General features: G+C 47.3%; 53 protein-coding genes and 1 pseudogene (2 of these 54 only partly in view). 31 read left to right on the plus strand and 23 right to left on the minus strand.

Annotated features, from left to right (window positions below; all coding sequences use genetic code 11):
- From HR45_RS03270 to HR45_RS03310, 9 genes are all read left to right on the plus strand, one after another.
- On the plus strand, nt 1-131 hold the 3' portion of the coding sequence (locus HR45_RS03270; protein ID WP_052074455.1) for a HyaD/HybD family hydrogenase maturation endopeptidase. 469 nt of this gene lie to the left of the window's left edge; only the last 131 of its 600 coding nucleotides appear in the window; its start codon lies off the left edge, out of view; its stop codon occupies nt 129-131.
- Nucleotides 132-297: 166 nt separating this feature from the next.
- Nucleotides 298-1,920, plus strand: coding sequence for a Kae1-like domain-containing protein (locus HR45_RS03275; RefSeq protein WP_063266198.1), 1,623 nt, complete (start codon nt 298-300; stop codon nt 1,918-1,920).
- 3 nt (nt 1,921-1,923) lie between these two features.
- Nucleotides 1,924-4,338 carry a carbamoyltransferase HypF gene (gene hypF / locus HR45_RS03280; protein ID WP_063355086.1) on the plus strand — a complete coding sequence of 805 codons (2,415 nt, stop codon included), beginning with the start codon at nt 1,924-1,926 and terminating at the stop codon, nt 4,336-4,338.
- 2 nt (nt 4,339-4,340) lie between these two features.
- A complete protein-coding gene (hypB, locus tag HR45_RS03285) occupies nt 4,341-5,126 on the plus strand; it encodes a hydrogenase nickel incorporation protein HypB (RefSeq protein WP_052074456.1) in 786 nt (261 codons plus the stop codon).
- The gene (locus HR45_RS03290; RefSeq protein ID WP_037439711.1) at nt 5,126-5,368 is read left to right on the plus strand and encodes a HypC/HybG/HupF family hydrogenase formation chaperone; all 243 of its coding nucleotides are present in this window, start codon (nt 5,126-5,128) and stop codon (nt 5,366-5,368) included. Before hypB ends, HR45_RS03290 begins: the two co-directional genes overlap by 1 nt.
- On the plus strand, nt 5,361-6,485 hold the full coding sequence (hypD, locus tag HR45_RS03295; RefSeq protein WP_037439713.1) for a hydrogenase formation protein HypD: 1,125 nt from the start codon (nt 5,361-5,363) through the stop codon (nt 6,483-6,485). The genes HR45_RS03290 and hypD overlap by 8 nt, the downstream gene beginning before the upstream one ends.
- A gap of 3 nt (nt 6,486-6,488) precedes the next feature.
- Nucleotides 6,489-7,496, plus strand: coding sequence for a hydrogenase expression/formation protein HypE (gene hypE, locus HR45_RS03300; RefSeq protein WP_037439715.1), 1,008 nt, complete (start codon nt 6,489-6,491; stop codon nt 7,494-7,496).
- Nucleotides 7,496-7,843, plus strand: a complete 348-nt coding sequence (gene hypA, locus HR45_RS03305; RefSeq protein WP_037439717.1) for a hydrogenase/urease nickel incorporation protein HypA — start codon at nt 7,496-7,498, stop codon at nt 7,841-7,843. Before hypE ends, hypA begins: the two co-directional genes overlap by 1 nt.
- Nucleotides 7,844-8,026: 183 nt before the next feature.
- Nucleotides 8,027-9,619: a bacteriohemerythrin gene (locus HR45_RS03310; RefSeq protein ID WP_037439719.1), complete on the plus strand. Its 1,593-nt coding sequence runs from the start codon at nt 8,027-8,029 to the stop codon at nt 9,617-9,619.
- Here the strand turns inward: HR45_RS03310 and HR45_RS03315 are convergent, their stop codons facing one another.
- The 4 genes from HR45_RS03315 to HR45_RS03330 all read right to left on the minus strand — a co-directional run bounded on the left by HR45_RS03315 (nt 9,620) and on the right by HR45_RS03330 (nt 11,586).
- Nucleotides 9,620-10,432, minus strand: a complete 813-nt coding sequence (locus HR45_RS03315; RefSeq protein WP_037439721.1) for a VRR-NUC domain-containing protein — start codon at nt 10,430-10,432, stop codon at nt 9,620-9,622.
- An 87-nt stretch (nt 10,433-10,519) separates the two neighbouring features.
- Nucleotides 10,520-10,825: a hypothetical protein gene (locus tag HR45_RS03320; protein ID WP_037439723.1), complete on the minus strand. Its 306-nt coding sequence runs from the start codon at nt 10,823-10,825 to the stop codon at nt 10,520-10,522.
- Between the two features lie 3 nt (nt 10,826-10,828).
- Nucleotides 10,829-11,308, minus strand: coding sequence for a hypothetical protein (locus HR45_RS03325; protein ID WP_037439725.1), 480 nt, complete (start codon nt 11,306-11,308; stop codon nt 10,829-10,831).
- Nucleotides 11,308-11,586: a peptidylprolyl isomerase gene (locus HR45_RS03330; protein WP_037439727.1), complete on the minus strand. Its 279-nt coding sequence runs from the start codon at nt 11,584-11,586 to the stop codon at nt 11,308-11,310. The genes HR45_RS03325 and HR45_RS03330 overlap by 1 nt, the downstream gene beginning before the upstream one ends.
- A 139-nt stretch (nt 11,587-11,725) precedes the next feature.
- Here HR45_RS03330 and HR45_RS03335 point away from each other — a divergent pair, with 139 nt between their 5' ends.
- Entirely contained in the window at nt 11,726-12,145 is a 420-nt protein-coding gene (locus HR45_RS03335; protein ID WP_037439729.1) for a secondary thiamine-phosphate synthase enzyme YjbQ, read from the plus strand.
- Nucleotides 12,146-12,289: 144 nt separating this feature from the next.
- Here the strand turns inward: HR45_RS03335 and HR45_RS03340 are convergent, their stop codons facing one another.
- From HR45_RS03340 to HR45_RS03355, 4 genes are all read right to left on the minus strand, one after another.
- Entirely contained in the window at nt 12,290-12,928 is a 639-nt protein-coding gene (locus HR45_RS03340; protein ID WP_037439730.1) for a LysE family translocator, read from the minus strand.
- Between the two features lies 1 nt (nt 12,929).
- Nucleotides 12,930-13,844, minus strand: coding sequence for an AraC family transcriptional regulator (locus tag HR45_RS03345; RefSeq protein ID WP_037439731.1), 915 nt, complete (start codon nt 13,842-13,844; stop codon nt 12,930-12,932).
- Between the two features lie 75 nt (nt 13,845-13,919).
- Entirely contained in the window at nt 13,920-15,125 is a 1,206-nt protein-coding gene (locus HR45_RS03350; RefSeq protein ID WP_037439732.1) for an RsmB/NOP family class I SAM-dependent RNA methyltransferase, read from the minus strand.
- A 171-nt stretch (nt 15,126-15,296) separates the two neighbouring features.
- Nucleotides 15,297-15,968, minus strand: coding sequence for a DUF3334 family protein (locus HR45_RS03355; protein WP_037440326.1), 672 nt, complete (start codon nt 15,966-15,968; stop codon nt 15,297-15,299).
- 263 nt (nt 15,969-16,231) lie between these two features.
- Here HR45_RS03355 and HR45_RS03360 point away from each other — a divergent pair, with 263 nt between their 5' ends.
- The 10 genes from HR45_RS03360 to HR45_RS03405 all read left to right on the plus strand — a co-directional run bounded on the left by HR45_RS03360 (nt 16,232) and on the right by HR45_RS03405 (nt 24,762).
- A complete protein-coding gene (locus HR45_RS03360) occupies nt 16,232-17,866 on the plus strand; it encodes a methyl-accepting chemotaxis protein (protein WP_037439733.1) in 1,635 nt (544 codons plus the stop codon).
- Nucleotides 17,867-18,061: 195 nt separating this feature from the next.
- Nucleotides 18,062-18,319, plus strand: a complete 258-nt coding sequence (locus HR45_RS03365; RefSeq protein ID WP_037439734.1) for an HPr family phosphocarrier protein — start codon at nt 18,062-18,064, stop codon at nt 18,317-18,319.
- A 9-nt stretch (nt 18,320-18,328) separates the two neighbouring features.
- Nucleotides 18,329-20,044, plus strand: a complete 1,716-nt coding sequence (gene ptsP, locus HR45_RS03370; protein ID WP_037439736.1) for a phosphoenolpyruvate--protein phosphotransferase — start codon at nt 18,329-18,331, stop codon at nt 20,042-20,044.
- A gap of 82 nt (nt 20,045-20,126) precedes the next feature.
- A complete protein-coding gene (gene crr / locus HR45_RS03375) occupies nt 20,127-20,636 on the plus strand; it encodes a PTS glucose transporter subunit IIA (RefSeq protein ID WP_037439738.1) in 510 nt (169 codons plus the stop codon).
- A gap of 70 nt (nt 20,637-20,706) precedes the next feature.
- On the plus strand, nt 20,707-21,063 hold the full coding sequence (locus HR45_RS03380; protein ID WP_037439740.1) for an arsenate reductase: 357 nt from the start codon (nt 20,707-20,709) through the stop codon (nt 21,061-21,063).
- Nucleotides 21,060-22,190 carry a succinyl-diaminopimelate desuccinylase gene (gene dapE, locus HR45_RS03385; protein ID WP_037439742.1) on the plus strand — a complete coding sequence of 377 codons (1,131 nt, stop codon included), beginning with the start codon at nt 21,060-21,062 and terminating at the stop codon, nt 22,188-22,190. The genes HR45_RS03380 and dapE overlap by 4 nt, the downstream gene beginning before the upstream one ends.
- Before the next feature lie 17 nt (nt 22,191-22,207).
- Nucleotides 22,208-22,882 (plus strand): M15 family metallopeptidase, encoded by a 675-nt coding sequence (locus HR45_RS03390; protein WP_063355091.1) that lies wholly within the window; start codon nt 22,208-22,210, stop codon nt 22,880-22,882.
- A 131-nt stretch (nt 22,883-23,013) separates the two neighbouring features.
- Nucleotides 23,014-23,637 carry a carbonate dehydratase gene (gene can, locus HR45_RS03395; RefSeq protein WP_037439747.1) on the plus strand — a complete coding sequence of 208 codons (624 nt, stop codon included), beginning with the start codon at nt 23,014-23,016 and terminating at the stop codon, nt 23,635-23,637.
- A 165-nt stretch (nt 23,638-23,802) separates the two neighbouring features.
- A complete protein-coding gene (kdsB, locus tag HR45_RS03400; RefSeq protein WP_037439749.1) occupies nt 23,803-24,540 on the plus strand; it encodes a 3-deoxy-manno-octulosonate cytidylyltransferase in 738 nt (245 codons plus the stop codon).
- Nucleotides 24,541-24,549: 9 nt separating this feature from the next.
- A complete protein-coding gene (locus HR45_RS03405; protein WP_037439751.1) occupies nt 24,550-24,762 on the plus strand; it encodes a DUF2897 family protein in 213 nt (70 codons plus the stop codon).
- A 65-nt stretch (nt 24,763-24,827) separates the two neighbouring features.
- Here HR45_RS03405 and HR45_RS03410 read toward each other — a convergent pair whose 3' ends face one another.
- Nucleotides 24,828-25,700: a flagellar protein MotY gene (locus HR45_RS03410; RefSeq protein ID WP_037439752.1), complete on the minus strand. Its 873-nt coding sequence runs from the start codon at nt 25,698-25,700 to the stop codon at nt 24,828-24,830.
- A 144-nt stretch (nt 25,701-25,844) separates the two neighbouring features.
- Between HR45_RS03410 and rnt the strand changes: the two genes are divergently transcribed.
- Nucleotides 25,845-26,501: a ribonuclease T gene (rnt, locus tag HR45_RS03415; RefSeq protein WP_037439753.1), complete on the plus strand. Its 657-nt coding sequence runs from the start codon at nt 25,845-25,847 to the stop codon at nt 26,499-26,501.
- 73 nt (nt 26,502-26,574) lie between these two features.
- Here rnt and HR45_RS03420 read toward each other — a convergent pair whose 3' ends face one another.
- Nucleotides 26,575-27,021 (minus strand): DUF4826 family protein, encoded by a 447-nt coding sequence (locus tag HR45_RS03420; protein WP_037439754.1) that lies wholly within the window; start codon nt 27,019-27,021, stop codon nt 26,575-26,577.
- 213 nt (nt 27,022-27,234) lie between these two features.
- Here HR45_RS03420 and HR45_RS03425 point away from each other — a divergent pair, with 213 nt between their 5' ends.
- Both HR45_RS03425 and HR45_RS03430 read left to right on the plus strand, forming a co-directional pair.
- A complete protein-coding gene (locus HR45_RS03425) occupies nt 27,235-28,266 on the plus strand; it encodes a Glu/Leu/Phe/Val dehydrogenase dimerization domain-containing protein (protein ID WP_037439755.1) in 1,032 nt (343 codons plus the stop codon).
- A gap of 175 nt (nt 28,267-28,441) precedes the next feature.
- Nucleotides 28,442-28,774, plus strand: coding sequence for a hypothetical protein (locus HR45_RS03430; protein ID WP_037439756.1), 333 nt, complete (start codon nt 28,442-28,444; stop codon nt 28,772-28,774).
- Nucleotides 28,775-28,833: 59 nt separating this feature from the next.
- On the opposite strand, the gene HR45_RS03435 is transcribed toward HR45_RS03430, so the two are convergent.
- The 3 genes from HR45_RS03435 to ppsA all read right to left on the minus strand — a co-directional run bounded on the left by HR45_RS03435 (nt 28,834) and on the right by ppsA (nt 34,946).
- Complete coding sequence (locus HR45_RS03435) at nt 28,834-29,253, minus strand: MarR family winged helix-turn-helix transcriptional regulator (RefSeq protein ID WP_037439758.1); 420 nt, start codon at nt 29,251-29,253, stop codon at nt 28,834-28,836.
- Between the two features lie 189 nt (nt 29,254-29,442).
- Nucleotides 29,443-32,478: a D-2-hydroxyglutarate dehydrogenase YdiJ gene (ydiJ, locus tag HR45_RS03440; protein ID WP_037439759.1), complete on the minus strand. Its 3,036-nt coding sequence runs from the start codon at nt 32,476-32,478 to the stop codon at nt 29,443-29,445.
- Between the two features lie 98 nt (nt 32,479-32,576).
- On the minus strand, nt 32,577-34,946 hold the full coding sequence (ppsA, locus tag HR45_RS03445; RefSeq protein ID WP_037439760.1) for a phosphoenolpyruvate synthase: 2,370 nt from the start codon (nt 34,944-34,946) through the stop codon (nt 32,577-32,579).
- Nucleotides 34,947-35,070: 124 nt separating this feature from the next.
- On the opposite strand from ppsA, the gene ppsR reads away from it, so the two are divergent.
- The 4 genes from ppsR (at nt 35,071) to HR45_RS03465 (ending at nt 38,617) form a co-directional block, all read left to right on the plus strand.
- Nucleotides 35,071-35,883 (plus strand): posphoenolpyruvate synthetase regulatory kinase/phosphorylase PpsR, encoded by an 813-nt coding sequence (gene ppsR / locus HR45_RS03450; protein ID WP_037439762.1) that lies wholly within the window; start codon nt 35,071-35,073, stop codon nt 35,881-35,883.
- Nucleotides 35,884-36,047: 164 nt separating this feature from the next.
- Nucleotides 36,048-37,109: a 3-deoxy-7-phosphoheptulonate synthase gene (locus HR45_RS03455; protein WP_037439764.1), complete on the plus strand. Its 1,062-nt coding sequence runs from the start codon at nt 36,048-36,050 to the stop codon at nt 37,107-37,109.
- A 284-nt stretch (nt 37,110-37,393) separates the two neighbouring features.
- Nucleotides 37,394-37,792 carry an acyl-CoA thioesterase gene (locus tag HR45_RS03460; RefSeq protein WP_241461059.1) on the plus strand — a complete coding sequence of 133 codons (399 nt, stop codon included), beginning with the start codon at nt 37,394-37,396 and terminating at the stop codon, nt 37,790-37,792.
- A 159-nt stretch (nt 37,793-37,951) separates the two neighbouring features.
- On the plus strand, nt 37,952-38,617 hold the full coding sequence (locus HR45_RS03465) for a response regulator transcription factor (RefSeq protein ID WP_037439766.1): 666 nt from the start codon (nt 37,952-37,954) through the stop codon (nt 38,615-38,617).
- Nucleotides 38,618-38,655: 38 nt separating this feature from the next.
- Here HR45_RS03465 and fghA read toward each other — a convergent pair whose 3' ends face one another.
- A complete protein-coding gene (fghA, locus tag HR45_RS03470; protein ID WP_037439768.1) occupies nt 38,656-39,492 on the minus strand; it encodes an S-formylglutathione hydrolase in 837 nt (278 codons plus the stop codon).
- A 10-nt stretch (nt 39,493-39,502) separates the two neighbouring features.
- The gene (locus HR45_RS03475; RefSeq protein WP_037439770.1) at nt 39,503-40,627 is read right to left on the minus strand and encodes an S-(hydroxymethyl)glutathione dehydrogenase/class III alcohol dehydrogenase; all 1,125 of its coding nucleotides are present in this window, start codon (nt 40,625-40,627) and stop codon (nt 39,503-39,505) included.
- A 104-nt stretch (nt 40,628-40,731) separates the two neighbouring features.
- Between HR45_RS03475 and HR45_RS03480 the strand changes: the two genes are divergently transcribed.
- Complete coding sequence (locus HR45_RS03480; protein ID WP_037439772.1) at nt 40,732-41,625, plus strand: LysR family transcriptional regulator; 894 nt, start codon at nt 40,732-40,734, stop codon at nt 41,623-41,625.
- Between the two features lie 157 nt (nt 41,626-41,782).
- Nucleotides 41,783-43,690, plus strand: a pseudogene (locus tag HR45_RS19695) (methyl-accepting chemotaxis protein); the annotation flags it as partial.
- A gap of 138 nt (nt 43,691-43,828) precedes the next feature.
- Here HR45_RS19695 and HR45_RS03490 read toward each other — a convergent pair.
- Both HR45_RS03490 and HR45_RS03495 read right to left on the minus strand, forming a co-directional pair.
- Nucleotides 43,829-45,736: a sensor histidine kinase gene (locus HR45_RS03490; RefSeq protein ID WP_037439773.1), complete on the minus strand. Its 1,908-nt coding sequence runs from the start codon at nt 45,734-45,736 to the stop codon at nt 43,829-43,831.
- A gap of 21 nt (nt 45,737-45,757) precedes the next feature.
- Entirely contained in the window at nt 45,758-47,995 is a 2,238-nt protein-coding gene (locus HR45_RS03495) for an EAL domain-containing protein (protein ID WP_037439774.1), read from the minus strand.
- A 299-nt stretch (nt 47,996-48,294) separates the two neighbouring features.
- On the opposite strand from HR45_RS03495, the gene HR45_RS03500 reads away from it, so the two are divergent.
- Nucleotides 48,295-49,056, plus strand: coding sequence for a phosphatase PAP2 family protein (locus HR45_RS03500; RefSeq protein WP_052074461.1), 762 nt, complete (start codon nt 48,295-48,297; stop codon nt 49,054-49,056).
- Here HR45_RS03500 and HR45_RS03505 read toward each other — a convergent pair.
- Complete coding sequence (locus HR45_RS03505) at nt 49,016-52,447, minus strand: hybrid sensor histidine kinase/response regulator (RefSeq protein ID WP_037439775.1); 3,432 nt, start codon at nt 52,445-52,447, stop codon at nt 49,016-49,018. The genes HR45_RS03500 and HR45_RS03505 overlap by 41 nt on opposite strands.
- 302 nt (nt 52,448-52,749) lie before the next feature.
- On the opposite strand from HR45_RS03505, the gene acs reads away from it, so the two are divergent.
- Nucleotides 52,750-54,705 (plus strand): acetate--CoA ligase, encoded by a 1,956-nt coding sequence (gene acs, locus HR45_RS03510; RefSeq protein WP_037439777.1) that lies wholly within the window; start codon nt 52,750-52,752, stop codon nt 54,703-54,705.
- 66 nt (nt 54,706-54,771) lie between these two features.
- On the opposite strand, the gene HR45_RS03515 is transcribed toward acs, so the two are convergent.
- The 5 genes from HR45_RS03515 to speA all read right to left on the minus strand — a co-directional run.
- Nucleotides 54,772-55,119: a DUF3802 family protein gene (locus tag HR45_RS03515; protein ID WP_037439779.1), complete on the minus strand. Its 348-nt coding sequence runs from the start codon at nt 55,117-55,119 to the stop codon at nt 54,772-54,774.
- Nucleotides 55,120-55,239: 120 nt separating this feature from the next.
- A complete protein-coding gene (locus tag HR45_RS03520; protein ID WP_037439781.1) occupies nt 55,240-55,815 on the minus strand; it encodes a YceI family protein in 576 nt (191 codons plus the stop codon).
- 102 nt (nt 55,816-55,917) lie between these two features.
- Entirely contained in the window at nt 55,918-56,559 is a 642-nt protein-coding gene (pdxH, locus tag HR45_RS03525; protein WP_037439783.1) for a pyridoxamine 5'-phosphate oxidase, read from the minus strand.
- Between the two features lie 27 nt (nt 56,560-56,586).
- Nucleotides 56,587-57,516: an adenosylmethionine decarboxylase gene (locus tag HR45_RS03530; RefSeq protein WP_037439784.1), complete on the minus strand. Its 930-nt coding sequence runs from the start codon at nt 57,514-57,516 to the stop codon at nt 56,587-56,589.
- Between the two features lie 54 nt (nt 57,517-57,570).
- On the minus strand, nt 57,571-57,671 hold the 3' end of the coding sequence (gene speA, locus HR45_RS03535; RefSeq protein WP_037439786.1) for a biosynthetic arginine decarboxylase. Its footprint extends 1,813 nt past the window's final position; only the last 101 of its 1,914 coding nucleotides appear in the window; its start codon lies beyond the right edge, outside the window; it ends in the stop codon at nt 57,571-57,573.

Consider the following 57,671-nt stretch of genomic DNA (forward strand, 5'->3'; position numbering starts at 1 on the left):
GGCAATGCACTAAAGTCGCGAATACCGACATTGCTGAGCTGATCCCGCAATCCTATATTCCGCGCCTGTCGATGGGCGATCGGGACAGTGGTCACAAGCCACAGGTGAAGGAACCGCAGGATACTGAATAATATGAAATTAATAAGATTTGAGTTTGACTGTTCCAGTCAAGTGCCTTGGTATAACCACTTATGCAATCAATACCTTAATTACTCTTCACTAACATTAACTGTTGGGCTTGTGGCAATTAAGGCACAAGCAGAATCGTTGCAGAGTCTACCTATAACGTGGCGCTACATGATTGAAGCAGAGGGCGAACAGGCACCGCTTGAAGCGCTCGCGAACGAACTCGCGCAAGACTTTCTGCTAAGCACTTATCTACTCGAATCTCGCATTGTGCCAGCCGCCGAACGTTTAGGCAGTAACAAACCGCTTAAGGAAACTGACGCACAACTGCCCTTTTGCCAACATTGTCAGCCGCAATTTGGCGATAATCAGCACGCCAATTTTGCTCAGTTAGTGCTACCGTGTTCGCATTGCCATGGCGAACGTGTTATCGAGGACAATGCTGACCTAGCCGCGCTACAAGTGGCAGATTTAGTCAATTTGGCAACGCAACTTCTGTCTGGCGAAACGATCACGCTGACTGATGTAATTGGCAGCATTCAACTAGGACGCCAACCTTTCAATGACGGCGATAGTGCAGTATTGGTGTGTAATCCCAATACATTAAGCGAGCATTTCGTACTGGAAAATCGCCAAGTATTGTCGCTGTCCTCCATCGAAAAGCCATTGCTGCTACTTAAGCCACAACCAACCAGTGGTATCAGCCAATCGCTGATACCGGTGGGGTTTGCCGCTAGCCGCTTGCAACAAGTGTTATGTGAACTGTTGCGGGTTAAAGGAGTAGATTGGCTCTATATCAAGGGCGCAAAACGCTCTGTGTTTGCCAATGTGTTGGGTGTTGACCTGCCAGTACAGAGTCAAGCTTGTCAGTTAACACAGGCAGGTACTGGATTTACGCTCGCCGAGCCACTGCATGAAAGTGTCCGATTTGGCAATTATGTCGCGGTAGCGAGTGGCAATCGTAAACAACCGCAGATCATCAGTAGCTTAAGCACGGAGCAAAACGTCTGGGATAGCACCGACACACGCAAAGCGGCGGAATGCGCGGCTTTAGCGCTTGGCGCAGAATTTGGCCAATCAAGTCACTACGCGCTGATTTACTTTAGCGAACAATATGATAGCCAAATCCTCGTGCGCGATGATAAAGGTTCGCTGACCTCATTTTTAACCCTGCCTAAGCTGCCAGCGAATGGTTCCGCAATTCATGCGGCAATGCAAATTAGCGAACACGCTGGTGTATGGCAAAAATTTGTCGGACAGCAGCCAGCTATTTTAGAACGCTTACTTGCACTAGATCTCAACGACTACAGTGCCGCCACCTTAAATAGCCTGTGGGCGGTTGCTGCAGTGTTGATTGGCCTGAATGGCGAATCAGCCAAAAGCTTAGCCACTAGCTTTGTGTCCAGCGCGATGGCCAATTGCAGCGCTAACTCGCCGCGCATCGATTTTCCACTGGTTAAGCGGGAAGACGGTAGCAGCACTATTGACTGGACGAAAGCCATTGGCACCTTAGTCAGTTTCCGTCTTGCAGGCGACAATGATGAAGCCAAACTCGCATTCGCCATGCATGATTCGTTAGCCGACTTTATCGCAAATTGGATTGAGCGGTTGGATCTTAACTCAGGCATTGAACGCGTTTACTTGGCAGGCAGTGATATCGCTAATCCCGTGATTGTTAAGCGGTTAGGTTTACGCTTAGGCAAAAACTTCCCGATGGCTTCTAGCCAACAGCAAGATCTCGATGGCGCATTGTTGGCGACAGGCGCACTTTATTTGCGTCAACGCCGAGGCTAACTGATGACTATCGCCACACCTTGCCCCTTGCCGCAGTTGCTAGCGCGTCGCTATCGCATGCACGGCATTGTCCAAGGTGTGGGATTTCGTCCTTGGATTTATCAGCTTGCGCTGCGCTGTCAACTCACTGGCTATGTGTTGAATAACTGTGAAGGTGTCACCGTTGTCGTGCAAGGTTCAGCGCATGCGATCAATCAATTTGATAGCTTACTTTATGTCGACAGACCACCACTGGCGCGACTTGATGACATACTGAAGCAAGCCATCGACGTAGACAGCCAGTTATTGCAATTTAGCATCAAAAAAAGTGACAGCAGCGATAGTGCCTTAACTGTAGTGAGCAGTGATAAAAGTAGCTGTCCTGAGTGTTTGGCGGAGATGCGCGATCCAAACAACCGTCACTACCATTATCCTTTTGTTAACTGTACCCACTGCGGCCCGCGTTACACCATCATAAATCGCCTGCCATACGATCGTAAAAACACCTCAATGGCCTCGTTTGAGATGTGCCGTGACTGCCGTAGTGCGTATGAAAACCCGCTCGACCGCCGCTATCACGCCCAACCTGTGAGCTGCCCTAATTGCGGGCCTCAATTGCGCTATTTGGATGCTCACGGCGTTAGCTTGGCCGACCGCGATGCAGCATTAACTCGTGCAATCGCCGCACTAAAACGCGGTGAGATTCTCGCGATTAAAGGATTGGGTGGTTTTCATCTGGTCTGTGATGCCACATCTGATGAGGCCGTTCAAACGTTACGCCGTCGTAAGCAGCGTCCCGCCAAACCGTTAGCAGTGATGGTGGCTGATCTTACGATGGCCAAACAATATGCCAAAGGCTCTGAAAAAGAGTGGCAGCTGCTCGCCAGCCAAGAACGGCCGATTGTCCTGCTTGCCAAAAATGAACCAGCAGGCGCAACCTTAAAACTCAGTGATGCCGTCGCACCAGAGATTGATCGTCTTGGGCTATTTCTGCCTTACACGCCGTTGCACACATTGCTACTTGATGCGCTGCAATTGCCCATAGTGGCCACCAGTGCCAACCTTTCTGGCGAACCGATTATTACCGACAGCCAAGACATTATCGCCCAGTTGGCAACTGGGCCTTTTGCAGTGGTCGATGGCGTACTCGACCATAACCGCCCTATTCTTAACGGCTGCGATGATTCGGTCGTGCAAATTGTCGGTGACGATATTCAGGTAATGCGATTGGCGCGCGGCTACGCACCGCTGATGTTACCGAGCAAATCAGCGCCTGCTGCCACTGAACACGCCGTGTTAGCGGTTGGCCCACAGCAAAAAAATACCCTCGCGCTGAATATTGGCAACAACCTATGTTTAAGCCCACACATAGGCGATCTGTTTTCGCTGGGTGCTGAAGGTTACTTTCAACGTACCCTAGGCAGTTTTCAGCGCATGTATCAGTTTCAAGCGCGGCATATTGTGCGCGATTTACACCCGCAATATGCTTCCAGTATCTGGGCTGAGAATCAAACTGCGCCCAAAATTGCCGTACAACATCATTATGGCCATGTGTTAGCCACGTTGGCCGCCAATGATTACCAAGGCCAAGTGTTAGGTTTTAGTTTTGATGGCACCGGGCTTGGCGATAATGGTGAGCTGTGGGGCGGCGAGCTGTTGTTAGCTGACAATCACCACTATCAGCGCCTCATTACCCTCAAACCCTTTGCGCTCATCGGCAATGAATTAGCCATCAAACAACCTTGGCGGATTGTATTTGCTCTATTGGCTGAGCAGTTTGAGCAGCAGACGCTCAGCCAATTGCCCTGCTTTGCTGGCCTGTCCTTAAGCCAACTCAATAACCTTAGACGCGTGATGGACAGTGGTAAAATGCCGCAGACCCATTCCATTGGTCGTTTATTCGATGCTCTTGCGGTGTTATTGGGATTAATGCACGAGACGCAATTTGAAGGTCAAGCAGGAATTTTGCTTGAAACTGCGGCAAGGCGCGCATTAGCAAATCATGTTATGCCATATCCTTTGACACTTAAGTGCGAAGCTCACGCCGGAGCTCAGCTGGGTTGCTGGAACGCTCACGCGCTATTTGCCGAGGTAATGCATGCCATGTTAGCCGGGGCAGATACAGACGCATTAGCGCTTGGTTTTATTCAAGCGCTTGCTCAGGCCGTAGTCGACGCAACTCAGGCGGCACAACAATTTATACAACAACCGCTGCCAGTAGTAATGACAGGCGGCGTATTTCAGAATCGGTGTTTAACCGAATTCTGCCAACAAGCATTTGATGTTCTGGGCATCTCTTGGTTACCGCAGGGACTGGTTCCGGTCAATGATGGCGGTATCGCACTAGGACAACTTTGGTACGGTTTGCACCATCTTCAGCAAACCGACATGGAATTACCGAAGCCGACAGCAACGGCTTCACAGGAAATATCGGAGTAGATATGTGTAAAGATTGCGGATGTTCACTGGCGGGTGAAGGTCATTCCCATCATCACGCGCACGATCATGGCCATGATCAACTGATGACCAACCCTCAGCTCAATGACAAGAAGACCTTGTCGGTTATTCACAAGATCCTCGATAAAAACGATATTGAAGCCGCCCACAACCGCGAGCATTTTGAGGCCCACGGCGTAATGGCGTTTAACCTGATGAGTAGCCCAGGCAGTGGCAAAACCACCCTGCTGGAGCATTTGGCCGAATACACTAGCAAACAATACTGCGTGATTGAAGGCGACTTAGAAACCTCACGTGATGCGGATCGTTTGAAAGCCAAAGGTATCAGTGCTATTCAAATCCAAACCGGTAGCGCCTGCCACTTAGATGCCTTTATGGTGCACGGTGCACTGCATCAACAGCCACTAGATACCATGGATATATGCTTTGTCGAGAACGTCGGAAATCTCGTGTGTCCGGCCAGTTATGATGTTGGCACTCACAAAAACGTAGTGCTGGTTTCAGTACCCGAAGGCGAAGACAAAATCGAAAAATATCCGGTGATGTTCCGTAAAGCGGATGTGGTATTTATCACCAAGTGCGACTTATTGCCTTACTTCGACTTCAATCCTGACGTTGCCAAAGCAGCGGTGCTAAAACTCAATCCAAATGCGCAAGTGTTTAACGTATCCGTCAAAGACGCTGACAGCATGAAGGCGGTGGCCGACTGGTTTGAAACCGAGTTAGCCGGATTCGCCAACACTGCCAGTAACACAGAGGAGTCAGCCTAATGTGTTTGTCTATTCCGTCTCAAGTGGTTGAACTGCACGATGATGGCAATGTTACGGTTGATACCATGGGAGTGAAGCGCACGGTTAGCTGTCACCTTCTCGATGAAGCGTTGGAAATTGGCGATTACGTGCTGATCCATATCGGCTTTGTGATGAACAAAATCGATAAAGCTGCAGCGCTCGAAAGTCTGGAGCTCTATAAAGAGATTGTTGAAAAGCTGGAGGCTGAGGAGAATGCCTGAGCTGCAACTTAAACAGCTCTATGATGGCTTTCGCGATCCAGACACCATCAATGAGCTGGCACGGCAGATTAAACATCTTGCCAGCCAACTGACCGAGCCAGTGTACATGATGGAAGTTTGTGGTGGTCACACCCACACCATCATGAAATACGGATTACCGCAGTTATTGCCGGATAACATCCATTTTATTCACGGCCCAGGTTGCCCTGTGTGCATCATGCCCAAAGAGCGTATTGACCAAGCAGCAGCGCTCGCCAGCATTGATGATGTTATTTTAGTCACGCTAGGTGACATGATCCGAGTACCAGGTTCGCAAGGTTCGCTGGCACAGTTTCGCGCCAAAGGCTGCGATATTCGCCCGGTCTATCAACCGCTTGATGCGCTTAAAATTGCCCAAGAAAATCCGGCAAAAACCGTGGTGTTCTTTGCCATAGGCTTTGAAACTTCAACACCGATGACCGCGGTGTTGCTAGAGCAGGCCGAAAAGCTCGGGCTGGATAACCTGCTGTTCCATATCAACCACGTATTAGTGCCACCTGCAATTGACGCGGTAATGGCCGATCCTGACACTAAAGTGAATGCTTTTATTGGCCCCTCGCATGTTAGCGTCATCACTGGCAGCAAAATCTATCAGCCAACCGTCGATAAGTACGCCACACCGGTGGTAATTTCCGGCTTTGAGCCTGTGGATGTGATGCAGTCAATACTGGCGATCGTGAAACAAAAAGTTGCAGGCCGCAGCGAGCTGGAAAACCAATACCAACGGGCAGTATCTGAGCAAGGTAATCTGGTCGCTCAGCAAAAAGTCGACCATTTCTTTGAAGTACGCGACAGCTTTCGCTGGCGTGGTTTAGGGCCGATTCCGCAGTCGTCACTCAAATTACGTGCGCAATACGCTCATCGCGATGCTGAAATTCGCTTTGCCGAGCGCCTGCCTGTTAAAGAGATCGACGATCATAAGGCTTGCCAGTGTGGCGATATTTTACGCGGTAAAGCAAACCCTAAAGATTGTAAGGTGTTTGGTCGCGGTTGTACGCCGCAAACACCGTTGGGAAGCTGTATGGTTAGTTCCGAAGGCGCCTGTAACGCCTACTATCGCTATGCCGGAGTGGAGTAAATCATGGCGAAACCTACCCAAATTCAATTAAGTCATGGCGGCGGTGGCCGCGAAATGGCAGAACTCATCGGCAAGTTGTTTTTTGACGCTTTCGATAACCCGATTTTACGCAAAGAAGAAGATGCCGCTGCGCTTAACCTTAATGGTGCAACAGCTTTTACCACTGACTCGTTCACGGTTGCGCCGTTATTTTTCCAAGGTGGCAATATCGGCAAGTTAGCCATTGCGGGTACCGTCAACGATTTAGCCATGATGGGAGCTGAACCACAGTACTTAAGCTGTGGTTTTATCATCGAAGAAGGCTTTGAGCTGGAACAACTTAAAACCATCGTTAACAGCATGGCGGCAGAGTTACAAAAGTCCGGTGCCAAAATCGTTTGCGGCGATACCAAAGTGGTGCCAAAGGGGTGTGCTGACGGACTATTTATCAATACCACCGGCGTTGGCCGCATTGTGAAGCCGGGGATTTCGGTATCGGCGATTCAACCCGGTGATGCTGTGATTCTGTCCCGCGATATTGGTCGTCACGGCGCCGCTATCCTCACCGCCCGAGAAGGCTTAGAGCTGGATTCAGAACTCACCTCAGATTGTGCAACCCTGTGGCCAGTGGTTGAGCGATTGATTGCAGCCAACCTTGATATTCATGCCATGCGCGATGCCACTCGCGGAGGGATCGCAGCGGTTCTGAACGAATGGAGTAAGGCCGCCAACGTCGGCATCGACATTGAGGAAAAGAATATTCCGGTATGTGACGAAGTCCGTGGCGTGTGTGAACTCTATGGTTTTGAACCCTGGGATCTCGCCAACGAAGGCACCTTTGTTATCGCCTTGCCGCAGCAGGCCGCAGAAGCCGCCGTTGAGATTATGCTGCGCTTCTGTGGTTGTCAGGACGCAACCATTATCGGCACAGTGAGTGATGCGCACGCCGGGAAAGTGGTGTTGCAATCCCCTTGGGGCAGCAAACGCTATCTCGAACTGCCACAAGGTGAGTTACTGCCGAGGATTTGCTGATGCACGAGTTTTCTATTGTCAGCGCGCTGATCAATCAATGTGAGGAACTCGCAGCACAACACCAAGCGAAAGGGATTGCCCGTGTTGCGGTGAAAATTGGCGCATTAAGTGGTGTTGAACCGCAACTGGTCAAGACTGCATTTGATACCTTCCGTGAAGACGGCATTTGTCGCGGTGCGGAACTGGAGATGGAGATTGCGCCGTTAACGTTAGATTGCCAAGCCTGCGGCGCACACTCAGTACCAGATGAAATCGCCTACTTATGTCCGGCCTGCCAAAGCCGCGATATCAAAGTCAGTGGTGGCGAAGAGATGCTGCTGATGCAGCTCGAATTGATTTTCGACTAACCAGCGGGCTGACAGGTACTCACCTCACTTGTCAGCCTGTTTTCCTACGCTATGCTCCTAACCTAATTCTCTAGATAAATCTGCTAATTAAGCCGCCAAACTGACGGACACTTGACTATATTGTTAACAAGGTCGCGTATTGCCAAATACGTCAATGCATCGGTCAGCTCACGAGGTTAGCCCATGTTAGCAAAGAGACTTTCCCAACTAAGTCAACTTCCACCCGCCGCTGGCGCACTGATTGCGGCCATTCCAGTTATCCCCGTCACGCTTTATCTGGTAGTGCAACGACAATGGTTGCTACTGCTGTTATTGCTCGGCTACTACCTTGTCACAACCCTACTTTTGATGTCCTATAAACGGATCTTAATTAATGCCCGCCGCGCAGCATTGGAGTTGGCCCAAGGCGATCTGCGCGCGCGTGTCGAGCAGCAAAGTGAACTGGGTGGTGCGCTTTTTCGAGCGATTAATCGGGTCGGAGAAGATGTGTCGCGAACGGTACATTTTTTAGGTAAAACCAGCCGTCATATGCTCAAAGTGGCAAATACCGTACAACAAGATTCAGAAGCTTCCAAAAGTGGCGCCATCAAACAGAAGCAAGATGTCAGCCATTCACAAGCATTGGTGGGACAACTGCTCGACATTACCGCACAAGTCTCTTCTCACTGTGATGAATCTTACCAACAAGCGACTAAAGCCAGTGACCAAGCCAGCAGCGGTATTGCGGTCATGCATACGCTAGAGGAAACCTTAGATTCAGTGAAAAACCAATATGCCCGTTCCAGCGAACACTTTGCCGAGCTTGACCGGGAAAGCACGCAAATTGGACAAGTGATTGAAACCATTACCAGCATTGCTGAACAAACCAATCTATTAGCACTCAATGCCGCCATAGAATCGGCGCGCGCGGGGGAACATGGCCGCGGGTTTGCAGTGGTGGCCGATGAAGTGCGCAAACTTGCGACCAAGACCCAAGATGCGACCAAAGATATCGACAGCAAAATTTCTAATTTGCAGACTCAAATTAACGCAGTGGTTGCCGCAATGGAGCGCAATAGAGGCCGTATCGAGCAGGCCTATAGTGCCGCGAACGAAGCCGAATCGAGTTTTTCTCAACTCAATCAACAAATCAATGAGTTGGACCAGCTGACGAAAAATATCGCCAACCTCTCATCCCAGCAACTGTCAGAAACCAATAAGCTCAATAACTATTTGGCAGAGATTGAGCAAGAGTCGAACAACAACGTCACGGCAACTGAAGATACCTTGCTTGCCAGCATTACGGTACGCAATATGGCCGGCGAAATCGAATCATTGCTGCACCGCTTTAAAATCGATACACAGCAAATTGAGCAAGAAGATAAACACCGGGAGAAGCTGCTCGAATGGAACCCTGGATTAGATCTGGGATTATTGGAGATCAATCGCCAGCATCAAACCTTGGTTAACCTAATTAATGAGCTGTACTACCTGTTGCGGCATAACTATGGCGCGGCATCAATAAAACGGGTGGTACAAGGACTTATCGATTACACCGCCAATCACTTTAAATACGAAGAGACGCTGTTTGAGCTATTTGACTATCGTCAGCAGCAGGAACACAGCAACATCCACCAACGTTTAGTCAATCAAGTACTCGATTTTCAAAAACGAGTCGAAGCCAATGAAGACATAGGTGACGAGCTGATGAACTTCTTAAAGCGTTGGCTCACCAATCATATTCAAAAAGAAGATCGTGCTTATTGTGACCATTTCAAAGCCAGAGGAATGGAATAATTAATCATTTGATGTGGTTTCGTGCCACTGCACGTAGCAAACACTTGCGGGATAAAACTGCTGTAAAAAGCTAAGCCAGTAACCCTGATGATCGGCCAAGCTATCACCGGGGCCTTTTACTTCAACAAATTGAACGGCGCCCTGTGCATCAAACGTCACCAAATCCGGCTGACCGCTGCGGTAATGCGCAGGATCTTTTAGAATTCGCTGACAAACAGCAACAATGAATGCAGCACTAAAATGTTGTAACGCTAACCCAAGCAGTGAATCAGTTAATAGCGGCCAATTGACCCAATCATTGCTTATGCCCTGCTTGGTCGCAAAATGCTGTTCAATGGCCTGATAATTCCCCGCTTTCAACTCCACCATACGCAGGTCAATCAGGTCTCGTCGCTCATCAACAAAGCTAGAATGGTACATATCTCGCGGAGCCCGTTGATAAGGGTTATCGAAGGCGCCGACGATTGGTGCAAAGATAATGTCCCAAAATGCCAGTCCAAATAGCCCACACAACAAACTATTTTCACAGAAAAACGCACTTACTCCTTGTGCGCGAAAATGTTCAACCACCCGTTGTTCAACCGATAATTCAGCGTTCTTGCTGAGGGTTAACATTTGGCTCGTCGGTGCAGCATAGCTTGCATTGTCATTGAGCAGTGTCAACAACGCAGCCCACTGCGGCATATTTACCACACCTTTTTGAACCCGCTTGGCAATGCGCTGCAATGAAAGTTGCAATGGTTCATTGGACGCTTGTTGCCAAAGGACCGGCAGCAAGTTAGCAGCCGCAACAATGTCGGTCTTCTCGTACACACGACAAAGACGCTCCTGCGCCAGCCAGCTATTACATTGCAGGTAGCACTGCTGCGCTAACCCAAGTTGTTGATAACGCTCAGCTTTTCACCCAATGTGGAACAATAAACGCTGACGGCGACGCTCCAGTATCTTATTCGTTTGCTTGCCGGGCAGTAGCGCGAGATAGTCTTCTAAATCAATAGGTTGTTTTCGTTCGACTTGCTCATACCAACGTGTGGTCAATGCAGCCAGTTGTAATGCACTTTGCAGCTCCGCAGTATCATGGTACGGACGATCTGAAAGACGGATCTCATAGCGTTCAAACTGCTGCCTGCCGATGTCGGCCAACACAAATTGGCTTAAATCCTGATGGCTGTTACCAAAATACAGTAGCAATAACAGCGCTAACAATGGTTAGCACTTCAATGATAACCATTGCTCGGCTATTACGGCGTTCATCCTTGGCACGAGCGCTACAACATCATTACGGCGTAACAACAGCTCAAGCAGTGCAGCTTTATTCAACGTGGCAACATTGGCCAGATAGGCGTCAGCCAACGGTCTTAGTTCTGCTAACGTGACAAGTTTGAAAAACTGCTGCGGGTCGGGTAATTCATCGGCAACCAAATCGCTTGCCAGCAATTCCGTTACTGCGCCATCAAACGCATCGATTTCTGCGTAGCACAGCTTTTGACGCCGAAAATAGTTGCCTTTCCGCGACAGCAGCCGCACCAGTAACATCCGCGCAGATTTAGACAGCTGCTGGTATTGCCGCAAAGCGTTGGCTTCCGCCGTTGGCAGAATATCAAGGTAACGCTCGGCCGCCTCAAATAACCTCTCAAAATTATGTAGGTAATAATCGACGGGCAGCTCAACGTTGCTGGAGATAGGCATCAACTACGATAAAGGGTTTGAATAAGATGGAAGCCAAAACGCGTTTTAATCGGCCCGTGGACTTCTAATACCGGCTTTTTAAACACCACATCATCAAATGCCTTCACCATCTGGCCGGGACCAAATTCACCGAGATCACCGCCGCGCTTCTTCGATGGACATTGAGAATAACGTTTGGCAAGTAACCCAAAATCTTCCCCCTTGGCAATACGTTGCTTGAGCTTTTCCGCCTCTTCCCGCGTTTTCACCAAAATATGACGGGCACTAGCACGAGCCATAAAAACCTCTTAATAATTAACCTGAATAGCGATGATTTTCTGCGAGATTTTAACACAGCAATGAAGAAGCGTAGCGTCCTGATTGAGATCAGATGTAAATCACTTTTATAATCAATGAATTCTATTGAGGGGAAAGTGTATGTGGCAGCAACAGCTTATTCAATTACGGGCGCGTCCGCGTGGTTTTCATCTGATTACCGATGAAATAGAAAACGCCGTCATCCAATTCGACGCAGTGACGATTGGGCTGGTGCACCTGCAATTGCAACATACCTCTGCTTCTCTCACGTTAAATGAAAATGCCGATCCAACCGTGCGGCAAGATTTTGAAGCTTGGTTTAATCATGCGATCAGCGAAGATACCCGTTATTTTCGCCATACCTATGAAGGCCCGGACGACATGCCAGCCCATCTCAAATCCAGTTTGCTGGGTACCAGCTTAATGTTGCCGATTCGCTCCGGAAATCTTGCGTTAGGCACGTGGCAAGGCATCTATCTTGGCGAACATCGCGACCACGGCGGCAGTCGCAAAGTGCTGCTAACACTGCAAGGCGAGTAAGGTGTTAGTGATTGCCGTATTTCATCGGCAGCCCAAAAGTCAAAAATGCGTAACAAGCTCCCTAATAATGTAATACTGGATGGAGTACTCAGGGCTTCGTTTAATGTCTTTTCCCCACGTATAGCAGCCGTATTGTGTTGGCCGCTATACCATCAGTCGCTGATAGCCCTGAAGCAAAAGCAATAATGAGAACACTAACAATATCACGCCACTAAATTTCAAAATTAACCACTGGTTTTGTTGTAGTTGTTGTCGAAACTTACCGATATTGAGTGCCCATCCCAAAAAGCCAAACCAAGCTAACGCCAGCAAAAAAAACAATCCAACCAGCGCAACTTTAAAGGCGAGCGGACTGTCATGCGGCAGCATGCCAGCAATCACACTGAAAAAGTACACATAGGCTTTAGGGTTCAGCGCATTAGTCGCAAAACCTGTCCACCAACCATTTTTCAACTTGGTGCGGTCAGTCACAACCGGCTCGGTAGTCGTAGCACCAACTTGGGCTCGCAAACAGCCAATCCCCAAATAGCCTAACCAGATCGCCGCTATCCAAGGCAGTACCAACATCAACCCCGGCAAATATTGCTGCAGCAGATCAGCGGCAAAGGTCACCGTGACAGTATGTAACATAATCGCGGTGGACAACCCCATAGCCAGCGCATAGGCATATTTTCGCCCGCCACTCACCGATGCTCTCAACATCAAAGCAAAATCAGGACCGGGGGCCACCAAGGCGGCAATGTGCACCATGGCAAACGTTATCAGTAGAGAAATCCAAGACATATTAGTGAGTCAATTCCACATTCATCGATGAGCTCAGCTTACGAGTTCCATTAATCGCCGTATTGTAAAAAACTGCGCATTGCTGCAATTGTTGTCGATAGCGCGCTGGTGTGATGTTGTAACGGCGCTTAAATGCGTGAGTGAGGTGGCTCTGATCATAAAAACCCGCCTGAGTCGCCACCATAGATAACGGTTGGTTAGTCCTCAGCAGTTGGCGCGCATAGTCTACCCGCAGCGCTAATAAATACGCATGCGGCGTAATGCCCAATGTTTGACGAAAACGGCGTAAGAACTGGTGTTCGCTTAACGCAAACAGTGCTGCCAATTCTGTTAATCGGTAACTACGCGAAAGATCTGTCAACAGATAGTCTTTTAGCTGAGCTAACATTCGCGGACTAAAGCGGGCACTTCCCACTATATCACCAGCATGTTCACCATAACGTTTGAGCAGATGTGAAAGAATATCGACTAAGAGACTGTCCAGTGCTAATGGTGTCCCCTGCTGCGCCGCTGCGTAATGCAGGGTCAGCAATTGTTGGTACAGTTCGGCATCTTCAATCTCTGGACCACGCAAAAAAAATTCTTGTGGTTGATAGCCCATTGACTGCGCAAAAAGCGCCAAGCTAGTGGTTGAAATACGCAGTAGTTGTACCTGATAGTCACTATCGTTGGCCGCCTGACCATCGTGCACTTCATCAGGATTGATAATTGATAGCCGTTTTGGCGCCAACAGATAACGCTGACCTTTGTGCATAAATTGCTGCGCGCCAACATCGACGACGCCTATGTGTAGATCATCGTGAACGTGCTTATCAAAGGAGAACTGCTGATACCTCGCCTGCACCAATTCAACGCCCGGCAAGGTATCAAGTAAACGATGTTGAATTTGGCAGGCAGGATTAGACAAGGTACGCACTCAAGCTTTCTGATAAAAAAATCAGTATAACCAGAACCGTATCAGCTTGGCTTGTAAAAAATTGCGCGGTGCTAACTACTCAGCAACACGCTTAATTTTGGCCCAATAAAAACCATCGAACCCTGTCTCTGACGGCCAGATGGTCTGCTCATCAAGCAACTCAAACTGCGGCTTTTCAGCTAAAAAACGCTGCACTTGCAGGTGGTTTTCATTAGGCATAATAGAACAGGTTGAATAAACGAGGATGCCATCTACCTTCAACATACGGCTATAACTGGTCAAAATATGTTGTTGTAGCTCCGCCAATACTGGTAAACGTGATTCGGTGTCGCCCCATTTGGTGTCCGGATGGCGTTTTAGCACCCCAAGCCCGGAACATGGCACATCCAATAACACGCGGTCAGCAGTTAGCGCGATGCGTTTGATGGTTTTGCTCGAGGTAATCAAGCGTGTTTCAATATTATGGGCCTGTGCACGCTTGGCGCGTTTCTTCAGATTATCGAGTTTCCATTGTTCAACATCCATCGCCAGTAAGCGCCCTTTGCCCTGCATCATCGCGGCGAGCGCCAAGGTTTTTCCGCCGTTGCCAGCACAGGCATCAACCACCCGCATGCCGGGTTTGACGTCTAACGCTTCTGCCACTATCTGTGAACCAGCATCTTGTTGTTCAAACCAGCCATCATTATAGGTTTCGGTACGAAACAACGACGCCGTATTGAGCACTTCTAGCGCTGTTGGCGCACCTGCAACCGCTTTCGTGCTTACGCCTTCTTTTGCTAAACGTTTTGCTAATTTCTCAACGTTCGTTTTTAAAAGGTTGGCGCGAATAAAACGCGTCGGCTCGCAAGCGAGTGCCGCACGCTCAGCAGGCCAGCGTTCACCAAGTTGACGTTGCCCGAGCTCGTCGAGCCATGCAGGACAGCCATCAACGAGTGCCAAGTCAGTTGAGACTTGTTCTAGGCGTTTGGCAAAATCAGCAGGCGCTAACAGACTTTTTACCGCAGGGGAATGCAGCGCCTGATGTTGAAAATACACCGCCAGCAGTGGCTTGATATCTTGCGGCGTTAATGGCAGTTGTCGTCCGGCGAGCGCCGTATAGAAATTGAGTTTGCGCAACAACCCACCAGCGTGTGTTGTGATCACGGCCTGGTCACTCGCCGCTAAACGTTTGCCTGCAAAAGCTTTGGCATAGACTCGGTCCAATGTCGCGCCAGCAATCGCATGTTCGATGACGGCATTAATTAACTCAGTTTGTTCTACAGACAGCATGGCGCTCGACATAATTCAACCCTTTCGAAAAATCGCAGGCATCATAGGGATTTGCTTGATGCATAGCAACTGCTGGCACATCCTTAATGAATAAGCCTATGGTTAACTTCAGCTCAGCTAGACAATAAAAAAGGCGACGCATGGGTCACCTTTTCTGTTTGATGATGAAGTTGTAAACAGAGCTTATATTCCAAGCTCGTCAAACAGGCTGTCATCCACATCATTGGCGGACTTAACTGCTGGTGCTGGCGCAGACTTTCTGTGTGCGGCAATCAATGTATCTGGGTCGATATCTTCTTCAGCTTCAAATGATGCCAAACCAATAAATTGGGTATTATCCATGGCAAACTCGAGGTAAAAAATATTGTTGGCCTCGGTACGGAATGACACACGGCGAGCCACCGGTTCATCGAGGTTAGCATCAATCGACAAGCGCAATTCTTTATTAATCGTCAACATTTTAGGCTGACTCTGATTAATTGATGTCTGTAAATCTTTAGAAATGCGGGTAATAAAGTCGCCCAAAATTTGGTTCATCAACTCGCCCATGACATTGCCGACTTCATCCGACGTATGCGAGAACGCTAATTCCTCTTCAGGCATGCCCATCTGCAACATATAACGGCGATAGATTTCAATGGCCGCAGCAGCCGAGAAGTTGATTACGACTAGTCCAGAAAAACCACCGTCAAAAATTGAAAAGCAACCGAGGTCTGGACGCAGGTGCGTTTGAGTAATGCGCTGCACCATACCTGCGTGGCCCACATTGCTAGAGGTCGTGCTCGATAGCACTCGAGAAACAGAATTGCACAGTTTCAGCAAAATATCGTCAGAGGTAATGATATTAGAAGTCATCTGGTCAGGTTGATTCATGTGAAGGCCGTTGCTTAATAATTGTCGTGTAATGCAAAAGTTGCAATGTTTATTGGCCCATGATGCAACCATCTGCAAATTTCTGCCAAGACGATATTGAAGTTTATGCGTGCGAACGCTAAAAAAATCACCAATTTAGGTGAGGTATTTCCCAAAAACCTACAATTAGCGAGCATATTTCGGCACAACATGAAATACTAGCGCCAGTTGGTTTCAGTAAGTCTAAATAGTCAGGGACATATAATATGGCATTGCTGCGACAAATCACCATTCTTCAACGTCTTATCTTGATGTTAGTAATGGCTGCAGTGGGCACATTTTGTTTTGCCGGATTTTCGATCAAAGAGCAGTACAACAACTTGGTCGAGCAAAAAGCAGCGCAAAATCACGCCCTGATCCAAACAGTTTTATCCTTCAGCGCGAACCAAGCAAAGTTAATTCAGTCTTTATCCTTGTCAAAAGCTCAGCAACGACAACTGATCATTGCTGGCATTAACGGCATGCAATATGGCAACGCTGAGCACTTTATGGTGGTTGATGCCGACGGCACGATTCTAGGAAATGGTAACAACAGTAATACTGTTGGTAAGAACGTTTCCTCACTATCAAATAGCGAAGGTAAAACACCGTTTCAATCGCTGTTAAACCAAGCCCGTAACAGCAAAGAAGCCACAGCCGAATTCACTTGGCATCACCCGTCACGCAATCAAGATGAAGACATGCAAGCGCTGGCAATGCGAGACAGTAATATGGGCTGGGTTGTGATAACCGGCGCCTATGCCAGTGACATCAACGAAACCATGAAAACCGTGATATGGCATTACGTGATCATTATGATAATGATTGCCCTGCCCATATTCGTGTTCTTCTTGTTGCTGAATCAATCGATTAATGCACCGTTGAAAGCGGCTATTGATGCAATGAATAACATTGCCAATGGTGATGGCGATCTGCGTAAACGGTTGGACACTTACGGTAAAGATGAAGTGTCAGCGCTGGCCACCGCCTTCAATCAGTTTGTTGCCAAAATTGCCGCGGCACTTGAGCAAATGAAGCCTCTCGGCAAAAGCCTGAGCCAAGACTCCAAACAACTGCTGAACGCTGTTAACGAATCAAATCGCAGCGCCGAACACGTTCATCGTGAAACGGCCAGCGTGGCGACCGCTGTTAATCAAATGCTGGCCACTACGCGCGAAATGGCGGATAACACCCAACAAGCAGCCGACACTGCAACCAGTGTGAAAGAACAAGCGCTGTCGGGAAAACAAACGGTCGAACAAACACTTTCGCGCTGCGAAACGCTCGCGGAAGAGTTGCAATCTTCGGCGCAGCAAACACAAGCACTGGGGCATTCATCAGAGCAGATCGGCGGTATTTTGGATGTTATCCGTACCATCGCCGAACAAACTAACCTGCTGGCGCTTAACGCTGCTATTGAGGCTGCTCGCGCTGGTGAACATGGCCGCGGCTTTGCCGTCGTCGCTGATGAAGTGAGAGCACTCGCGACCAGAACGCAGCAATCGACTAATGAGATCCAGCAGATTGTGAGTGATATTCAGACTGGTGTTGCCGAAGTGATGCGCAGTAACCAAGTCACCCAAAAAGAGTCTGAAGAGCTGCAACAGCAAGCCACGCTCGCCAATGAGGCAATGCAACAGATCTTGCGCTTCATCGCCAACATTAGCGATATGAACCATCAACTCGCAAGTGCCACAGAAGAGCAAAGCTTAGTGACAGAAGAGATTAACCGTAACGTTACCAATATTTCTGAACTTACCGAAGTGTCGGTCAAAGCGAATGAAAGTACCGGAAATGCGGCGGGCGATCTCGACAGCATCAGCAAACAGATGTCGGATGCGTTGACGCAATTCAAAACTTAAGCATAAATTTCTTTGGTGACAAAAGCAGGCAAATGGCCTGCTTTTTTGTTAGTAGTCACCACGCTTTTACCGCCATTCCCCTACTTTCACCGCGTTAACTAACGCTCAACATTGAATCTGATGCGCTTCTGATGCATGCTACCCCGGTTGTCGACCGTTTAGTGAGTCGGATTGATAGCCGGAGTTGTCCAGTTTATGTATGAAAAAACCGTCACCATTGTTGCACAGCATGGGATACATACCCGCCCGGCAGCTGTATTGGTGAAAGAAGCAAAGCAGTTTGATTGTGATGTGATGGTCGAGTGCCAAGGAAAACAGGCCAGTGCCAAAAGCTTATTTAAGTTACAGACGTTGGGCTTGTATAAGGGTGTTACCGTACGCGTTTTTGCTGAGGGCGCGAGTGCCGAACTCGCGGTAAATAAAATCGCAGAGCTATTGGAAACCCTTAGCTGAGGAGTAGTAATGGAGCTAAAAGGAATTGCCGTATCAACGGGGATAGCACAAGGGACATCCGTTCTTTTTGAACCCTTTGATAACAGCCTAGATTACCGGCTCCTACCGCTCTATCTGGTGCCTGGTGAACAACGCAAAGCCTTTGACGCCATTCGCCAACTCTGTACACAACTAGAAGATAGTCTCGCGCAGCAAACTGAAGGTAGTGATACCTACGCGCTTATCGAAGCTGACTTATTGTTGTTGCAAGATACTGAGTTGCAGCAACAAATCCACAGTTCCATTCGTGATTTACAGCTCTCCGCTACCGCCGCAGTTGATCGGGTGTTTTTGCACCAAGCCAGTGAACTTGCTGCACTTGATGATCCATTAATGGCGCAGCGCTCCAACGATGTTGTGAGTTTGGGACGCCGAATCATCAATGTCATTAATGGCGCTGGCGGAAAACTCCTTAACAATCTTCCTGACGATTCAATATTGTTAGCGGAAGATCTAACCCCTTCAGAGTTTGCGCAACTGCCATTAGACCGCATCAAAGGGATTGTGTTAAAGACGGGAGGCTTAACCAGTCATACCGCAATTCTTGCCCGTGCTGCAGGCATTCCTGCACTGCTTTCATGCGGATTTGAATTCGCTGAAATCTCCAATGGTATGCCGGTTATCATCGACGCGTATGCTGGCCGCCTACATATCAATCCAGATGCAACAACCACAGCAGATTTAACGACTAAACAGCTGCATAACGAACAACGTCGGCAGGCACTGTCAAAGTATCGCGACATTGAATGCAGCACTCAAGACCACCACCGCATTCAGCTCATGGCAAACATCACCTCGTTAAATGATGTTGCCCGTTTGGCGCAATTTGGGATTGATGGCATTGGACTCTTCCGCACCGAATTTTTGTTAATGGATGCGACACGTGTGCCTGATGAAAAGGCACAGTTCACCCAATACTACAATGCGATTCATTTGCTGGCTGGCAAAACCATTACTATTCGCACCTTGGATATCGGTGCCGACAAGGAATTTGCTTGTCTGCCCAACAAACAGCAGGAAGATAATCCGGCGCTGGGGATCCGCGGTATCCGTTATTCACTCAAACACAAAGCGCTGCTGCGTTCGCAACTGAGAGCTGTGTTGAGAGTCGCAGAATTTGGTAGTGTGCGCTTGATGTTCCCTATGGTGACACAAGCAGAAGAACTGGATGAACTGTTAGCCGAAGTGGCTATTTGCCAGCAGCAGTTACAACAGGAAGGCAAAAAATTTGGTGAACTTCAGCTAGGGATTGTCGTCGAAACGCCTGCAGCAGTGCTAAATTTAGCAAGTATGCTGCCCAAGCTTGATTTTATTAGTATTGGCAGTAATGACTTGGCGCAATATACCTTGGCGGCAGATCGCACCAATTTGGCATTGGCAGCTGATTATCCCGCCTTTTGCCCGGCAGTATTGCAACTTATCAATATGACGGTACAAACGGCCAAACAAGCTGGAGTAAGTTGTTCACTTTGCGGTGAAATGGCCAGTGATAGTCGCATCGCGCCTATTCTTGTTGGAATGGGGCTGGAAGAATTAAGTATCAACCCGGCGGCAATTCCAGAGGTGAAAGCTCTGCTTTGCGAAGGTAACTATCAGCAATTTTGTGATCTGGCTAGACAAGCGCTAGCTTGCAAACGAATTAGTGAGCTGGAATCCCTGCTTGTCAGTTGTAAGTTGCCAAGTTAATTCAGTATGCTAGCGTTTAATTAATACAAATAAGTCGCATCACGCCGTACGACAAATTTATTTACACAAGGACATTATTTCAATGGGACTTCTTAGCCGAATCCGGCGCCTGGTTTCAGGTCAACCCAATATTGAAGGCGGCATTAAAGTTTATGCGCCGATTTCTGGTGAAATCGTGCCGATCGAAAAAGTACCCGATGTCGTTTTTGCAGAAAAAATTGTCGGTGATGGTATCGCTATCAATCCCAAAGGCTGCTACATGTTAGCGCCAATCGACGGTACTATTGGTAAAATTTTCGAAACCAATCATGCATTCAGTATCGAGTCGCCTCACGGTCTTGAGCTGTTTGTGCATTTTGGTGTCGGCACTATCGAACTGCGTGGCAAAGGTTTTAAACGCTTAGCTCAGGAAGGCCAACAAGTAAAAGCTGGCGATCATATTCTGGAATTTGATTTAGAGTTTTTACAAAACCAAGTTAGCAGCCTGCTAACGCCTGTCGTTTTAGCCAATATGGAAGACGTTCGCAGTTTGGACAAATGTCAGGGCACTGTTGAAGCGGGTAAAGACGTGATTTTTGTTGTGGACGTTTAGGCGGCCGCATTGGTGAACTAGATCACCTTTGTTATACTGCTGTTATCTTACAGAAAGTAGCAGAATATCCATGTCTTCAATGCTCTACGGGCTGTCACCCAAAGTGTGTGATACCGTTAAAAAAGCCGTCACTTGGCTGGACAAGCAACAGCTTCCTTATCAATTCTATGATTACCGCGCACAAGGGTTATCTGCTGAATTGCTTGATTCATGGCTAGCTCTCGCTAGCTGGGAAGAAATTTTCAATAAACGTTCCACCAGTTACCGCGCACTGAGTGATGAGCAAAAAGCTGGTCTCAATGCCGCCAGTGCCCGCCAGCTAATGCTCGACAACCCGACTTTAATCAAACGCCCAGTGCTGACCGATGGTGAGCGAATTCTTGTTGGCTTTAAAGAAGCCGCTTATAAGGAGTGGTTTGCTCAATGACCAATGAAGTATTAGCGTTAGCAGTTGATCTTATCAGCCGCCCTTCAGTGACCCCTTTGGATGAAGGTTGCCAGCAGCTAATGGCTGAGCGGCTAGAAAAATTGGGCTTCAATTGCGAATCAATGGTGTTTGAAGACACGACCAATTTGTGGGCACGCAGAGGCACGGAAGCGCCAGTCTTCTGTTTCGCAGGGCATACCGATGTAGTGCCGACTGGTGATCTCAACCGCTGGCATACACCACCGTTTACCCCGACCGTCATTGATGGCTATCTGCATGGTCGTGGTGCGGCCGATATGAAAGGTTCGCTAGCGGCAATGGTGATCGCGACTGAACGTTTTGTTGCCGAACATCCTGATCACAAAGGTTCTATTGCATTTCTGATCACCAGCGATGAAGAGGGCCCGTTCATCAATGGCACGACCCGTGTAATAGACACCCTAGAAGCTCGCAATGAGAAAATGACTTGGGCATTAGTAGGCGAACCATCAAGTACCCACAAACTTGGCGATATCGTCAAAAATGGTCGCCGCGGCAGCTTAACTGGCAATCTGACGGTCAAGGGGATTCAGGGCCATGTCGCCTACCCTCACTTAGCCGATAACCCAGTACACAAAGCCGCTCCAGCGTTGGCAGAATTAGCTGCGACCACTTGGGATAACGGCAACGCCTTCTTCCCGCCGACCAGCTTTCAAATTGCCAATATCAATGGCGGTACAGGCGCATCGAATGTGATCCCGGGCGAACTGGAAGTCATGTTTAACTTTCGCTACTCCACAGAAGTCACCGCTGAGGTGCTGATCAGCAAAGTCGAACACATTCTGGATACTCACGGCTTGGATTACGACATCAACTGGATTTTTAATGGCTTGCCGTTTTTGACCGGTGACGGTCCGCTACTCGACGCTACTCGCGACGCGATTTTTGAAACGACAGGTATCACCACGGATGCACAAACCTCCGGCGGCACCTCTGACGGACGTTTCATCGCACCGACGGGCGCACAAGTTATTGAGTTAGGCCCAGTAAATGCGACCATCCATAAAGTGAATGAATGCGTATCGGTAACCGATCTAGAACTGCTTGCCCAGTGCTATCAGCGTATTCTGGAAAAACTGCTGTGCTGAGCCTTAGCCCAGAGCAAATGTTTGGATTCGATGAGGCCACGATGGTGGCCTTTATCGACGACGATAACAAACAACTATTGCTTGACGCCGAAACGTTAACAGCATTTTCGCGTATGAAACAAGCCGCAGCAGCGGACGGTATTCAGCTCAATATCTGCTCTGGTTTTCGGCATTTTGAACATCAATGCCGCATCTGGAACAGCAAAGCGGTCGGCAGGCGTAAGGTACTGGATGCTGACGCTAAAACGGTCGATATCAATACCCTTTCACCCGCTCAACTGCTGCAAACTATGCTGATATGGTCAGCCATTCCCGGAATGTCACGTCATCATTGGGGAACAGATTTGGATCTCTTTGATGCCAGCGCGCTACAGAGAGAACAACTGCGCTTAGTCAACAATGAATATATTGCCGGTGGACCCTGCCATAAGATGTTCTGTTGGCTGGAAACGCACGCCCATCGATTTGGGTTTTATCGACCCTTTCAAAAAGGCATCAGTGGCACAAGTGAAGAGTTGTGGCATTACAGCTATTACCCGCGCGCTCAACTGTTTCTAACGCAATATTCAACCGAATCTTTGCAGCAACTCATTGCTAATCAAGATGTTCAATTAAAAACGCTGATTTTGGCGCAATTAAACGAATTGGTGCAGCGTTTTGTCAGAACGGTAGCCTTGCCACCTGTGCAATAAAACCTGAATTCTATTGCTTATAGCTCAGAAGATCACAGTCATGGCTAAAGGTTCTACCAGACGCAGAACGGCGTCTGGTATTATCATCTGCACCATGGGCATTTGCGCCCTGTAGTAAAGGCTTAAGGGACATGAGACTTCTAAAACAGCTGTTTGATAACAATCGTCGTTGGGCCGAACGGATCCGCAGTGAGAACCCTGAATTTTTTGGCGCACTGGCAAAGCAACAAAATCCGGAATATCTTTGGATTGGCTGTTCAGACAGTCGCGTTCCTTCCAATCAAATTATCGATCTGATGCCGGGCGAAGTCTTCGTTCATCGCAACATCGCTAACCTCGTTATTCATACTGATCTTAACTGCTTGTCGGTACTGCAATACGCCGTTGATGTGTTAAAGGTGAAGCACATTATGGTGGTAGGCCATTACGGCTGTGGTGGCATTAAAGCCGCATTATCGAATGGACGTCACGGTTTAATTGATAACTGGTTAGGTCATTTACGCGATATCTATCGTATTCATAGTGCCGAATTAGACAAGCTCGACGAAAAGGCTCGCCTTGATCGCATGTGTGAGCTAAACGTCATTGAACAGGTTTCCAATGTCGTCAGCACCACCATTGTTCAGGATGCTTGGGATCGAGGTCAGGAATTGGCTATCCACGGTTGGCTATATAGTATTGATAACGGCCTGCTCACCGATTTAGATGTCGCTATTGATGGCGAAGTCTGGCGCAAAGAACAATTAGCTAAGTAATTCATCTCTCAAATTCAGGTTGGTTCAAACCAGCCTGAATTGTTTTTATTCTCCTCTTTCATCTGACGCCGGGCCATAATTATTAATGACTGCGATAAGTGTTTTATAGCGCACGCATGTTAAGATACGGCGGTAACATATTCTTGGTTTTAGTAGGAAAACACAATGAAAGTCATCTTGATCATCCCTGCCCGTTATGGTTCCTCACGCTTTCCAGGTAAACCGCTGGCAATGATCAAAGGCAAGCCAATGATCCAACGTGTTTATGAACGCGCTTTGTTGGCAAAAGGCATCGATGAAGTCTATGTCGCAACTGATGATGAACGCATTGCCAGCGCAGTGCATGGCTTTAACGGTAAAGTGGTGATGACCACGGCTGAACTTGCCTCTGGCACCGATAGAATTAATCAGGCTATCACCCATCTAGGTTTACAAGACGAAGATTTAGTTATCAATTTGCAAGGTGACCAGCCGCTAGCAGATCCAGAATCCCTTGAACAACTGGCGTCCCTGTTCAAAGAGGCACCGAATCAATTTGAAATGGCAACACTAGCCTATCAATTTGGCGAGAATGATAATCCGCAGGATCCTAATCAAGTAAAAGTCGTGTTCGATAACGACATGTTCGCCCTGTACTTTTCTCGTTCACCTATCCCTTATGGGCGCGATTGCGCTGAGTATCCGATGTACAAACATCTGGGGGTTTACGCTTACACTTGCCAATTCCTCAAAACCTTTGCGGCATTGCCAATGGGGCGTCTTGAGCAATTAGAAAAACTTGAGCAACTGCGTGCATTAGAACACGGCCATCGCATCAAGCTCGCCTTTAGCAAATTCAACTCAACCGAAGTAGACACACCTGAAGATGTTGCACGCTGTGAGCGCCTGATCAGTGAAGATTAAGGAAAGGCTATGTCTAACATTGAAGCTATTCTGATTATTGTACTGGTGATTGGCGTAGTGTTTAGTAACCTCGCGGTACTAAAATACAGCGCCAAGTTTAAGATGCCGCAATTTGGTGACAAACGTAAGCCAGAAGACAAAGATAAGGACAGCAAATCATCTTCTGCACCAAAGCCAAACTCTTCCGCAGAAGATGATGATGACGAGCCGAGAGGCTTTTAGCCGACACATTGCGAGACGTAAAAAAACGCCGCTGAATTCAGCGGCGTTTTTTTTGCTTAATACAATTACTCAACGTTTTTCGACATTCGGATAACCACCCGACGGTTAATATCGCGCTCGCCAGAGGTTGAATTAGAAGCAACATGTCGCTCTTCACCATGCCCTGTCGTTTGGATTTTGTCCGCGGGAATTCCCTGCTGCACCAGAATGTCTTTTAGCTGCTCCGCGCGTTTCACTGACATTTTTTGGTTAACACTGCGAGCCCCATAGCTATCGGTGTAACCGTCAACCAACACCAGTTCAATGTTCTTGTCGTATTGTAAATAGGCTTCTACGCGCTTGAGTTGCATCTTTGAATACTTAGTGAGTTCAGTCGAACCCTCTTTAAAGTTCAATACCGTAAACGCAATGTCATCGAAGCCGTAAGGCAGCAATCCGGCAATACATTGACGAAACTGCGCATATTCCGGTTGAAAGTTAACCGCTGACAATCCTACGGCAACTTTACTGTCGCTATCATTCCAATCAGTGTAATAGAAGGTAGGCTCCATACCGCGCTCAAGCTCATTAAGCATCGCCCAAGCCGCCTTTTTAGGCACTTCACCGTTAAAGTACTTTTTATAGTGTAAATTGAGCAAGGTTCGCGACATGACACCGGGCCGCCACTGTGGCGCTTTACTCAGTAATTTGGCATCCGTCACTGCATCGGGTTTTTGCCACATATCCAAGATGAAATGCAGATTCATCGCTTTACCAGATGTGCTGGTAAATACGGCTTTACCATAAGCGGGGATATCATGTTCTAGCGTGCATTCCAACGGTGAGCTAACGCTAATTCGCCACTGAGACTGATCAAGTGATGCGACATAGTGCCTTAACTCAGCATTAGCATGCCAAGATAACACTAGCGAAAACAGCAGTATCACTTTACGCCACATTCGGAAAACTCCGTTTGAATTCTACACTTGAGCTTTTATCGGCCCAATTTGTTGTTTCTTTAGCTGAAAAAACACGCAATCAAACATGACACTCTTGATTTGATTTAGCATAATAGCCGCCTTCAAAAAGTCCAGAGGTCATGCATGAATCCACCTGAAAGCAATCAATTAAAGTACCGTTTTCGCGGTTACTACCCAGTAGTTATTGATGTCGAGACCGCAGGGTTCAATGCGCAGACCGATGCACTGCTAGAAATTGCCGCCACATTGCTGAAAATGGATGAAGATGGCAATTTACAAATTGACCGGACATTACACTTCCATGTTGAGCCGTTTGAAGGCGCTAATTTGGAACCTGAAGCCTTGGCATTTAATGGTATTGACCCGAGTAATCCGTTGCGAGGTGCTGTCAGCGAGGCGGAAGCGCTGAAAGAGATATGCAAAGCGGTGAAGAAAAACCTCAAGCAATTTGACTGTCATCGTGCCATTATCGTCGCCCACAATGCAGCGTTCGACCATGGTTTTGTTAGCAAAGCGATCGAACGTTGCCATATCAAACGCTCTCCGTTTCATCCGTTTGCAACCTTTGATACCGCAACACTCGCGGGCTTAGCATTAGGCCATACGGTACTGGCCAAAGCATGTAGTATCGCCGGCATTCCATTTGATAATCGCGAAGCCCATTCGGCGTTGTACGACACAGAACGTACCGCAGAGTTATTTTGCTTAATTGTCAACAAATGGAAGTCACTCGGGGGCTGGCCCGTTGTCAGCGCCGAGACCGATGCCGCCGCTGAGTAATATCGAGCCGCAGTTACAATGAAAACACCCGCTAGATGCGGGTGTTTTACGCTTGTGATCACCATCTAAAACTTTATACAGCTTGTCCCTGCCACAACTGCTCTTGTTCATGCAGTTGAAACAGACTTTGCGCTCTGGCTATAAGCAAATTGGCAAATTTACGCTGAGTTTCGTCTCGCACGGCCCCAGATTGGATCAGATTTTCAGCTTTCAACTGCCACGCCAGTGAAAAGTGACGAATCACATCACGGGCATCTTTTGCTGCATTCGCCCCAATCATATCGGTTGGCAGATCACCAGAAATCACCCAGTAACTGGCTTTGGTAGGCTGGGTGGATTCCAATTTCCACACTGCCACATAGGGCGCTAAATAACGGCTCTCACTGGTGTTAACCTTGTTTGGGATAATGCCCTTTTCCGCGAGAAACTTGTTCGCTTTTTGAAATTGTTCGCGCGTCCACGCTTGGATCTGCGCTTCGCTCAATTGTGGCACAGAGCTACCGGCCGATGTATCGGTCATAAAACGTCCTTTCAACTGCAATTTTGTTGTTTTAATAGCGCCTAACGCAACGACAGCAACGGTTCAATGGAAAGCAATATTTCCAGTATTAGCGACCATTGAATCTCGTCTGTTGTTGGTTGACGCGAAAACTAGATGCTATCGTTCCGCTCATATTAGCTCAAGTCAAAAGCCCTTTTCCGGGATAAATTTAACAACAAACGGAGACATTCTGTGGCGGTATTTAATCATATTTCCTTCGACGAACATGAGCAGGTCGTCTTTTGTCATGATAAAGAAAGCGGTCTTAAGGCAATTATCGCAATCCATAATACTCATCTCGGCCCGGCTTTTGGCGGTTGCCGCATGTGGAACTACCACTCAGATGATGAAGCGTTAAATGACGTGCTGCGATTATCCAAGGGAATGACCTATAAAAATGCCATGGCAGGGCTACAGATGGGCGGCGGTAAGTCTGTCATTATTGCGGACCCGCAAAATGCAACCGATAGAACGGCACTTTTCAAAGCATTTGGCCGCTTTGTGAACAGTCTTGGCGGTCGCTACTATGCTGCAGAAGATGTTGGTACTACGCCTGCAGACATAAGTGTTGCCGGTACAGAAACGAGTTTTGTCGCGGGTCTAGAAGGAAAAAGTGGTGATCCGTCCCCCTATACCGCTTTGGGCACCTTTTTAGGGATTAAGGCCGCAGTAAAACATAAGCTTGGTTTAGATAGTGTTGAAGGGTTGCGTATTGCGGTGCAAGGGGTTGGTCATGTCGGCTATTATCTGTGCCGTCATCTGCATCAGGAAGGCGCGCAATTGATTGTGACCGATATTCATCAACAATCTTTAACGCGCGTGGCTGAAGAATTTGGCGCTCAAATCGTTGCACCGCAAGAAATCTACTGCCAAGCTGTCGATGTTTATGCCCCGTGTGCCTTAGGCGCAACGCTCAACGACACCACCATTCCGCAGTTGCAGGCAAAAATCGTCGCAGGTTGCGCTAATAATCAGTTAGCACAGCCAATTCACGGCGAACAACTAAAACAACGCGGCATTTTATATGCGCCTGATTATGTCATCAATGCAGGCGGCATTATCAATGTATCCTTTGAAAATCATTATGATAGTGAACAATCGACAGTAAAAGTGTCGCAGATTTACCATACTCTGTCACAAGTATTTCAAGTGGCAGATGCACAAAATAGAACAACCGGAGACGTGGCAGACGAGATGGCCAGAGCCATTATTAACGGTAAATAAGTATATTCCGAGTCCATTAAACAGCATTTCATTGATAACTGGATAGACCAGCTAAATTGTTAACGAGAGCGCCAAGATACATTTTGTTAACATAAAGTTCATTATTTCGAGGTGGCGTCATTCATCTTCGTCTGCTTGACTCTAAGATATAAAGAGCAGCCTAAGGACGCCCGAAATGGTCAAATTCAGTTACGATGTAGCTCACCATAGAGTTGAGTTTTGCGCTAGCGACTGGACGGGATTGGAATATCTGACAGTCAACGGTAAAACGGTGTCGCGCAAATTTAATTTAGCGCAGCAAAGTGAACATCTGTTTGAGTTGTCAAACGGTGATAATTGCAAGCTGCAGTTGCTTACGGACGCCACAGGGGCACAAACGATCTGCCGTATTTACCGCCGTGATGAGCTGATAACGAGTTTAAAACATCTCAGCAGCCGACATATGCACCTAGGCATGCAGTTTGCGCTCATCACTTGTGTGTCATGTTTGATTCTGATGTCGTTATAAAGCAAGTCTATTCGCTAACAAACAGCCACAGCTGCGATAAAAAAAGTGAGCTTCTATGCTCACTTTTCTTCTCGATTAACTTTTCTAAGTAACGCCATGAGTACCGCACGTTCATCTTCATCGAGTTTACCAAGATACATCTCATTGACCCGCTCCGCTTCTCTGACCAAATCATGTTCCATCGCTTTGGCTTGCGGAGTAAGAAAAATCTGAAAAGTACGACGGTTATCTTCTTCCTGATGACGCACAATTAGTCCCTGAGCCTGTAACTGATCCAGTAAACGGGTCATAGTGTAATTAGCGACATCACAACGTTTGGAAAGCTCAGTTTGACTTATGCCCTCCTCCTGCAACAAGGAAAACAGCACTGGCCACAGCTTAATGTCTATCTGATAAAGCTGCAGGCGAGCATCCAATTCGTTTTGAATCTCTTGGTTTAGGTGAGCTACTAAATAACCCAAACTTTCATCTCGGTTCAACTAATACCTCCCGCCATTCAGGCCTGCTTCTCCTTATTATTAATACTACCTCAAAGATCAATTTGCACGAGAAGAACCATTAACTTTCTGTCGAATTTACGTAGGCTAATGTTTTATAGAGAAATAAAAATTTCGATTGCGCCAATAAAAAAGAGACCCGAAGGTCTCCTTTTTTGACTGGTGCTAACGCTACTCAGCCTTGATAACAAGTTCCAGCAGTGCCTCAACCGGGTGCTTCGCTCTAAAGCCTTCAATACGCTTAACCTGGCTACGACAGGAATAACCAGAGATCAAAATCTGCTCATGTGGAATGGTATTAATCGCTTGCTCCCAAGACATTTGATAGAGCGCCTTTGAACGTTCCAAATTTTCAATTTCGTGTCCATAGGTACCCGCCATACCGCAACATCCGAGATTGATGCTATCAAGTTCTGCTCCGAAACGTGCAAAAAGCTTCTGCCAATCTTTCGGTGTACTCGGCTTGGCGCTGGATTCGGTACAGTGACTAAACCACGTAAATTTACGTCCACTATGCTCAAGCTCTGGCAATTTATCGAATTCTTTGAGTAGCCATTCGTTGGAGAGCATTACATCAAAGTTACCGCGACCAGCGCCAAGTGCGAATTTATACTCATCGCGATAAACCAATACCAACGCAGGATCTACCCCCACCATCGGCATGCCAAGCGCAGCGACTTGATTGAAAAAATCTGATGCTGATTTGGCAATACGAGCAAATTTATCCAAAAACCCTTTAATATGCGCCGGTTTACCGTTCGGTTTAAATGGCAACAAAACTGGCTTATAGCCCAATTTCTCCACCAAACGAACAAAGTGATAGACCAATTCGGCATCATAGAAACTGGTAAACGGATCTTGCACGACCAGCACATATTGTGAGCGCTCTGCCAACGGAATTTTTTGCAGTGCTTCGAGATCATAACCTCGGCTATGATGTGCATCTAACATTTGGTTAAGTGTTGGAACCGACAACGCTGGCGCATCGACATAGCCAAGTGCCTTTTTGATGACCCATTTGCTCACGCCATTTTGCGTCGCGAAGTTCATCAGTTTCGGCGCCTTCACCATCAATTGCACTGAATCCTCGATGGTACCCACCAGATAATCTTTCGCTGGGCGCATGTAACGGGTGTAATACATGTTAAAGAACTGCGCACGGAATTTAGGCACATCGACTTTTACCGGACATTGCCCAGAACAAGCCTTACACGCCAAACAGCCTTTCATCGACTCCATCACTTCATGGGAATAGTCGTACTCTTTATCTTTATTCAATGTATTTTGGATACGCTGCAGAATACTGACCGGTTTTGCCTTGGCTAAAGCATTAATATCCACACCTTCAGCTTCCAATAGACGCAGCCATTCGCGCATTAAACCAGAACGACCTTTGGGTGAATGGATGCGATCGCCAGTGACCTTAAATGATGGACACATCGGTGAGAAACGACTGTAATTAAAACATAAACCATTGCCGTTACAGTCCATGACATCAGGGAATGCATCACGAATAGTTACCGGGATCTGCCGATCAAATTTACCGCGTTTTGTACTGTCAACGTTATATAGCAATGGGCCACTATTTTTAGGTGCCACCAATTTGCCAGGATTGAGTCGGTTCTGTGGATCAAATAAGGTTTTGATCTCTTCTAACTCACTATAAAGCTCTTCGCCAAAAACAGCAGGACCATATTCGCCACGTACACCTTTACCGTGTTCGCCCCACATCAAACCGCCGTATTTGCGCGTTAGTGCGGCGACTTCATCCGATACTTGTTTGAGTAGTTGTTCATCTTGAGGATCGCACATATCTAGCGCAGGTCTTACGTGCAATACGCCTGCATCCACGTGACCAAACATGCCGTATTGCAACTTGTGGCTATCAAGCAGTGCGCGAAACTCCATGATGTAGTCGGCAAGCGACTCTGGCGGAACCGCGGTGTCTTCGGCAAAAGCAATCGGTTTACGGCGGCCTTTTGTGGCACCGAGCAGACCGACAGCTTTTTTACGCATCGCATAAATTTTTGAAATCGACGCGCCATCTCGAGTGAGCTGATACCCCACCACTCCCTTTTCGCTGTTGGCGATCTGCTGTTCAAGCACTTGGCAAAGGCTCTCTGCACGCTGCTCAACGTCTTGCTCTTCACCAGCAAACTCAACCATGTTGAGGCCATCGATCTCTTTGCCCGGTACATCTTGAATAAGTGCCGAAACTGAGTGCCAAATAATATCTTCGCGCGCTAAGTTCAGCACTTTAGAGTCAACGGTTTCCACTACCGTCGCATTCGCTTTTACCAAGTCTGGTGCGTGGCGCAGTGCCGACTCAAAGCTGTCGTATTTGACGTTGACCATCAAACGCGTTTTCGGCAATGGCATTACATGTAACTTAGCTTCTGTAACCACAGCTAAGGTGCCTTCAGCCCCGGTTAGGATACGGCTTAAGTTAAACTTGCTCAGATCATCGTTCCAGACATGCTTAAGATCATACCCCGTGAGAAAGCGATTCATATCGGGGAAGCGCTCGAGGATAAGCTCACGCTTAGCGGCGCAACGCTTAGCAACTTCAGCAATAATCTTATCACCGAGCGATGCGGACCCATCCGGTAACTCGGTTGCCGAAATCTCATCAGTAGCCAGCATGCTGCCGTCAACTAAAACACTGTTTAATGCCATCACATGATCAGAGGTTTTGCCATACACTAATGAACCCGCACCCGAGGCATCAGTGGCGATCATACCGCCTAGCGTCGCTCGGTTTGAGGTCGAGAGATCTGGACTAAAAAACAGACCGTGAGGACGTAGCGCATCATTTAGCTGGTCTTTGATCACCCCGGCTTCAACTTTGACCCAGCCTTCGGCCGCATTCACTTCCAATATGCGATTCATATGGCGACTTAGATCTAGCACTATGCCATGGGTTAACGCCTGACCATTTGTACCGGTGCCGCCGCCACGGGCGCTAAAGACGACCTTTTCAAATTCCGGTTTCGCCGCAACAGATAACGCCAACGCCACATCGTCAGAGTTTTTGGGATAAATCACCGCCTGCGGCAGGAATTGGTATATGGAATTATCAGTAGCCTGAGCCAGTCGAGCACTGTAGCGAGTGTCGATATCGCCAGCAAAGCCAGCGGTTTCCAAGGCACTCAGATAATCAAGATAGACAGGCTCTAACACCTGTTGATGCGATAGCAGGGGTAACATTTATCTCTCACTGTGATTTTCTGTTTTGGCAGCATTATAAACAAAAAGAAGCCGCTAAAAAGCGGCTTCTTTAACAGCGTATTAATAATGTGAGGTGATTAACCGTGCGCTTCTGCTAAATAAAGCCACGTATCAATGACTGTATCAGGGTTGAGTGAAACTGTATCAATCCCTTGTTCTACCAGCCATGCAGCGAAGTCAGCGTGGTCAGAAGGACCCTGACCACAAATGCCTACATATGCACCTTTCTCTTTACAAGCTTTAATAGCCATCGCCAACAGTTTCTTAACAGCAGCGTTACGCTCATCAAAGAGGTGACTAATAATGCCGCTATCACGGTCAAGACCAAGTGACAACTGCGTCAGGTCATTAGAACCAATTGAGAAGCCATCGAAGATTTCGAGGAACTCATCAGCCAATAACGCGTTTGATGGTACTTCACACATCATAATGACACGTAAGCCATCTTTTCCGCGCTCTAAACCTTGCTCAGCCAGCAGCTCAATAACTTTACGGCCTTCTTCAAGCGTACGGACAAATGGGATCATCACTTCAACATTGGTCAGCCCCATCTGGTTACGTACACGCTTAATAGCTTCACACTCTAGTGCAAAACAATCGCGGAACGATTCAGAGATATAGCGGCTAGCACCACGGAAACCCAGCATTGGGTTTTCTTCGTCTGGCTCGTAACGGTCGCCACCAACTAAGTTGGCGTATTCGTTAGACTTGAAGTCAGACATACGTACAATCACTTTCTTCGGATAGAAGGCCGCTGCGATAGACGCAATACCTTCAACCAAACGTGCGATGTAATATTCTACTGGTGATTCATAGCCGGCGATCATTTCGGTGATTTCAGCTTTTAACGCTTCATCTTGTTGATCGAATTCCAGCAACGCCTTCGGATGGATACCAATCATGCGGTTGATGATAAATTCCAAACGAGCCAGACCAACACCGGCGCTAGGCAGACGAGCAAAGTCAAAGGCACGGTCTGGGTTACCGACGTTCATCATAATCTTCATCGGCAGTTCAGGCATTGAATCAACACGGCTAGAGATCATGTCAAATGCCAGTTTATTCTGGTAGATGTAACCAGTATCGCCTTCTGCACAAGACACGGTGACTTCTTGGCCATGCTGGATACGATCGGTTACGTCACCACACCCCACAACCGCTGGCACACCTAATTCACGTGCGATAATCGCAGCGTGACAAGTACGACCACCACGGTTAGTCACAATCGCACTCGCGCGCTTCATGATAGGTTCCCAGTCTGGGTCAGTCATGTCGGTAACCAGTACATCACCAGGTTGGATTTTGTCCATTTCATCTAAAGACTTGAGTACCTTAGCGGTACCCGCACCAATCTTGTGACCAATAGCACGGCCTTCGGCGATGACTTCACCTTTTTCTTTTAGGTGATAACGCTCGATGGTTTGTACGTCTTCACGAGAACGTACCGTTTCTGGACGCGCTTGTACGATGTACAGCTTGCCGTCGTTACCATCTTTAGCCCATTCGATATCCATCGGACGGCCATAGTGTTTTTCAATGATCAGCGCTTGCTTAGCCAGCGCCATCACTTCTTCGTCGGAGATAGAGAATTGACGACGTTTTGCTAATTCAACATCCTCAATTTTAACTTGCTTGCCATGAGATTGGTCGGCGGAGTAGACCATCTGAATGAGCTTGCTACCGATATTGCGACGCACAACGGCATGCTTACCGGCATTGAGGATTGGTTTGTGCACGTAAAATTCGTCAGGGTTAACCGCGCCCTGCACCACCATTTCACCTAAGCCGTATGCCGATGTGATAAATACCACTTCGTCATTACCTGACTCAGTATCGATACTGAACATTACGCCAGAAGCCGCTTTGTCAGAACGCACCATACGTTGTACACCGGCAGACAGCGCCACACCGCGATGGTCATAGCCTTGGTGCACACGATATGAAATCGCGCGATCATTAAACAAAGAAGCAAATACGTGTTTGATGGCAACCAGTACCGCATCGAAGCCTTTAACGTTCAAAAAGGTTTCTTGTTGGCCGGCAAATGATGCATCAGGCATATCTTCTGCAGTCGCAGAAGAGCGTACTGCAAATGATGCTTCTGTGGTTTCACTCGATAATTTGTCGTAGGCTTCACGTATTGCTGCTTCAAGGTCAGCTTGGAATGGAGTGTCGATAATCCATGATCTGATCTGTGCGCCTACTTTTGCCAACTCGTTGACATCGTCCACATCCAGTGTGTCAAGGATTTCATATATCTTCTGGTTAACGCCGCTTTGCTCCAGAAACTCGTTGAAGGCATAAGCAGTTGTCGCAAATCCACCGGGTACTTGAACACCGGCGTTGGCCAGGTTACTAATCATCTCACCAAGGGAAGCGTTTTTACCGCCCACCTTGTTGACATCGTCCATGCCTAATTCCTGATACCAGAGTACATATTGCTGCACAGTTCTATCTCCGCAAGTTTATTTAAGTAGCCCTTTCAAAAGGGGGCCAAGGCATTTTACACTTCACGAATATGAGCGTAAATGCATAATTTTATTTGTAATTTTTTTACTACAAGAGGTCGTTATGACACCAAAAGTTTTCTATATTTCTGATGGAACAGCCATTACAGCAGAGGTGTTCGGCCACGCGGTGTTATCGCAATTTCCGCTTAAATTTGATTCAGTTACGATTCCTTTCGTCGAAACTATCGTGAGAGCGGAAGCTGTTAAGAAGCAAATAAATGATAGTTTTATTACAACAGGTCAGCGCCCTTTAGTGTTCCATTCCATCGTAAAATCAGAAATTCGCGACATTATTTACTCCAGTGAAGGACTCGATTACGACTTTTTGAACACTTTTGTGACGCCGCTCGAACAACAACTGGGCGTTCAGGCACTCCCCACCATGCATCGTACCCATAGCATGCTCAATGCGAGCTATGATGCGCGGATTGATGCAATAAATTTCGCTATGGAGAACGATGACGGCCAAACCCTGAAACACATGGATAAAGCCGACATTATTTTGGTCGGGGTATCGCGTTGTGGCAAAACCCCCTCGAGTTTGTATCTATCGATGCAGTTCGGCATCAAAGCGGCCAACTATCCCTTTATTCAAGAAGATATGGATAATCTGAAGCTGCCGGAAATTCTCAAGCGCAACAAACACAAATTATTTGGATTAACTATTGATCCGGTGCGACTACACGAGATCCGTGAGAGCCGATTAGAAAATAGTCGTTATGCATCAATACGTCAGTGCCGCTTAGAGGTAAAAGAAGTGGAGATGCTGTTCAAAAAAGAACGGATTCCCTATATCGACACCACACATCAGTCAGTAGAAGAGATCGCCACCAAGATTTTGGATGTCACAGGTATGGAACGTCACATGTTCTAACGCACGATTTTTGCTTTTGAGCAGTGCTAACGGCCAACACTGTTCTAAAAATAATACAATTCGCGGCAGCGTTCGATTTTTCGCTGCGCTGCCGCACTCAATTCGGTATAATTGCTGCCAACTAAGATTCCTTCCTAAGATAGTATTCTGGTAGTACGCAACGAATGACCATAAAAACCGACGAGCTAAGATCTGATCTGCTGTGTAATGTAATTACACCTGCACAGCTATCTGCCGAATATCCCCTGACCCAAGCTGCTGCCGACTACCTAGTGCAGCAACGCCGCGAAGTAGAAGCCATCATAGAAGGCAAAGATAAACGCTTGTTGGTGATTATCGGTCCGTGCTCTATTCATGATACCGATGCCGCTATCGACTATGCCAAGCGTCTTACGCAACTTCATCAACAACTAAAAGATGATCTGTGTATTTTGATGCGCGTTTACTTTGAAAAACCACGTACCACCGTCGGCTGGAAAGGGTTAATTTCAGATCCAGATTTGGACGGCAGTTTCAGTCCTAATAAAGGTCTACGTTTAGCGCGTAAATTGTTACAGGAAATCACCGAACTTAAACTGCCTATTGCGACCGAATTTCTGGATATGGTCAACGGCCAATATATTGCAGACCTGATCACTTGGGGCGCGATTGGCGCACGCACCACTGAAAGCCAAATTCACCGCGAAATGGCATCGGCGCTCTCCTGCCCCGTCGGTTTTAAAAATGGCACAGATGGAAATATCCAGATCGCCGTCGACGCAGTACGTGCATCCCGCGCTGCTCACATATTTTATTCACCGGATAAAGACGGCGTAATGTCGGTCTACCGTACCCATGGCAATCCTTACGGGCATATTATCCTGCGCGGTGGTAAAGCGCCGAACTATCAGGCTGAACACGTTGCTGCCGCCAGTGAACACTTAAAGAGCGTTGGCATTCATGCAGGCTTGGTTATTGACTTTAGTCACGGCAACAGCCAGAAAAAACACCGAAACCAATTGCTAGTTGCTGACGACGTCATGCAACAGATTGCCTCTGGCGCTACCGATATTGCTGGCGTAATGATCGAAAGTTTTATTGAGGAAGGCAACCAACAGGTGATTCCGGGGCAAGCATTACAATACGGTAAGAGCATTACTGATGCGTGCATTCATTGGGAAGACTCTGAAGCCTTGCTGCTTAAATTGGCAGCGGCCTCACGCCAACGCATGCAACAAAGCAGTTAGATTCATCATACAATTAATGCAAAGGCAGCCATTTATGCTGCCTTTTTTATTGGGAAAATACTAATCATCCAATTATCTGCACTTTTATCGATAGAAACCATGAGTTTTTTGCACCTATTATTCACTCACAGCCTTATTAAACTTTAGTATGATAGTGACCTACATCACAGTTTTACTCATCCTGATAAGGACCTCAAAAAATGTTGGACAGTGCAGTGAGTGCAGCAAGCGCCACAACGGCTGAATCTCTCGATCTTCACCGTGAAGATGTGATTCGTCAACGTATGGATATGTCGGAGTCACGCGTCATTAAAGCGGTATTCCCCGCTATTTTGAACAACCATAACACGCTGTTTGGTGGTGAAGCGTTGGCGTGGATGGATGAAACTGCGTTTATTGCGGCAACTCGCTTTTGTCGTAAACCAACGGTCACGGTCAGCTCAGACAAAATTGATTTTAAAAAACCCATTCCTGCAGGCACTATGGCAGAATTAATTGCTCGCGTGATTTACGTTGGTAATACTTCGATGAAAGTTGAAGTTAATATATATGTTGAAGATATGAACCAAGATCATCGCGAACACGCCATTAGAGGTGTGTTTACCATGGTTGCCGTAGATAAAGAGAGAAAGCCAACCAAAGTGTTGTCTGACAATTTATTTGAACTGCCTGCACTTAATTAAATTTACGGAATGGCTTTTAATGGTTGTGAATCTCGACTAAAGTCTTAGGGCATGTCGAGTGAAAGTTGTGCAAATCACTCGAAAACCAATAGGATATAGCTGCATTTTTCTGTTACATTGAAATCCCTTCAATGAGCAGAACAACATACGATAAATGCCATGAAGCCAGAAAACTTAAAAATTATTATTGCTGATGACCATCCTTTATTTCGAAGTGCGCTGAGACAAGCCTTGTCGCCAGCGTTTGCTAATACAGCATGGTTTGAAGCAGATAGTGCTGATGCACTACAGCAATTACTCGAGAGTGATGGGCAAGCGTGCGATTTAGTGTTACTTGATCTGCAAATGCCTGGTTCTCATGGGTATTCTACTTTAATTCATTTGCGCTCACATTTTCCTGAACTACCCGTTATTGTTATTTCCGCCCATGAAGACGGCACTACTATTAGTAAAGCAATTCACTATGGTAGCGCGGGCTTTATTCCTAAGTCAGCGTCCATGGAAACATTTTCAGAAGCCATTAATGATGTGTTAATGGGGGACATTTGGCTGCCCGAAGGTGTTGAACTTGTGGATATTGACGACGAAGGTAGCTCTGAAAAGATTGCTGGTAAATTATCTGAATTAACACCGCAACAATATAAGGTGCTTCAGATGTTTGCAGAGGGGATGCTGAATAAACAGATCGCTTATGATTTAGGTGTGTCTGAAGCAACCATTAAAGCTCACGCAACAGCGATTTTTAGAAAACTAGGCGTGAGAAATAGAACTCAGGCCGTTATTGCGTTGCAGCAACTCGATATGGATAAAGTCGAAATCGGTTAAATAAAAAACGCCCCTATTTAGGGGCGTTTTTTATTAGGCTATAAATATTGCCAATGGAAGCGCAAATGCTCTTCAATAAAGCTGGCGATAAAGAAATAGCTGTGGTCATAACCGGGATGACTCTGATAATCCAGTGGAAAGTCTGACTGCGCGGCAACCGCGACCAGACTTTCAGGCATCAACTGTTCAACCAAAAAGTTATCAGCTTCACCTTGGTCAACTTTCATTGGCAAAGGTGTCGCCCCCGACTTTATCAGCTCGACAGTATCATGTAGTTTCCACTGCTCACGATCCAACCCCAAGTAGCCTTCAAACGCTTTTTGTCCCCAAGGACATTGCGTTGGATGACAGATTGGCGAGAACGCAGAAGCACTAACAAACATACCTGGATTTTTCAGCGCGATAGTCAAAGCACCGTGGCCACCCATTGAATGCCCTGCAATCGCCTTTTGTTCTGTAACCGGAAAATGCTGTGCGATAAGTTTAGGCAGTTCATCTATCACATAGTCATACATCTGATAATGTTTGGCCCATGGCTCAACTGTCGCATTGATGTAAAAACCTGCGCCCAGACCAAAATCATACGCAGCATGCGCATCATCTGGTACACCTTCACCGCGGGGACTGGTATCAGGACAGACAATCGCCATGCCCAATTCCGCAGCCACGCGCTGTGCCCCAGCTTTTTGCATAAAGTTTTCATCGGTGCAGGTTAATCCTGACAACCAATACAGCACTGGCACCGGCTTATCATTCGCTTGTGGTGGCAAGAAAATCGCAAAGCGCATCTCACAATTCAGTACACTCGAGTTATGAGTATACTGCTTGTGCCAGCCACCAAACATTTTGTTGCTACTGATATTTTCCATTATCAGCGCTCCTATCTTAGTAGTGGATGACGCTGCGAATGCTCTTACCTTCGTGCATCAACTCAAATGCTTCGTTGATATCATCTAAAGGCATAGTGTGAGTGATGAAGTCGTCCAATTTGAACTCACCAGCCAGATACTGTTCAACTATGCCAGGCAGCTCTGAACGGCCTTTAACACCACCAAACGCTGAGCCTTTCCACACACGACCTGTTACCAGTTGGAATGGACGCGTTGAGATCTCCTGACCAGCGCCAGCAACACCGATGATGACAGACTCGCCCCAGCCTTTGTGGCAGCATTCTAGCGCTGAACGCATTACATTGACGTTACCGATACATTCGAAAGAATAATCCACACCGCCATCAGTCAATTCGATGATCACATCTTGAATTGGCTTGTCGTAATCTTTTGGATTGATGCAATCAGTAGCACCCAGTTTCTTTGCCAGCTCGAACTTGCTTTCGTTCAAATCGATACCGATGATGCGGCCAGCTTTCGCCATAGTCGCGCCGATAATGGCAGACAGACCGATACCGCCCAGACCGAAGATAGCAACGGTAGCGCCCTCTTCCACTTTCGCGGTGTTCATAACGGCGCCCATACCTGTGGTCACACCACAACCGAGCAGACAGATTTCTTCTAGCGGTGCCGCTTTGTTCACTTTAGCCAATGAGATTTCTGGCAATACTGTGTATTCAGAGAAAGTCGAGCAGCCCATGTAGTGGAAAATTGGCTTACCATCTTTATAGAAACGTGTAGTGCCATCAGGCATTAAACCTTTACCTTGGGTCGCACGTACCGCAGAACACAGGTTGGTTTTGCCAGATTTACAGAACTTACACTCGCCACATTCAGCGGTGTACAGTGGGATTACATGATCACCGACTTCAACGCTTGTTACGCCTTCGCCAACCGCTTCAACAATACCGCCACCTTCGTGGCCAAGAATCGCCGGGAACACACCTTCTGGATCATCACCGCTCAAGGTAAAAGCATCAGTATGACAAACACCGGTGGCGATGATTTTCACCAAAACCTCACCAGCTTTTGGCATCATTACATCTACTTCTTCAATTTTTAACGGTTCGCCCGCTGCCCACGCTACTGCAGCGCGAGACTTGATAAACTTTTCAGTCATTATCTGATTCCTTCAGCTTGTGATTAACTCGCAAAACATTGTAATTACTTCCTTCATGGTGATAATCTAGCTTTTCAACAATACACTTTTACACAGATGTAATAATGAACCCTTGGAATGGTCTTCCAGAATTCATCGCTGTCGCCGAATTGCAAAGCTTCACCGCTGCTGCAGCGCGACTGGGGATCTCTTCAGCACAAGTCAGCCGCCAAATTGCCGCACTAGAAAGGCGCCTTAACAGTAAGCTGTTTTACCGCACCACCAGAAAGGTTAGCCTAACTAACGAAGGCCAGCTGTATTATCGCCATTGCCGCACCCTGCAGGATGGCATTGAGGAAGCCGAACGGGCGCTAGGTTCATTGCAACGTGAACCTCAGGGGCAGCTAAGAGTAACCGCGCCCGTCACTTATGGTGAGCAGTTTCTGGTACCACTGTTCAACGACTTCCAACTGCAATTTCCCAAATTGACCATCGAAATTGTGCTCACCAACAAAACCCTCGATCTTATCGAAAATGGTATCGATCTCGCCGTTCGCCTCGGGAAACTAGACGATTCCTCTTTTATCGCGAAACGCTTAGCCAGCCGCCGCAATTATGTATGTGCCGCACCATCGTATTTAGCGCACTATGGCGCCCCACATACACTCTCAGAGTTAACTCAACATAACTGCTTAGTCGGTAATACACCCTATTGGCGTATGAGTGAAAATGGCGCGGAAAAGCAGATAAAAGTCAGCGGAAATTATGTGTGTAACTCGGGCATGGGCGTGTTAGATGCGGTACGTAAGGGGTTAGGATTAGCACTGCTGCCAGATTACTATGTGGCACAAGAGCTGGCACAAGGGAAACTGGTCGAGGTACTCAGTCAGTACCGCGGTCCTTCAGAAGGTGTTTGGGGGCTCTACCCACACAATCGTCATCTTTCCCCGAAAGTCAGTATGTTACTGACGCATTTAGAAAAAGGCTTAAAGCACAAAAGATTACAAGTTCTCGAATAACACTAAAGTTTAGTGCTCAAACTCTCTTGTAACTGTGCGTAATGCTGCATGACTGACTATATTCAATTGGCCAGCTATTTAGAATTAATTCAATAAAATAGCGCCGTATCAACATAAGCTACTTTACAAAGTGCTTTGTCAGTCGAGGTCATTTGCTATGTTTTTTGGGCGAAATAAAACAAAACCTAGTGCGAAATCATCACCACTCTCCATCTCCATTAGCCGCACCATATCAAGCCAAGAGATCAATGAAGCAGCGCTAGCCGATTTCAAACTAGATGGCGGTACCGCGTTAGTGATTGCCTATATTTCGCCGCACTGCGACTTTGCCAATGTAAGCCGAAAATTAAAGCAAGCAATGCCGTACGCTGAACAACTGATTTCGATTATGACTGCGGGCGAATTGGGTGGTGGTCATCAGCTTTACCACGACACACCAACCAGCTGGGATGGCATAGTGCTACATGCCTTTTCCAAACACATCATCAGCCACATGTCCGTGCATTCCGTTCCCTTGTATAGTGACGACATTAAAGCTGGCAAGGCGAGTCTGTCTCCAAAACAACGCATCGAAAAAATCGCCAACGAACTTAACAAATTACAAGTGCCATTTGATATTGGCAGTAAAAGTACCTTAGCCCTAACCTATTTCGACGGTCTCACGGCCAGCGAAGATTTCTTTACTCAGGCACTCTATAAAATTCGCCGCTTTCCCTGCTATTTTATCGGCGGTAGTGCGGGTGGTAAGCTCGATTTTAAAGCGGCGGATATCGCGATAAACGGAGAAGTTCAACCTAATCGCGCCTTGGTGTGTTTTTGTAAGATTGCGGAAGGCTATCGCTTCGGCATTTTAAAGAGCCATAACTTCCAACCTACTGGCACCAGTTTTGACGTCGCCCGTTTCGACCCTTTGACGCGGACGCTACACAGCGTGTTAGACAGCCAAATGAATATTGTTACGCCGGTAGATGCGCTCACGAAGCACTTTAAGTGCAGTCCAGCCCAGTTGAATGAGCGCCTCAACAGCCATTCATTCGGAGTAGAGATTGAGAAAAATATCTATATCCGTTCAGTTGCCACCATTAATGACGATGGCAGCATCACCTTTTTCAGTGACATGGCCTTTGGGGAAAAACTACTGCTGGTCAAAGCGCGGGACTTTACTCAGGCGACCACCGAAGACTATCAAAAGTTTATGCAAGGAAAGCCTGGAAAACCTGTGGCTATGATTGCCAACGACTGTATTCTACGACGTCTTAATAACAGCAGTAGCCTCAGCAAAGTGAATGCGTTCACCGGCGTTTGTCTGTCTGGTTTCTCCACCTTTGGTGAGTTTCTGGGGGTGCATCAAAATCAGACCATTACTGCAGTTGCCTTTTTTGAGGTGGCCAAAGGTAGCAAATACTTTGATGAATACGCTGATAACTACCCCTTCTATCTCGCGTCGTTTTCCAGTTACCACCTGAGTACCCGTCAGGTCAGTCTAGAGCGTATTAATCATCTGCAACAAAACCTGATTTCGCAGATGGCCAAAGTGCATCCTCTGCTTCAGGCCTCCACAGAACAACTTAAATTTATCGCGGTACAGTCGAATGAATCAGCTATGCGCCAAATCGAATTAGGCGAGCAGTTTACCCTGTTCATGCAGCAAATAACCCAGCAACAAGCTCAGCGCCAAAGCCTGACTAGCGGCATGGTCGAGCTACGAAACAGCGCGGATAGGATTGTCAATATTATCCAATCGATAAGTGGTATCGCCGAACAAACTAACTTGCTAGCCTTGAATGCCGCGATTGAAGCTGCACGCGCTGGCGAAGCGGGTCGCGGCTTTGCCGTGGTAGCAGATGAAGTCAGAGCGCTATCACAAAGGACACAAACCAGTGTGAAGGAAACGGCTGAAACTATTGATAGTGTGTCGAATTCGATTAAAGGCATTTCCGGCGCCACAGAAAGCATCAACGAGGTGCTGACCACCATTGAACACGATTCGCAACGACTCAGTGTTGAGTTAAGCGATTTGTCGAACAGTTCCAAAGAAGCCGCGGAGCTCGCCGAAGAAGATGTCGAGAAAGCAGATCAGATCCACCAGCAGATGCTGACGATTGAGCAAGAAACGCAGTTAATTGAATCGCTATCAGCGTTAGCAGAGCAGCAGGCTAGATATCACTGATCCCCCAATAACACGGTCGCCATTGCGGCCGTGTTATCTATCGCGTGCATGAGCCTGCGCATAGGGCACCGGATCGACTGGCAAGGAAATCTCAAAACTGCTACCGATTTTTAGGCGTTCCACTTTAATTTCACCATACAAACATTGGGTGACCCATTGAAACACTAAATGAAGCCCTAACCCGGTGTGCTTTTTATCGCGGCGCGTGGTAACAAACGGGTCAAACAAACTCTCAATTAAATGCTCTGGTATGCCGCAACCATCGTCGATGACGCTAATGGCATGATGACGTAACAAACTCCGATAACGGATTCTAATATGTCCATGAATGGTTTCATTAAAACCATGTTCTACCGCATTGAGCAGCAAATTTTGCAAGACCTGCGACAGCACGCCAGGTTGCGACAACACACGCACATTGTCGTCAATATCAACCGACACGACCACATTGGATTTTTTGATTAATGGCATTAAACCACGCACCATATCATCAACTAACTGCTTCAGCGGTATTTGGATAAATTCGTCCTCTACCCGTGTTAACGTCAACCGTTTAAAACTCTGAATTATGGTATTAGCTTGAGTAAGATTGCGTTCAGTTAATTCGATACTCGCTTGCATGTGCTGCATAAAGTCATCAAGAACTTTGCGGGTCAGACCGCGCTGCAGTGACACCTGTAACTTTTGATATTCCTGTTTAATTTCAGAGACGGTTAATATCGCTCCGCCGACAGGCGTATTCATTTCATGAGAAATCCCCGCCACCATCATCCCTAGTGACGACAAACGCTTAGACTCCGCCAGATCGTCTTTGATTAAATTCATCTGCCTTAGATTTGTATCCAAACGCTGATTCATCGCAGCTAATGCGTCGCGATCCTCTTTTAATCTATTACTCAGTGCCAAAATCGACATACGGCTGAAATAATCGCGCACCACAAACCCAAGTCCTAAAACAAAGATGATGCCGCCGGCAATGATGGCGGGCCAACTCGCCTGCTGTTGCACACTTTTAACAATAGCTGCATCGGTCGACACCACAATATTCACTTTTCGGTCCGGCCATACTCCACCTGTATTGGTTAAACTCTCGAGTTGATAGCTGATCAGGCGAGCGCCAATTTGCTGGCCGATAAAATAGTTAGCTTGGGTCATGTGTTGCCACAGCAATGGATTTAGCTGGGAAATATTCATGTTGGGGTTAGCAAGATCGAGCCCCCATTTTTTCTCGTCGTTGGGGTTCACCAGCCAATACCCCGCCTCGTTGGTGATTTCGACTTGTGTTTCCGCATTTGAAAGTTTGGCCACTCGCGCTAACAGAGGTCCGAGATTGTAATTGATGATCAATAGCCCTTTGCGTAAACCATCACCTGCGCCTGTTTGCAGAGAAATACGTACAGTGGGTTCAAACGGGATGACAATTTGTTGGTGTTCAACATTGAGATCTATGGGGCTGAGATACACTAACGGCGGCGTTACTGTCATTCCTTCCTGAAAGTAGTAACGGTCACCTTTATATTGCAGCTCATCCCTGTCGATGATAAAGGCGCGCTGCGCTTCAACGTCCACGCGCACTTGTTCATTACCTTGTCCATCGAGCCATCGTACTTGCAGCAAATTATCGATGTGTTCGCCTAACTTCGAAAACTCATCTTGCATCGCAAATCTATTGAACGGTTTATCAATGGCGAGACTCTGTTGAATAACACCATTAATGGACAACATGCGAATAAAATCTTCGAGCTCGCCCAGCTCTTGCACCACCATCAGTCCTGTACGATGCGCCACATCACTCTGCTTAGCAATTAAGCTGCGATTTTTACCAGAGACTTGAATATTGTAGATTAACAACGCTGATAACACTGCGAGCGTCAGTACGGCGATCAACAGCACCAGACTGTTTAACCGCACTCGCCCTTTACCGTCAATCCCTGTGAACATCGCTTTCCTTAGCCTAGTGCACTAGGCAAATGTCTTATCTTTTAACCATGTAAGCAAACTGGAGAGTTCCATTGGTTTGGCAAACAGATAGCCCTGCGCAATCTCGCAGCCTAACTGCAGCAACTTTTTACGTTGAGCTTCGGTTTCGACGCCCTCCGCGATCACAGTAAAATTAAAGCGTTGCCCCAGTTTAATAATGACTTCCACCACATCTTCACCGGCGCTATTTTTCATCATAGCGTCAATAAAGGCGCGATCGATTTTCAAATGGGTCGCCCCCAACTCAGTAATATGTTTCAGTGATGAATAGCCGGTACCAAAGTCATCGATGTTCACCCCGATTCCACAGCCCATAAGCTGTTTTAGCACCGGTGCCACTCGTTGGTAATCATCCATGGCTTGTGATTCAGTAATTTCAATCTCCAGTAGTTTGGCCTGCGACGGACTTTCAATAGCGAATGAAAGCATCTCGTCGACAAACGCATCATCCTCCAAATCCGATACCGTCACATTGAACGAAACGGGCAGTGCTATGCCCGCATCGATTAACTGTTTGAGTGCCACCAAGGTCAGTTCATAAACATGGTGATCCACTTTATTGATTAATCCCGACATCTCAGCAACGGGAATAAAAGCCCCCGGCGGTACTAAGTCACCGTTGGCTTTACGCCAACGCAGTAGTGCCTCAAAACCACATACCGCTAAATCACGTAAGCGCACCTTAGGTTGAAACACCAACAACAGCTCGCCACTATCGATTGCTTCGTTTAACCCTTGTAATAACTGATGTCGCGCCACGATATTTCCGCGCATTTCGGGAGAGTACTCAATAAACTGTGCGCCAGTTTTACGTCCATACTGAATAGTCGAGCTAAGTAAATGGAACACCTCCTGTGCATTGCTATTTTCTAGCAACGAAAGCTCCATCAGTACCGAATTAACCTCAATATGTAATTGAATCCGGTCAGCCATAATTTTAAAGTGATCGAGTTCAGAAATAAGTCGCCTATCCTGCAGATCAGACCTGCTCAACATGACCGTAAAACAGTCATCATTGACGCGGGCAATATGACGATCTGAGGCCACAACGCGGCTCAGTGCCAGATAAAACTGATATAAAACGCTGCTGAATGATTCCCCTGAAATACTCAACACTAAGTCATGGTAATCACGGATGGTGAAGGCCAGTAGCACGGCATCCTGACGTTCTTGCTCAGTAAGACTATCGATAAAACGTAACAGCCATGCGCGATTGGGAATTTTTAAGTCGCTGTCGTAATAGGCCAATTCTGATAAGCGATTGCACAACAGAATGTTATTAAAGCCATTACTGACGTTTTCGCTGAACACTTGCAACAGGTTGATATGGTAGGCACTTAATGGTCTTAGTGATTCCACCACCATAATAAAGTTGCTTTCACCTTCCGCTTTATCGGTAGCAAAAAATAATACACTAAGCTTATCTAAGAATTGGTGTCGCCGTTGCATCTGACATTGCTTAATCAAACTCGTTAGCCCGCCAAGATAATTATCGGGAATATCCCCAAGCGTCTTGAGTTGATTTCCAGCGATTGTTGTAAAACTTCCTGAGCAACTAATCACCTTGTACTGTTCGGTAGCCTGATGCGTATCTTCCTGTGCACAGATAATTCCGCCAACGGACGCATCGAGAATCTCACGCACTTTTTGAAGCAACAAATTAGCGTAAGAGTTTACGTCTCCGAGGCGCGATAGCTCGCGTGATGCTTCTACCACTAAACTTAAGCTTTTGCGTGCATTCTCCAGCTCACAATAGGCGTGCCATGTGCGAATATTCGCGGCCACCACACTGCGAATTTTATCGGAAGAAATCTCCGTTTTTTGCCAGTACTCATCAATATCATACTGCTGCATGACATCAACAAACGGCGCCATGCCCGGTTGCCCGGTCAGTAAAATCACCCGCAAGGTATCATTACCAAGCACTTGGCGAATGGTATTAACTAAGCGTAAGCCTGCCTCGTCGTCTTCCATTACCACGTCTAATAAAGCGACGGCTAAATCGGGAGTGGATGCGATGATTTCTGCTGCCTGAACCGCATTGTCGGCCGTCAGCATTTGAATTGGACGACCTTTGATATAGTAGCCGTTCAAGGTATGCATCAGACTTGCCTGATAGTTTTGGTCGTCTTCGACAGAGAGAACTTTCCATGTCCCATATAATTGGAAGGAGGTGGTGGTCTCTGCCTCTTGCGCGAATTGAAATAGCTCTTCTTCCATGCTCCCTCACCTCATTCAAAATCTTTGATAGCAGCAATTCGCCATTTTGCTCCTATGCATTCAGACTTAAACCTAGTTAATAATCGGTCGAATTCAAGCACTGATGGGGCAAGGCACACTAAAGGCGAATAAAAGAAAAATCGAACGTAGGCCACGCAAAATATCTTCGACAAGGTGCCGCAAGCACCTAAAGCGCCATAACTAAAGTCACGGCATAACAAATAACCAATTTGCTTAAGAAAACCTTAATTTTTGCTTATCAGACTTTGTGTCAAAATGTGAATGCATGAAGACCATCAATGTTAAATCGCCATCCCAACGCCACTCAGTGGTGTTCACAGCAATTGTTAGTCCCTTTTATCTTCGGTGTCTTAGGTTTGTTTCTGATTAACTCTTTTGGACTGGATCTGAAACTGGCAAGCTGGATTTTTGCATTAGAAGGCGGCGAAGGCTGGCAATTACGCCACAATCCTTTTTTTGAACACGTGCTGCATAATGGTGGACGTCATCTCGTGACCGTCGCTTCAGTGATATTGATTATCAGCGCCATCGCCAGCAACTTTGTAGGTAAACTCAAACCTTATCGCAAGAGCCTATTAATGCTAATCATTAGTGTGGCGAGCACTATTTTGTTAGTGCGTTACGGCAAAGAAGTGACCAATGTTAGCTGTCCTTGGGATGTAGCACTCTTTGGCGGTACGAAACCATTTATGGAATTTCCTGCCAGTCTCAATAGCGGACTTAAGTTAGGTCAATGCTATCCCGGCGGTCATAGCAGTGGCGCTTTTGCCTGGGTTGCTCTCTATTATTTTGGTTTGGTGCATAAGCCAGAATGGCGCTTTAAGTTGCTGTTGCCCGCAGTGATCATCGGTATCGTGTTTGCCACGACTCAGGAGCTACGTGGCGCACACTTTCTCAGCCACGACCTCACAAGCCTGTGGATGGCATGGCTGCTCGCGACTATGACTTATAGTGTTATGTACCGTCCTTGGCAAGCGAGTGAAGCAACCGAATCAGTGACTATCGACGCTGACGTACCAAGCTTGAAATTAACGCTCTAAGCGCTGCTGGTTTCACCATTTTTGCCATGTAGTGATAGCCGCGCTGTTCGACATCATCAATCACCGCCTTATTAGTGTTGGCGGTGATGAGAATTCCCGGTAGCGTATCGCCATAAGCAGCGCGGATAGCATCCATAGCATCCACCCCATTCTTACCGTCATCGAGATGGTAGTCAGCCAAAACAATATCTGGCGCGACGCCTTTAAGCCCCAATTTGATGCGGGCATCATCAATGTCATTGGCACAGATAACATCGCACTGCCAACGGGTGAGTAAGCTCTCAAGCCCCGCCAAAATAGCCTCTTCGTTATCAATACATAATACTTTCACACCGGCTAATGTTTTCACCGCGGCGGTCATATTTTTCAACTTGGGCTCAGTCGCCTTTGAGCCAATTGGCACAGCAACTGAGAACATCGACCCCTTGCCGTGAATGGAATACACTTTGATTTCATGCTCCAGCACCTTGCTGATCCGCTCGGCAATAGCCAACCCAAGCCCCAGGCCATTGGCACTTTTCGAATGCGGATTGTCGATACGTTTGAACTCTTGGAAGATTGCTTTGAGCTGCTCAGGCTCAATACCACAACCAGTATCCAGCACTTGGATTTCTAACATTCCCTTACGATGACGGCAGCCAAGTAGCACCTTACCGCCTTTGGCATAGCGAAACGCATTAGTGAGGAAGTTTTGAATGATGCGGCGCAGCAAGGCAGGATCTGAGTTAACCGTGACTTTAGACGACACCACTTCAAAGCGAATTTTACTGTCGCCCGACATCGCTTCAAATTCCACCGCCATGGTGGAAAGGATCTCTTCGATGGAGAAGTCACGCCGTTTCACATCCACTTTACCGGAGTCCAAGCGCGAGATATCCAACAAATCGGTTAACAGCTCGCCAGCATTTTTCAGCGATCCATTGATATGACTTAATGTTTGTTGCACGTCGAGCGCAACATCCGGGTGTTGGGTTAACGATGCTGTAAATAAACGCGCCGCATTAAGAGGCTGCATGAGGTCATGGCCGACAGCAGCCAAAAAGCGGCTTTTAGACGCGTTCGCCATCTCTTCCTGCGCTTTAGCTTCCAGTAATTGGCTATTCAGCAGCGCTAATTCATAAGTCCGTTCGCGTACCCGCGCCTCAAGGTTTTCATTAGACGCTTGCAATGCCTTTTGTTGCTCACGATATTGGGTAATATCGGTAAAGGTCATTACGAAACCACCATCAGGCATCGGGTTTCCTTGGATCTTAATCACCTTGCCGTCTTTACGTTGCCGCTCTGAACTATGCGCAGAGCCAGCGCGCATATGATTGAGGCGCTTTTCAACATGCTCATCAATACTTCCTACGCCACAATAGCCACGAGCGGCATTAAAACGAATCACCTTCGCAATCGGCATCCCCGGCTGCAGAAAGTCTTTAGGATAGCGATAGAGCTCTTCATAACGATAATTCCACGCCACCAGATTCAAATCTTTATCAACGACGCTCATACCTTCATTGGCGTGCTCGATGGCCGCGCGCAGCATATCCTGACTGAGGAGCACTTGTGATGATGCGTCATCCACCAGACTGAACACTTCATCAAGCGCTAAATCGCGACCTTCAAGCACAGAATCCATCACAACTGCTGCGCTAGATGCACCGAGTACCCCGGCCAACAGATGTTCAGTGTGGTTAATCAAGCCTCGCGATGCAGACTTATGCCAACTGTCACTGCGAACGGCTTCAGGAGAAAAGCGTGAAAAGCTCTCGTAGGCTCTTGTTGGGCTAACAAAGCGGCTGGCTAGAATAAGTAAATCTTGCTGGCTGATCTGAACTGCGCGGCGGTTGCCGCTGTTACGCATCTGTCCAGGGATCACAAAGGCACTGGCCTGAATACGTTCAACAACACCCGCTCTAAACCACACCGAACCAAGAATATAAAAGATGAAGTTAGCAACGAGGGACGTAAGAATATCGTGAATATTGGGCGTGACATCAGTGAAGGTCGACATTCCCTGAGTAAACAGATCACCGGAAATTGCCGCATCACGGAACAACAGCACGCCCCACAACACAAAGCCGACCGCTAATCCGAGCATTACGCCTGAACGGTTGCCGCGTTTCCAGTAAAGGCCGCCGACTAATGCCGGGGCTAACTGTGCAAAAGAGCCAAAGGCCAGCATACCCAAATGCGACAATGAATCATTATGTTGAAAACTCAGGTAGGCCACATAGCCCATCGCCAGAATTAATACGATGGAAATACGCCGCACATATAATAGTTGGGTGGAAAACTGACCAAAATTACCCCGCTTAATCTGCCCGGTACGTAACAGTACAGGCACCAACCATTCGTTACTGATCATGATGCTGATGGTCACAACCGCAACAATCACCATTCCCGTTGCGGCAGACAGAGTTCCCAGCAACGCGATGACCGCCAGCCATTCTTTGCCCATCGCCAATGGTAGATTAATGACATAGGTATCTGGAGTCACTGTGTCGCCCAATAGCAGTTTACCCGCTAGCGCCAGAGGGCCAACAAACGACGCAAACAGCACCAGATATAGCGGAAACACCCAGCGCGCTTTACGCAAGTTGCGCTCGTTTTGCGCTTCAACCACCATGACATGGAAAATACGTGGCATACATAGGAACGCAGCCATCCCCACCAATACATCGGGGACTATCGACTCCAGCCGCATATTGGGTTCCTGAATAATGCCTGCGCTTGATGCTTGTTCCCATAACGGACCGAAACCACCGAATACCCCAAACACCACCACAATGCCCAGCACTAAAAATGCCGTCAGTTTGACTAACGACTCAAAGGCAATCGCTAGCATCATGCCGGGGTTGTGCTCAGTCGCATCCAGTTTACGAGTACCAAATAATATGGCGAACACCGCCAGCCAGATGGAAATCAGTAACGCTACCAGCGTGCCGTTTAGTGGTTCACCTTTGGGTTGAAATAGATTGAAGGCGAACACCATAGATTTAAGCTGCAAAGCGATATAAGGCATGATGCCAAACATGGCAATGAGCGTGATAAACACAGCTAACGGCTGTGATTTACCATAGCGGGCGGCAATAAAATCCGCCACGGAGGTGATGTTCTGTGCTTTGGAGACAATCACCATTTTGCGAAGTAAGCCAAAGCCCAATAAAAACACCAAGATTGGCCCGATAAAAATCGGGACAAATGACCAAAAATCATTGACCGACTGCCCTACGGTGCCAAGAAAACTCCATGATGAGCAGTAAACGGCCAGGCTTAACGCATAAATCCAGTGCTGCAGTTTCTTCGTGCTATTGCTAAACCAACGCTCTGCCCCCCATGCCAATAAACACAAAAGACATACGTAACACAGCGCGAATGCCGCCACCAACCAGGTCAAATTCATTATCAATTCCGTTGCAGCTCAAAAATACAACTAGTTGTTATTCTGAAATTTCTTACAGCCAATAAACTACCCTAAAAGGCGTCGTGACGAAATAACGCTTATAACACTATAAGTTAGCAGCTAAATCATAATTGAGATTGCCGCTCAACTCAGCGCAAATTCGCCCCATTGTAGCACGCCAAATAAGCTCTTATCCTTTTGAAAAATAAGCCTAAAGTATAAATAGACCAATGTCTAATAGAGCGCCACACTGCATACAAACCATACTTTTGCGACACGCATCACTGAAATGGGAAGTGTTTATGTGCTCACAACCAATGACTTATAAAGTGCCAGAATCTATTGCTTCCAACGCGCTGATCAACGACGAAAAATATAAGCGCATGTATCAGGAATCGATAGTCAATCCTGATGGATTTTGGCGCGAACATGGCAAACGCATCGATTGGATGAAGCCTTATACCAAAATCAAGCAAACCTCTTTCGATGACCAAAACCTCTCGATCCAGTGGTTTTATGATGGCACATTGAACGCTAGCGTTAACTGTTTAGATCGTCACCTTGCTGAAAATGCCGATACCGTGGCCATTATCTGGGAAGGCGATGATGCCAAAGATCAACGCAAACTGACCTATGGCGAACTGCACACCGAAGTATGTAAATTTGCTAACGCACTGCGCAGCCAAGGCGTACGCCGTGGCGATGTCGTCACCATGTATATGCCGATGGTACCAGAAGCTGCTATTGCCATGCTGGCTTGTGCACGTATTGGGGCAGTTCACTCGGTAGTATTTGGTGGTTTCTCGCCAGACTCAATTGCATCACGTATTAAAGACGGTAAGTCAAAAGTGGTGCTAACCGCAGACGAAGGCTTACGTGGCGGCCGTCCAATTCCGTTGAAACGTAACATTGACGAAGCCTTGTCAAAGCCCGATGTGACGACGGTAGAAAAGGTTATCGTGCTTAAACGCACCGGTAGCGATATCAACTGGGTCGAAGGCCGCGATGTTTGGTGGGATTCGTTAACCGCTACGGCATCCGAGTTTTGTGAACCAGAAGAGATGAATGCAGAAGATCCTTTGTTCTTGCTGTACACCTCAGGTTCAACCGGTAATCCTAAAGGCGTGTTGCATACTACCGGCGGTTACATGGTGTATGCCTCAATGACCCATGAATATGTGTTTGACTACCGTCCTGGCGAAATCTATTGGTGTACCGCAGATGTGGGTTGGATTACTGGCCACAGCTACATGGTCTACGGACCGCTCGCTAATGCGGCAACCATTCTGATCCATGAAGGTGTGCCTAACTACCCTAGCCCAGCACGTCTTGGCGAAATGATCGACCGCCATCAAGTCAATATTCTCTATACTGCACCGACGTTGATTCGAGCGCTGATGGCTGAAGGCAAAGAGCAATTTAGTGCATACAACGGCGACTCATTGCGGGTAATGGGCTCAGTCGGTGAACCGATTAACCCAGAGGCATGGCGCTGGTATCACGAAGTGATTGGCCATGAAAACTGCCCAATTGTCGACACTTGGTGGCAAACCGAAACCGGTGGGATTTTGATTACGCCGCTGCCGGGAGCCACAGATACCAAACCCGGCTCAGCAACTCGTCCATTCTTTGGCGTACAACCCGCATTAGTGGATAACACAGGTGCAATTTTAGAAGGCGCCACTGAAGGTAACCTAGTGATTCTGGATTCATGGCCAGGCCAAATGCGCACTGTCTATGGCGACCATGACCGTTTCGTGTTGACCTACTTCAAGACCTTCCGCGGCATGTACTTCACAGGCGATGGTGCTCGCCGTGACGAAGATGGCTATTACTGGATTACTGGCCGTGTTGATGACGTGATTAACGTATCTGGCCATCGTCTCGGCACTGCTGAGATTGAAAGTGCACTGGTATCACATGACATGGTGGCAGAAGCTGCAGTCGTGGGCTATCCGCATGATATCAAGGGACAAGGTATTTATGCCTATGTCACCTTGAACAAGGATACCGAGCCATCTGAAGCATTGCGCCAAGAGTTACGCCAATGGGTGCGTAAAGAGATTGGTGCCTTGGCCACACCGGATCTTATCCAGTGGGCTAGCGGTTTGCCGAAAACACGTTCAGGTAAGATTATGCGTCGCTTCTTGCGTAAAATCGCAGCCAACGAAATTACGAATCTGGGTGATTCTTCCACACTGGCAGATCCAGCTGTAATTGATACCTTGATTGAAAGCCGTCTGAATCGTCCCGACTAGGCAGGCAATATTCAACAAAAAGCCCCTGACATCAGGGGCTTTTTTATGCAGCAGTGATCTGCACGTTTAGTTCAACATTTCGCGAACTTCTTGATCGAATAAGTTTTTGATAAGACCAGAAAATTCACTGATAAAATGGATCTGCTCAACCGTCGCAGGTTGTCCTGCCACTTTACCCAGTACTTCTTCCAAATCGTAAACTACTGCATCGATTTCCCGAATAATAGTGTTACGTTGAGCAAACGATAACTCAGGATTCTGACCGCAAATCATAATAATCTGTGCCGACAGCTGTTCTTCGAACAACTCCATAACAGTATTATCACTCGGATCTGTGCCCACATTGGTGAACAGTTCTAAATTCTCACTTAAATACTGAATCAGATGTGCGTACCCGTCTTTATCTGTAACCATCGTTCCTACTCATCGAGAAGCCTGTCTCGGTCGCTTAATGGGATAAGGTTTATTGTAACCAATTCATTATTAATTAGGTATGTTCGAACAGACATTGATCCGGCGTAAATTTGTTGTGGTTTAGTCATCTTTTCTCAGAACTAGAGTGAAGTTAATCGGCACTAAATTCGAGATATCATCTAACTGACTGATCTGTGCCAATTTATGTAACCCGCCGACTAAGCCGTAATCACGCGCATTGAGTATCACGGGTTCATCAGCGACCACCAACAGTGCTTGTTCGCTAATTTTGACGACGTTAAGCTTCAGCGGCACAGTTCTCTTAACCCCGTGTAACGATAACGTCCCATTGATATCCAATGGTGTTACCCGTGCTAAGGGCACTCCAGCCAACCAATCATCAGGCAGTGATGCCGATAAACGAAAATCAGGGTATTTGGCGACTTCAAACAACACGCTGCGTAACAGCTCATCACGTTGCTCAACACCTGACTCGACCGACGCCAATTCAACCTTCAAGGAGAATAACTGGTCATTTTTAAGGCTGGCACTGGCAATTGTAAAGCGATGAACTTCAGCAATTTCTGCTGCTTTAATGGAAATGGCGTAAAGATGAGATTGCGATTTATCCAACTGCCAGTCTGCTGCATGTGCAAACGGTATTAGCAGTAACAGCGTTGTCAGCCATTTGAGCATTGCCGCCCCCTGTGTTAATTCACGCTTAACGTCAATTAAACCCTTGAACGAGTTAACTTAAAGTTAGTTCACGCAACAGGCGGATGCAACTTGGTCGTAGGATTAAGGAGCGAGTCGATCGATCGTCCAATTGTTATCACTTTCACGACTATATAAAAAGCGATCATGCAGACGTTTTTCACCGCCCTGCCAAAATTCAATAGATTCAGGTTCCACGCGATAACCGCCCCAGAATTTTGGCAACGGCACCTCACCACTTGAGAACTTGTTTTTCATCTCTAAAAATTTTGACTCTAACACCTGTCTAGCGGAAATCTTCGCCGACTGATTCGACACCCAGGCCGCTATTTGGCTGTCTTTCGGCCGAGATAAGAAATATTTGAGCACTTCGCTGGCAGACAACTTAGTGGCGTTGCCATTAATCGCTACCTGTCGCTCCAACGGATGCCACGGGAACAGAATGTTTACCGCGCTATTATGCGCAATATGTTGTGCTTTACGGCTTTCCAGATTGGTGAAAAACACAAAGCCTTTTTCGTCAAACCGTTTGAGTAACACAATCCGCTGAAATGGACGATGCTGCTCATCCACGGTTGCCACCACCATCGCTGTGGGGTCAGTTAGTTGCGCGGCTACCGCCTGCTGCATCCAGGTTTCAAATAGCGTAAATGGGCTTGCTGGCAGATCGGCTCGCCGTAATCCACCTTTAGTGTATTCGCGCCGAATATCACTCAAATCTGACATGCTGTTCCCTCATCAATAACGTGCAGCTTACAGCTCTGTTGGCTGTAAATGTTGGTGTTCACAACGCTGGTAGTGACTAAAGTGTAAATCATAGCCCTGCTCCATCCACATTTGGCAGTTGCCTAAACGCACATGTGACGGAAAATCCTGAGCATTGGGTGTAGTGTTAAAACCGATAATATCCCAGCATCCCGGCGCTAAGGCTTGCAACAAGGTGGCAAACACATCTTCACCATGCTGGGTTAAATCAAGGTTGGTTTCAAAACTGACGTACGACGTATCTTCCTGCGGCGTTACATGGATAGTGAAGTATTCCTTACCGCGAATACCATTAACCGAATAGCCAAAAGGTTCAAACAGAAAGTCATCGATAGCAAAGTCACCCAGTATTTGTGACAGACACAAGCGCTTACGCACTTCTTCAATTGTTTGGCCAGAGGAAGCAAGATATTGCGCTGCTTCACCACTGATGTGATACATCAATAACTCATTGGTGATGTCAGTCGCTTCCGCCTGATATGGCTTGTCGGTATAGAAGATATAGTGATGATGCGAGTCTAAATGCCCGATACGGTAGGCTTTCCCCGAGATCTTTTTCCGTAGCAGTTGCAGATCATCGGCAAACGACGACGCCTGCAGATGCGCCAGATATTCGTTTTTACGCTGATAACTGGCAAAGGCGATCGCTTCAACGCCGACCGTGTCGATAAAATGTGTTGCAGCATGGACTAAGGTGGTGGTGCCACAGGTTAGCATGAGAAAGTGATCATCCCAGACAAACAGGCTGGACTCGCTCAGCAAGTAAGCGTCACAAAAATCGTTGCTGACAGAAGACAGGATCTCGGCATTCGCCTTACTAACCATAGACTCCCAAAATGGGCGGCCAAGCAAACGCAGTGAAGGCGCTTCTGGTGTCACTATGATTTCTATTTTTTTTTCTGAACCTTCAAAAAACATGTTCTGTACCTGATATGAGCCGCAAAAATGCGGCTCCAAACTAAACTCACACTATCAAGCAAAGTCTTCTAAGTAAGTGTAACCTTTGATGCCTAAATGCAGCTCTTCGAGGATGGATGCACGTTCATCTTCTTCAATGTGCGTGTTTACCAGCT

It is taken from the genome of Shewanella mangrovi (assembly GCF_000753795.1).
Taxonomy (GTDB): Bacteria; Pseudomonadota; Gammaproteobacteria; order Enterobacterales; family Shewanellaceae; genus Shewanella; species Shewanella mangrovi.

What these genes read in the sequence shown, in the direction of transcription:
- HR45_RS03275 (WP_063266198.1), top strand. Translation starts at nt 298, where the DNA reads ATGATTGAAGCAGAGGGCGAACAGGCACCGCTTGAAGCGCTCGCGAAC.
- hypF (WP_063355086.1), top strand. Translation starts at nt 1,924, where the DNA reads ATGACTATCGCCACACCTTGCCCCTTGCCGCAGTTGCTAGCGCGTCGC.
- hypB (WP_052074456.1), top strand. Translation starts at nt 4,341, where the DNA reads ATGTGTAAAGATTGCGGATGTTCACTGGCGGGTGAAGGTCATTCCCAT.
- HR45_RS03290 (WP_037439711.1), top strand. Translation starts at nt 5,126, where the DNA reads ATGTGTTTGTCTATTCCGTCTCAAGTGGTTGAACTGCACGATGATGGC.
- hypD (WP_037439713.1), top strand. Translation starts at nt 5,361, where the DNA reads ATGCCTGAGCTGCAACTTAAACAGCTCTATGATGGCTTTCGCGATCCA.
- hypE (WP_037439715.1), top strand. Translation starts at nt 6,489, where the DNA reads ATGGCGAAACCTACCCAAATTCAATTAAGTCATGGCGGCGGTGGCCGC.
- hypA (WP_037439717.1), top strand. Translation starts at nt 7,496, where the DNA reads ATGCACGAGTTTTCTATTGTCAGCGCGCTGATCAATCAATGTGAGGAA.
- HR45_RS03310 (WP_037439719.1), top strand. Translation starts at nt 8,027, where the DNA reads ATGTTAGCAAAGAGACTTTCCCAACTAAGTCAACTTCCACCCGCCGCT.
- HR45_RS03325 (WP_037439725.1), bottom strand. Translation starts at nt 11,308, where the DNA reads ATGCCTATCTCCAGCAACGTTGAGCTGCCCGTCGATTATTACCTACAT.
- HR45_RS03330 (WP_037439727.1), bottom strand. Translation starts at nt 11,586, where the DNA reads ATGGCTCGTGCTAGTGCCCGTCATATTTTGGTGAAAACGCGGGAAGAG.
- HR45_RS03335 (WP_037439729.1), top strand. Translation starts at nt 11,726, where the DNA reads ATGTGGCAGCAACAGCTTATTCAATTACGGGCGCGTCCGCGTGGTTTT.
- HR45_RS03340 (WP_037439730.1), bottom strand. Translation starts at nt 12,928, where the DNA reads ATGTCTTGGATTTCTCTACTGATAACGTTTGCCATGGTGCACATTGCC.
- HR45_RS03350 (WP_037439732.1), bottom strand. Translation starts at nt 15,125, where the DNA reads ATGTCGAGCGCCATGCTGTCTGTAGAACAAACTGAGTTAATTAATGCC.
- HR45_RS03355 (WP_037440326.1), bottom strand. Translation starts at nt 15,968, where the DNA reads ATGACTTCTAATATCATTACCTCTGACGATATTTTGCTGAAACTGTGC.
- HR45_RS03360 (WP_037439733.1), top strand. Translation starts at nt 16,232, where the DNA reads ATGGCATTGCTGCGACAAATCACCATTCTTCAACGTCTTATCTTGATG.
- HR45_RS03365 (WP_037439734.1), top strand. Translation starts at nt 18,062, where the DNA reads ATGTATGAAAAAACCGTCACCATTGTTGCACAGCATGGGATACATACC.
- ptsP (WP_037439736.1), top strand. Translation starts at nt 18,329, where the DNA reads ATGGAGCTAAAAGGAATTGCCGTATCAACGGGGATAGCACAAGGGACA.
- crr (WP_037439738.1), top strand. Translation starts at nt 20,127, where the DNA reads ATGGGACTTCTTAGCCGAATCCGGCGCCTGGTTTCAGGTCAACCCAAT.
- HR45_RS03380 (WP_037439740.1), top strand. Translation starts at nt 20,707, where the DNA reads ATGTCTTCAATGCTCTACGGGCTGTCACCCAAAGTGTGTGATACCGTT.
- dapE (WP_037439742.1), top strand. Translation starts at nt 21,060, where the DNA reads ATGACCAATGAAGTATTAGCGTTAGCAGTTGATCTTATCAGCCGCCCT.
- HR45_RS03390 (WP_063355091.1), top strand. Translation starts at nt 22,208, where the DNA reads ATGTTTGGATTCGATGAGGCCACGATGGTGGCCTTTATCGACGACGAT.
- can (WP_037439747.1), top strand. Translation starts at nt 23,014, where the DNA reads ATGAGACTTCTAAAACAGCTGTTTGATAACAATCGTCGTTGGGCCGAA.
- kdsB (WP_037439749.1), top strand. Translation starts at nt 23,803, where the DNA reads ATGAAAGTCATCTTGATCATCCCTGCCCGTTATGGTTCCTCACGCTTT.
- HR45_RS03405 (WP_037439751.1), top strand. Translation starts at nt 24,550, where the DNA reads ATGTCTAACATTGAAGCTATTCTGATTATTGTACTGGTGATTGGCGTA.
- HR45_RS03410 (WP_037439752.1), bottom strand. Translation starts at nt 25,700, where the DNA reads ATGTGGCGTAAAGTGATACTGCTGTTTTCGCTAGTGTTATCTTGGCAT.
- rnt (WP_037439753.1), top strand. Translation starts at nt 25,845, where the DNA reads ATGAATCCACCTGAAAGCAATCAATTAAAGTACCGTTTTCGCGGTTAC.
- HR45_RS03420 (WP_037439754.1), bottom strand. Translation starts at nt 27,021, where the DNA reads ATGACCGATACATCGGCCGGTAGCTCTGTGCCACAATTGAGCGAAGCG.
- HR45_RS03430 (WP_037439756.1), top strand. Translation starts at nt 28,442, where the DNA reads ATGGTCAAATTCAGTTACGATGTAGCTCACCATAGAGTTGAGTTTTGC.
- ydiJ (WP_037439759.1), bottom strand. Translation starts at nt 32,478, where the DNA reads ATGTTACCCCTGCTATCGCATCAACAGGTGTTAGAGCCTGTCTATCTT.
- ppsR (WP_037439762.1), top strand. Translation starts at nt 35,071, where the DNA reads ATGACACCAAAAGTTTTCTATATTTCTGATGGAACAGCCATTACAGCA.
- HR45_RS03455 (WP_037439764.1), top strand. Translation starts at nt 36,048, where the DNA reads ATGACCATAAAAACCGACGAGCTAAGATCTGATCTGCTGTGTAATGTA.
- HR45_RS03460 (WP_241461059.1), top strand. Translation starts at nt 37,394, where the DNA reads ATGGATATGTCGGAGTCACGCGTCATTAAAGCGGTATTCCCCGCTATT.
- HR45_RS03465 (WP_037439766.1), top strand. Translation starts at nt 37,952, where the DNA reads ATGAAGCCAGAAAACTTAAAAATTATTATTGCTGATGACCATCCTTTA.
- HR45_RS03475 (WP_037439770.1), bottom strand. Translation starts at nt 40,627, where the DNA reads ATGACTGAAAAGTTTATCAAGTCTCGCGCTGCAGTAGCGTGGGCAGCG.
- HR45_RS03480 (WP_037439772.1), top strand. Translation starts at nt 40,732, where the DNA reads ATGAACCCTTGGAATGGTCTTCCAGAATTCATCGCTGTCGCCGAATTG.
- HR45_RS03490 (WP_037439773.1), bottom strand. Translation starts at nt 45,736, where the DNA reads ATGTTCACAGGGATTGACGGTAAAGGGCGAGTGCGGTTAAACAGTCTG.
- HR45_RS03495 (WP_037439774.1), bottom strand. Translation starts at nt 47,995, where the DNA reads ATGGAAGAAGAGCTATTTCAATTCGCGCAAGAGGCAGAGACCACCACC.
- HR45_RS03500 (WP_052074461.1), top strand. Translation starts at nt 48,295, where the DNA reads ATGTTAAATCGCCATCCCAACGCCACTCAGTGGTGTTCACAGCAATTG.
- HR45_RS03505 (WP_037439775.1), bottom strand. Translation starts at nt 52,447, where the DNA reads ATGAATTTGACCTGGTTGGTGGCGGCATTCGCGCTGTGTTACGTATGT.
- acs (WP_037439777.1), top strand. Translation starts at nt 52,750, where the DNA reads ATGTGCTCACAACCAATGACTTATAAAGTGCCAGAATCTATTGCTTCC.
- HR45_RS03515 (WP_037439779.1), bottom strand. Translation starts at nt 55,119, where the DNA reads ATGGTTACAGATAAAGACGGGTACGCACATCTGATTCAGTATTTAAGT.
- HR45_RS03520 (WP_037439781.1), bottom strand. Translation starts at nt 55,815, where the DNA reads ATGCTCAAATGGCTGACAACGCTGTTACTGCTAATACCGTTTGCACAT.
- pdxH (WP_037439783.1), bottom strand. Translation starts at nt 56,559, where the DNA reads ATGTCAGATTTGAGTGATATTCGGCGCGAATACACTAAAGGTGGATTA.
- HR45_RS03530 (WP_037439784.1), bottom strand. Translation starts at nt 57,516, where the DNA reads ATGTTTTTTGAAGGTTCAGAAAAAAAAATAGAAATCATAGTGACACCA.